Raw genomic sequence first — 57,671 nt, 5'->3', positions numbered from 1 at the left:
GCCGCCGCCTCCGCACCACCAGGGCCACCACACCCCCGGCCACCACCAGCGCACCCGCCCCAACTGCCACCCCGACGCCCACCCACGACGTCCCCGCCTCCCGCTGCCCCGCTTGCTGCTGCCCGGCCGGCGCAGCAGAGGCGGAAGCCGGCGGTGCAACGGAGGAGGAAGCGGGCGGCGCCGCGGGAGTCCCGGACGCGGACGGTGACACCGGACTGGGCGACTCGGCAGACGCCGACGGCGTCACGCTGCCCGCCGCGTCCGCCAGAGGACTGACATCGGCCGGTCCCGGATCACCCGGCGTGGTCAGCGCGACGCGCGGCCGGACGATTCCGTACCCGATGAAGTCGGTCCGGCTCGAACCGTCCTTGGGCTTCCCGGCCGTGTTGATCAGCACCCGGGCGATCTGGTTCGGAGCCCAATCGGGATGAACCGACCAGAGAAGCGCCGCCGAGGCGGAGACCAGGGCGGTTGCGTCGGAAGTGCCGTGCTTCTTGCAGTAGCCGGATTCCGCGACACACGACGTGTAGATGTCCACCCCCGGAGCCGCGATGTCGATCTGCGGACCGTGCTCGGACTCCCCGGTGGCCGTTCCGGCCTGATCGGCCGCCGCCACCGCCATGATGCTCGGCAGAGCCGCGGGATACAGAACGGGATTCCCCTCCTGCCCACTGTTTCCGGCACCTGCGACGACGAGCGCGCCCTTCCCGTTGGCGTACTCGACGGCCTTCTCGAGCTCGGCGATGTCCCCCGTGGAGACCCCGGAGGAACCCGCGACCGACGAGACATTGATGACCCTCGCCCCTTGGTCCGCCGCGTAGGTGATGCCCTGACTCACCTGCTTCAGGTAACCGGAGGCATCGATCGGCTGGGCCGGGTCGTCGTTGATGTTTATCTTGATCGGGAGGATTCTGGCCTCGGGTGCCAGACCGTACGCGCCTTTCCCTCCCAGGCCCTTCCCGGACCCCGCGATGAGACCGGCGATTCCCGTGCCGTGACCGCTCTTGTCGACGCCGAGCCCACCGGACAGTCCGCTCATGTCCTTGCCCGACAACAGTTGCCCGGCCAGATCCGGATGATCGAGCCGGAAGCCGCCGTCGATCACCGCCACGGTGACTCCCCGGCCCTTGCTCGTCTGCCAGATCTCGGGCGCCTTCATGGTGTCAAGGTGCCACTGCTGGTCGCGGATCGAATCCACCGCGACTGCCGGCCCAATCGTCAGCCCGACCACGATACCGGCCGACAGCAGCACCGCGGCGAACCTCCGCCCGCGCACACGTACGTCCGTCCGCCGCATCACTGCTCCCTCGTCACTTTCCCCGCCGGAAGCGGGTATTGCCCCACACGGAACTGCCCGGCCACCGGGTGGGCCCAGTGGCCGGGCAGTCGTTCCGCACTACTCAACCACGCCCGGGTTGCTCTTCGGAGTACCGCCGGTCCAGGTCTCCTCGTCCTCGTGCAGGTAGTCGGCCCGCCGGCGCCGTTCGCGCTCGCGCCGCTCCCCCGCGCCGCCCGTCATGCCCGGGCCCATCATGCCGTTCTGGCCCGGCCGCGCCGCGCCCTCGGCAGCCGCCGCCCCGGCCGCGGCCGCCCGGTTGCGCAGACCGCTGCCGCCCGGGGTGAACTCCCCGCCGGCCACCGGTCCCTTCGCGCCGCCGACCACACCGCCGACGGTCGAGCTGTACCCACGACCGCGCGAACCACCGACCGCGCCACCACCGTGGCCGCCACCCGGGTGCATCCCGCCGCCCGGACCGCCGAAGCCGCCACCGCCGGCGGACCCACCGGCCCGGCCCTGGGCCGCCTCACGCGCCCCGAAGACGGCCCCGCCGTTGGTCGGTACCGGAGCACCGCCCTTCGCCGACGGGTTCCCGCCCCCGAAGGTGCTGGTCCGGTTCGGGGGAACGGAGCCCCCGCCGCCACCCTTCAGCGGCACGGTTCCCCCGGTGAACGGTCCGGTGCCGCCCAACGGAATCGGCCCGCCACCCAGGAAGGGACCGGGCCCTCCGCCCGGGATGCCCGGCTGACCGGGACCGCCACCCTGTGGGTACGGCGTCACGGGGCCGCCACCCGCCGGCCCCACCGGACCGGTGTGCCCGGGCAGTGTCGGCACCGTCGGCAGGCTGTCCAGCCCGGTACCGGGACGGTCCCCGGGGAACGTGGTCGGCGGAGTCACCGTCCCGGGCGTGCTCGGGTCGCCCGGCAGCGGCACCGAACCACCGTGCGACGGCGGGATCGGAGTGCTGTGCCCCGGAGTCCTCGGCCCGTCCGGCACCGACGCGGGCGGACGCGGCGTCACGGAACCGCCACTGCTGACGTAACCACCGCCGGTCTGGCTGGAGCCTCCGCCGCTGTATCCGCTACGACCGACCGGCCGGTAGGCACCACCGGTGGAACCGCCACCGGACCCCACGACCACCTCTGATCCGCCGTCGACCGCCTTCGGGCCGTCACCGGGGGTGCCCGGCAGTTCGGGCAGCTTGAGCCCGTTCAACTGGGCGGTGGCCGCCTCGTACGCCTGCCCCAGCGTCTCCATCTGGTGGATGGCTTCCTGGTGCGCCGTGTCCACCCGCTTCTGTGCCGCCGCGGCCTCCGCGTAGGAGACCCAGGTCGGGTCCTCCTTCTTCATGATCGCGTCGGTCGTGGCGGTCGGGTTGCCGAATCCGGTGACGGCCAACGGCGAGGGCTTCAGGCACGGCTGCGCGGCGTGCCGCTTCACCAGGTCGATGTCCTTGGTCGGCACCTCCGGCACGCCGGTCTTGGCGCCGCCCAGGGCCTCGCCCGCCAGGACCATCGCGTCGCCGGCGCCCTTGGAGTACTCGCCGATCATGGCCGTCGACTTGTTGAGGTTGCCGGCCCACGTCTTGAAGTTCTCGGCGGCCGGACCCTCCCACTGGATCTGTCCGACGTGGGCGGCCAGTGACCTGCTGAGTTCGTCCAGCACTCGCGCGGCGTTCTTGAGCTGGTTGCCGCGGCTGACCACCTTCGCCGGGTCGCTGCCGGCGACCATGCCCTTGAGCTGGGGGTGGCCGATCCCCTCGAAATTCGTTCCGCCTGCCATCAGTTGCTCCCCGTTTCACCGAAGCGGACACGCACCACGATCATCAGTACGTGCCGGTCGCCGACGGCGACCCGCCAGGTCCGCCGTCCGCGTTCTTCGCGACCGCGTTGACCGCCGTCGTCTGGTGCTCCTCGTTGCTGCCGTAGCTGCCCGCCGTCTGGGCGACCGCCCGGCCCATCTTGTCGATCTGCTCCGCGAGCGACTTCGAGAGCTGCAGGATCGCGGCGTGCGTCCGGTCGTACGCGGCCATCAGGTCCGTGGACTCGTGGAAGCCGGTGCCGAGGTTGCCGGCGCTCAGCTTCTGTTCCTTGATGTTGTGCTGCGCCGCCTCCGAGCCCTCCAGTGAGGCCAGGAGCGCGTCGACCTTCTTCTTGAACGTGGTCAGCGTGTCGAGCTCGATCTTGACGTCCTTGGAGCCGAACGCCGCCACCAGTGCGGTGGCGCTCACGTCGACCTGGACCTGGCCGACCACACGACCGACCCAACTGTTGTCGAGCGTCCACGGCTTCACCTCGCCGTTGGGGCCCTCGGCCCAGCCCGCGCCGCCCGGTCCAGCCTCGCCTGGCACAGCAATCCACCTCTCCCCCGTGCGCGGCGCACCCCCGCAGGTCGCCGCGCCGCGACACACCGTCAACTACTCGGTCGTACTCGGTCGTAGCGGCCCCGCACCGTCCACGCCTCGGGACGAGCGGCGCCTCGGTCATCGTAGCCACCGCCTCCGTCGGACCGGCAGGGCCCATGGCCCGCTTGTACGCGATCGGTACGAACTTGACACGTGCGGCCCGGCGCGCGGTGCGCCGGGCCGTCGGGCCGTGCGGGTGGGAGCGGCTGCTCGCCGGTGGCTCCCGGGCGGGGCTCAGACCTGCTCGGCCAGCTCCAGCCAGCTCATCTCCAGCTCCTCCTTCTCGTCCCGGACCGCCCGCAGCCGGCTGTCCAGCTCGGCGACCTTGGAGAAGTCGGCGGCGTGCTCGGCGAGCTGGGCGTGCAGCTTGGACTCCTTCTCGTCCAGCTTGGCGATCTGCCGCTCCAGCTTCTGCATCTCCTTCTTGGCCGCCCGCAGGTCCCCGCCGGACAGCGCGGGCGCCCCGGCCTCCGTGCCGCCCGCCGCCGGCGCTGCCGCCGCCGCGCCGGTGGCGGCGGCCGAAGCCGCCGCGGCCACTGCGGCGGCCATCGCGGCCCGCCGCTCCAGGTACTCGTCGACGCCGTTCGGCAGCATCCGCATCCGCCGGTCGCCGAGCAGCGCGTACGTCACGTCGGTGGTCCGCTCGATGAAGAAGCGGTCGTGGCTGATGACGACCATCGAGCCGGGCCAGCCGTCGAGCAGGTCCTCCAGCTGATTGAGCGTCTCGATGTCGAGGTCGTTGGTGGGCTCGTCGAGGAACAGCACGTTGGGCTCGTCCATCAGCAGCCGGAGCAGCTGGAGCCGGCGCCGCTCGCCGCCGGAGAGGTCGCCGACCGGCGTCCACTGCTTGTCCTTGCCGAAGCCGAACTGCTCGCAGAGCTGGCCGGCGCTCATCTCCCGGCCCTTGCCGAGGTCGACTCGGGAGCGGACCTGCTCGACGGCCTGCAGCACTCGGGTGGCCGGGTCCAGCTCGGCGACCTCCTGGGAGAGGTACGCCAGGCGCACCGTCTTGCCGACCTTGATGACCCCGGACGTCGGCTGGACGTCGCCCTCCGAGGCGTAGGCGTCGCGCATCGCGCGCAGCAGCGAGGTCTTGCCGGCGCCGTTGACGCCGAGCAGGCCGATCCGGTCGCCGGGGCCGAGCTGCCAGGTGATGTTCTCCATCAGCAGCTTGGGGCCGGCCTTGACGGTCACGCCCTCCAGGTCGAAGACCGTCCGCCCGAGGCGCGCGTTGGCGAACTTCATCAGCTCGCTCTTGTCGCGCGGCTCGGGGACGTCGGCGATGAGCGCGTTGGCGGCCTCGATGCGGTAGCGGGGCTTGGAGGTACGGGCCGGGGCGCCGCGGCGCAGCCAGGCCAGCTCCTTGCGGGCGAGGTTCTGGCGCTTCTGCTCCTCGACGGCCTCGATCCGGGACCGCTCGGCGCGCGCGAAGACGTAGTCGGAGTAGCCGCCCTCGTACTCGTGGACGGCGCCGTGCTGGACGTCCCACATCCGGGTGCAGACCTGGTCGAGGAACCAGCGGTCGTGGGTGACGCAGACCAGCCCGGAGCGGCGGGACTGGAGGTGCCGGGCGAGCCAGGCGATGCCCTCGACGTCGAGGTGGTTGGTGGGCTCGTCGAGGACGATGAGGTCCGGCGAGCCGAGCAGCAGCTTGGCGAGGGCGATCCGGCGGCGCTCGCCACCGGAGAGCGGGCCGATGACGGTGTCCAGGCCGTCGGGGAACCCGGGCAGGTCGAGGCCGCCGAAGAGGCCCTCGATGATGTCGCGGATGCGGGCGTCGCCGAGCCACTCGTGGTCGGCGCGGTCGGCGATGACCTCGTGCCGGATGGTGGCGGTCGGGTCCAGCGAGTCGTGCTGGGTGAGGACGTCCAGCTGGAGGCCGCCGGACCAGGTGATCCGGCCGCCGTCGGGCTCCTCCAGCTTGGCGAGCATCCGGATCAGGGTGGTCTTGCCGTCGCCGTTGCGTCCGACGACACCGATCCGGTCGCCCTCGCTGACGCCGAGGCTGACCCCGTCCAGAAGGGCCCGGGTGCCGTAGACCTTCGTGACGGACTCGATGGTGGCGAGGTTGACGGCCACGTGTGCTGCGCTCCTGGGTTCGACGGTCCGGGCTCGGGCGGAGCCTCGGAGCCTCCCAGCCTAGTGGGCCCGTCCCGGGTCGCCGCGCGCTCGGCCGATCGCCCGACCGGCCCGGCGGCCCGACCGGTCGCTACGCGCCCGGCCCCGGCACCACGATGCCCGGCGAGCCCGCCGCCACGGCAGCACCCGGCACCGGCCCGTGGGTGGCGTGCGCGGTCCGGCAGCTGCCGGAGGCGCGCAGCGCGGCGGCGACCGCCTCGGCGCCCTCGGCGTCCTTGGCCAGGAAGGCGCAGGTCGGCCCGGAGCCGGAGACCAGCGCCCCGAGCGCCCCGGCCGCGGTGCCGGCCCGGAGGGTGTCGGCGAGGGCGGGGCGCAGCGACAGCGCGGCCGGCTGGAGGTCGTTGGCCAGGGCGGCGGCCAGCGCGACGGCGTCGCCGTCGGCGAGGGCGGCGAGCAGGGCGGGGTCGGCGTCGGGGGTGGCCACCTCGGCGTCGCCGGAGCCGGTGCCGGCCTCCTCGCGCAGGCGGTCGCACTCGCGGAAGACGGCGGGGGTGGACAGGCCGCCGTCGGCGACCGCGAAGACCCAGTGGTAGCTGCCGGTGACGGGCAGCGGCTCCAGGATCTCGCCCCGCCCGCGGCCCAGGGCGACGCCGCCGACCAGGGCGAACGGCACGTCCGAGCCAAGCTCGGCGGCCAGCTCCAGCAGTGTGTCGGCCGGCGTACCGAGCCCCCACAGGGCGTCGCAGGCGACCAGCGCCGCCGCGCCGTCGGCGCTGCCGCCGGCCATGCCGCCCGCGACCGGGATGGCCTTGGCGATGTGCAGGTGGACGTCGGGCTCGGCGAGGCCGTGGCGGGCGGCGAGCAGCCGGGCGGCGCGGGCGGCGAGGTTGCTCCCGTCCAGCGGGACGGCGTCGGCGTCCGGTCCGGTGCAGCTCAGGGTGACGCCCGCGCCGGGCTCGCCCGCCGTCGCCGTCACCTCGTCGCCGAGGGCGACCGCGAAGAAGACGTTGGCCAGGTCGTGGAAGCCGTCGGCGCGCAGGCCGCCGACCCCGAGCTGGACGTTGACCTTGGCGGGCACGCGTACCGTGACGCTCACGGGATCCATCCCCTACTCCGGCTTGTGCTCGGCGATGGCGGCGAACTGCTCGACGGTGAGCATCTCGCCGCGCAGCTTGTGGTCGATGCCGGCGGCGGCGAGCGCCTGCTCGGCCGCGGCGGCGGAGCCGGCCCAGCCGGCCAGCGCGGCCCGCAGGGTCTTGCGGCGCTGGGCGAACGCGGCGTCGACGACCGCGAACACCTCCTCGCGGCTCGCGGTGGTGCTCGGCGGGTCGCGGCGGACCAGCGAGACCAGCCCGGAGTCGACGTTGGGGGCGGGCCAGAAGACGTTGCGGCCGATGGCCCCGGCCCGCTTCACGTCGGCGTACCAGTTGGCCTTGACCGAGGGGACGCCGTACACCTTGTTGCCGGGCTCGGCCGCGAGCCGGTCGGCGACCTCGCTCTGCACCATGACCAGGGTGCGCTCGATGCTGGGGAAGGTGGCGAGCATGTGCAGCAGCACCGGCACGGCCACGTTGTACGGCAGGTTGGCGACCAGCGCGGTCGGCGCGGGGCCGGGCAGCTCGGTGACCAGCATGGCGTCGCTGAACACCAGGTCGAACGCCTCGGCCTTCCCGGGCATCCGGGCGGCGACGGTGTCGGGCAGGTGCCGCGCCAGCACCGGGTCGATCTCCACCGCGGTGACGTGCCGGGCGACCTCCAGCAGCGCGAGCGTCAGCGACCCGAGGCCGGGCCCGACCTCGACCACCGCGTCCTCGCCGGTCACCTCCGCGGCCCGGACGATCCGCCGCACGGTGTTGCCGTCGATGACGAAGTTCTGCCCGCGCTGCTTGGTCGGCTTCACGCCGAACGCGTCCGCCAGCGCCCGGATGTCCGCGCCGCCGAGCAAGGGGGTCCCCCCGGCCGAAGGCTGGGGGCGGCTGTCAGAAGTGGGGTCGGTGCTGCTCACCCGCCAAGGATACGGGCGCGCGGCACCCTCACAGCTCGACGACCGCCGCGAGGTCGATCTCCACGGGGTAGGGGACGGTGGTGCGCAGCACGCCCTCGTGCTGGGCGACGGGCAGGTAGACGCCCTTCTCCTCGTCCCGGTGGAACTCGTGGACGATCGGGAGGTCGTCGATGCCGCGCTCGACCCGCCAGTAGTACGGGATGCCCTTGTCGGCGTACTGCCCGGGCTTGCGGAAGCGGTCGTTGGCCCGGGTCCCGTGCGAGACGACCTCCACGGTGAGCACCACGGCCTCGGGCGGGAGGCACTCCAGCTCGAAGACATCGATGCCGGTCTTGTCGAACACCACGACATCCGGCTTGGTCGTGTTGTCCTCGTCCAGCAGCACGCAGCGCTCGACGTTCGCCGCGTAAGGCGTGACCCGCGCACTGCGCAGTGCCGAGTACAGCTCGTCCCGCACCTGGTCGTGCCACTGATTCGTCTGCCCCCGGACCACGATGACTCCGTCCACAAGATCCCAATCGAACGGCAGGTCGAGGTTCTTGACCTGCTCGTACGTCCGCAGTTGGGACAGCGGGTGCGACGAGTCGTGATGATCCTCGACGGGTCCGTCGATCGGCATGGCGGTCATGGCCACCTCCCTCACTGCACTCATGCTAACCAGCCTAGAAAGCCGTCACGAGTGCCGAATCGTTCCGCCGCAACCCGACATTCGTTCGATCGGATCAGTACCCGAACGCCCGCGCCGTGTTCTCCGCGATCGCCCCGGCGAGCTCCTCCTCCGACAGGCCCAGGGTGTCGGCCATCGAGCGGACCGTGACCGGGATGAGGTACGGGGCGTTGGGGCGGCCGCGGTAGGGGTGGGGGGTGAGGAAGGGGGCGTCGGTCTCGACCAGGATCCGGTCGAGCGGGGTGGCGGACAGGGCGTCGCGCAGCGGCTGGTTGGCCTTGAAGGTGACCGGGCCGGCGAAGGAGAGGTACCAGCCGTGCTCGGCGCAGACCTTGGCCATCTCGGCGTCGCCGGAGTAGCAGTGGAAGACGGTCCGCTCGGGGGCGCCCTCCTCCAGCAGGACGGCGACGACGTCCTCGTGGGCGTCCCGGTCGTGGATCACCAGGGCCTTGCCGTGCCGCTTGGCCATCGCGATGTGGCGGCGGAACGACTCCTTCTGGATCTCGACGCCCTCCGGCCCGGTGCGGAAGTAGTCGAGGCCGGTCTCGCCGACCGCGCGGACCTGCGGCAGCGCCGCGAGCGCGTCGATCTCGGCCAGCGCCGCGTCGAGCGCGGCCTGCCCTCCGGGCTCCCGCCGCTGCCCGGACCAGCCGTCGGGGTCGCCGAGGAAGATCCGCGGCGCCTCGTTGGGGTGCAGGGCGACGGCGGCGTGCACCTGCTCGAACCGGGCCGCCAGTTCGGCGGCCCAGCGCGAGCCCGGCACGTCGCAGCCGACCTGGACGACGGTGGTCACCCCGACCGAGGCGGCCTTGGCCAGGCCCTCCTCGGGGGTGCCGGACTGCATGTCCAGATGGGTGTGCGAGTCGGCGACCGCCACCGCCAGCGGGGCGGGCAGCGGCGGCGGGGTGGACCGGTCGTCGTCCTTCTTCGGCATCAGTCGTCCTTCACCGGCCTCAGGAGGCCGGCTTCTCCTCGAGACGGGGGAACAGGATCTCGCCCTTGGTGACGGTGGCACCGGCGGGCAGCCGGCCCCACTGCGCGGCCTCGGCGACGGTCTGCCCGGCGAGCGCCCCCAGCCCCTCGGCAGCGCCGAGCGAGGCCCAGAGCTTCTCGGCGGTGGTCGGCATCACCGGGTTGAGCAGCACCGCGGTGGCCCGCAGCGCCTCGGCGGCGGTGTAGAGGATGGTGGCCAGCCGGTCCCGGCCCTCGGCCGAGTCGTCCTTGGCGACCTTCCACGGCTCCTGCTCGGTGAGGTAGCCGTTGACCTGCTTGACGAAGTCGAAGACGGCCGCGAGCCCGCCCGCGAAGTCCAGCTCCTCGCCGATCTTCCGGTCGGCGGTCGCGACGGCCGCCGCGAGGCCCTCGGCGACGGCCCGCTCGGCCTCGCCCGGCGCCGCCGCGGCCGGCAGCACGCCGTCGAAGTACTTGCCGACCATGGCCGCCAGCCGGGAGGCGAGGTTGCCGAAGTCGTTGGCCAGCTCGGAGGTGTACCGGGCGGTGAAGTCCTCCCAGGAGAACGAGCCGTCGGTGCCGAACGGGATCGCCCGCAGGAAGTAGTAGCGGTAGGCGTCCACGCCGAAGTGCGAGGTCAGGTCGGTGGGCGCGATGCCGGTCAGGTTGGACTTGGACATCTTCTCGCCGCCGACCATCAGCCAGCCGTTGGCGACGACCCGCTTCGGCAGCGGCAGGCCGGCGGCCATCAGCATCGCGGGCCAGATCACCGCGTGGAAGCGCAGGATGTCCTTGCCGACGAGGTGCACCGAGGCCGGCCACAGCTCGGCGAAGCGCTCCGGGTCGGCGCCGTAGCCGGCCGCGGTGATGTAGTTCTGCAGTGCGTCCACCCACACGTAGAGCACGTGCTTCTCGTCCCAGGGCAGCGGGACGCCCCAGTTGAAGGTGGAGCGGGAGATGGAGAGGTCCTGCAGTCCCTGCTCGACGAAGCGCAGCACCTCGTTGCGGGCCGACTCGGGGGCGATGAAGCCGGGGTTCTGGGCGTAGAACTCCAGCAGCTTCGGGCCGTACGCGGAGAGGCGGAAGAAGTAGTTCTCCTCCTCCAGCCACTCGACCGGCTTCTTGTGGATGGGGCAGAGCTTCTCGCCCTCGGTGGCGCCGTCGAGCAGTTCGGCGGGGAGCTTGTACTCCTCGCAGCCGACGCAGTACGGGCCGGAGTAGCCGCCCTTGTAGATCTCGCCCTTGTCGTACAGGTCCTGGACGAACTCCTGCACCCGGGCGGTGTGCCGCTCCTGGGTGGTGCGGATGAAGTCGTCGTTGGCGATCTCCAGGTGCTGCCAGAGCGGCTTCCAGGCCTCCTCGACCAGCCTGTCGCACCACTCCTGCGGGGTGACGCCGTTGGCCTCGGCGGTGCGCAGGATCTTCTGACCGTGCTCGTCGGTGCCGGTCAGGTACCACACCTTCTCGCCGCGCTGGCGGTGCCAGCGGGTCAGCACGTCGCCCGCCACGGTGGTGTACGCGTGGCCGAGGTGGGGGCGGTCGTTGACGTAGTAGATCGGGGTGGTGACGTAGTACGCGGGGGTGGTGCCCCCGCTGGTGCTGTGGTGCTCTGCAGTGGCGGCCATGGTCCGCAAGCTTAGTCGGGCCCGCGCGGGCCCCCGCACGGCGAGGGCCGGTGGCCCCGCGGCCACCGGCCCTGCGCCTCCTCGTCGGCGGGCCTCCGCCTCCCAGCCGGGGCCCGCCTCCTCCTCGTCAGCCGCGCAGCCGCGCCCAGAACCGCGCCCAGCGCCCGCCCGTCGGGGCGGGCCGCACCGGCCGGCCCGTCCCGGGCGCCCCGGCCGGCTCGGCGTGGGCCGCGAACCCGGGGGCGTGCTGCAACGACCGGTCCGCGACGCTGACCCGGCCCTCGCGCATGATCCGCACGGTGTGGCCGCCGCAGCCCGGGCAGGTCGGCTTGAGCAGCGGCGACGGCACCCGGACTCCGTTGGCGTGGTACTCGAAGACGACGTGCCCGTCCCGGGCCACGTGGTGCTCGATGTCGTACGCCTGCTCCCAGCCGTACCCGCAGCTCAGGCACGCGAAGGAGTAGGCCTCCCGGACGGTCTCGACGGGAGTCTGCGTCCGGCCGTTCGGGCCGGTGCCGCTCGGGCCGGGGTCGCTCAGGGCGTTGCCACCGCGGGGGCTACCGATCGTCTCGCTCATAGCCGTCTCCCAGCGCCCGCCGGGCGCTCGCCCGGCTGGGTCTTTCCATCCCAGGAAATGCCCGGATCGCTCCGGGCGATGCCCCTCTTGTGAAGACTTGGAGGCAGATTGGGAATCCCTATACGAAAGGGTGGGTCCTGTCCGGGAACCTCGACCGAAGCTTCGGCCCGACGGGCGTTCTCCCGGGGCCTTCTCCCCACGGTACGCGCCCGCACGCGCTGTGGCACATCGCCCGCGAACGGTACGTACCCGCAGCTCAGCGGCTTGTCGCGGTCAGTTCAGGACGGTTCACCGACCGTGCGCCCGGGGCCCGCCGCAGCCGCGTTCTTGGCCGCCACGACCGCGTCGAAGACCTCCCTCTTGGGCAACGACAGTTCGGACGCGACCGCCGCGATGGCCTCCTTGCGGCGCTCTCCGGCCTCCTCCCGGACGGCCACCAGCCGGGCCAGCTCGGCCGGCGTCAGCTCCTGCGGCGCGGCCGGCGGCGCGCCCGCCACGACCACGGTGATCTCGCCCTTGACGCCCTCGGCCGCCCAGGCCGCGAGTTCGCCGATCGGGCCGCGCCGGACCTCCTCGTAGGTCTTGGTCAGCTCGCGGCAGACGGCGGCGGGCCGCTCGGCGCCGAACGCCTCGGCCATCGCGGTGAGCGCCTCGGCGATCCGGTGCGGGGCCTCGAAGAAGACCATGGTGCGGGGCTCGGCGGCGACCGAGGCCAGCTGCCGGGCCCGGTCGCCGCTCTTGCGCGGCAGGAATCCCTCGAAGGTGAACCGGTCGACCGGCAGCCCGGACAGCGCCAGCGCGGTCAGCACCGCGGACGGCCCGGGCACCGCGGTCACCTTGACGTCGGCGGCCACCGCGGCCGCCACCAGCCGGTAGCCGGGGTCGGAGACGGACGGCATCCCGGCGTCGGTCACCAGCAGCACCCGGGCACCGCCGAGCAGCGCCTCGACGAGTTCGGGGGTGCGCCCGACCTCGTTGCCCTCGAAGTAGGAGACCACCCGCCCGGTCGGGGTCACCCCGAGCGCCTGGGTGAGCCGGCGCAGCCGCCGGGTGTCCTCGGCCGCGATGACGTCCGCGGTGGCCAGCTCCGTGAGCAGCCGGGGCGGGGCGTCCGAGACGTCGCCGATGGGGGTGCCTGCCAGTACCAGTACTCCTGTCACGGGCCCCATCCTTCCAGCAACCGGCGGCCGGGCGCTTTTGGTGACGATTCGGGCAGCTTCGGAGGGACCCTCCGCAGCCTCGTCCCGCGCCCCTACGATGTGGCGGATGAACGGCGACACGGCGGCGCAGACGCCCACTGGTACAGACCACACCGCGCGGGGTGACGTCGGCGTGCCGGTCCTGACGGACCAGCCGTCGCCCGCTCTGCCCGGCCCCCGGGACCCGGACGACGGCACCGGAGCCGTCGGCCCCGACGGCTCCATACCGGCGCCGCCCCGCCCCGCCTGGCTGCGCGGCCTGGGCCGCTTCGGCTACTCGCCACCGCCCGCCGCCACCCTGGCCGAACGCCTGGTCCCGCCGATGCCGGACGGCCGGGGCGTCACCCCCGAGCGGGTGCCGCCCTCCCCCCTGCTGCTCCGCCTGGGCCTGTCCCTGCCGGCGCCGCTCTGGTCCTGGCTGGTGCGCTGGTCCGGCTGGCTCGGCCCGCTCGTGGTGGCCCTGTTCGCCGGCGCACTGCGGTTCGACAACCTCGGCTCGCCGGACGCGATCATCTTCGACGAGACCTACTACGCCAAGGACGCCTACGCGCTCTGGCACGGCGGCTACGAGATCAGCTGGCCGGAGGGCGCCAACGACCACATCATGGCGGGCGACCCGGTCCCGTACCGGCCGAACCCCTCGTACGTGGTGCATCCGCCGGTCGGCAAGTGGATCATCGGCGCCGGCATCCAGATCTTCGGGATGAACCCCTTCGGCTGGCGGTTCGCGGTGGCCCTGCTCGGCACCCTCTCGGTGCTGATGGTGGCCCGGATCGCCCGCCGGCTGTTCCGCTCGACCCTGCTGGGCTGCGTGGCGGGCCTGCTGCTCGCGGTGGACGGCCTGCACTTCGTGATGAGCCGGTCCGCGCTGCTGGACCTGGTGGTGATGTTCTGGATCCTCGCCGCCTTCGGCTGCCTGCTGCTGGACCGCGACCGCACCCGGGCCCGGATCGCCGCCCGTCTCGCGGCGCACGGCGACGGCGGGCCGGACACCGCGCTCGCCCACCGGATGAACCTGGGCTGGCGCCCGTACCGGATCGCGGCCGGTGTCTGCGTCGGCCTGACCTGCGCGACCAAGTGGAGCGGCCTGTACGTGGCGGCCGCCTTCGGCCTGATGACCGTGCTGTGGGACGTGGGCTCGCGCCGACTGGCCGGCGCCGACCGCCCCTACCTGTGGACGCTGGTCCGGGACGCGGTGCCCGCCTTCGTCTCGATCGTGGTGTCCTCGGTGGTCGTCTACATCACCTCCTGGTGGGGCTGGTTCGCCAGCAGCAACGTGCCGAACCAGGGCGGCTACGGCCGCGACTGGGCGGTCGGCCGCTCCACCGACTACCCGTGGATCCCCGAGGGCCTGCGCTCGCTCTGGCACTACCACTCGACGGTCTACGACTTCCACACCCACCTGAGCGACCCGCACACCTACCAGTCGAACCCGTGGAGCTGGCTGGTGCTGGGCCGGCCGGTGTCCTTCTTCTACGAGTCCCCGAAGCAGGGGACGGCCGGCTGCACGGTGAACGAGTGCGCCCGCGAGGTGCTGGGCATCGGCACCCCGCTGCTCTGGTGGACCGGTGTGATCGCCCTGGTCTACTGCCTGTGGCGGTGGGCGGCTCGCCGCGACTGGCGGGCCGGCGCGGTGCTCTGCGGCCTGGCCGCCGGCTACCTGCCCTGGTTCGCCTACCAGCAGCGGACGATCTTCCTCTTCTACGCGGTCTGCTTCGTGCCGTTCCTGGTGCTCGCCGTGACGATGCTGGTGGGAGCGCTGATCGGACCCGCGGGGGCGTCCCGGGACCGCCGGATCATCGGCTCCGCGGCAGCCGGCCTGGTGGTCCTGCTGATCATGTGGAACTTCCTGTTCTTCCACCCCCTGTACACCGGCGAGACGATCCCGATGGAGGACTGGCGCCGCCGGATGTGGTTCAACACCTGGATCTGACGACGGCCGGGCGCCGCGCGGGGACGGCGGCCGGGCGGCGAAGGGTACCGAAGTGGTACGCGACACGTACCAGAACCGTCACAACACCCGGTCCCTTCGTCGGTGCGCGGAATCCGGCTGCCTAGGCTGGGCTCCGAACGCGCATCCGGCCACCTCCGGCTGCGGCCGATCGCCTGACCCTTGGGGGAACATCACCATGCGCAATGGCGCGAAGACCGGCATCATCACCGGCGTGGCCGTCGCCATGCTCGCCGCCGGCGGCTACGGGGCGTACAGCCTCGTCGGCGGCTCGGACGACAAGGGCGAGCCCACCGCCAAGAAGCAGCGCACGGTGGTCGCCGAACCCCCGAGCGCCGAGCAGGCCGCGGCCGGGGCCAAGGACTTCCTGGACGCCTGGGCGGCCGGCGACCTGGCCAAGGCGGCCGCGCTGACCGACGACCCGGCCGCCGCGACCACCGCGCTGAGCGCGTTCCGCGACCAGGTGAAGCCGAGCGGGCTCACCCTGGCATCCTCCGGCCCGGCCACCCCGGCGGCCTTCGCCTCGGCCACCGGCACCCCCTCCCCCGCCAGGACCACGGCCCCCGCCACCGCACCGGCCACCCCGGGCGACGCGACCGCCGGCGACTCCGCGTCCCCGACCGCCTCCGCCGCCCCGACCGGGGTGCTGATGGGCTTCAAGGCCCGCGCCGAGTTCGAGGGCACCAACCGGGTCTGGGACTACAACGGCTTCCTCGGCGTCGTGAAGATGAGCGACGACACCCCGGCCGTGCACTGGGCGCCGTCGGTGATCCACCCGCACCTGGGCGCGGGCGAGACGATCTCCGTCCAGCCGCTGCCCCCGCTGGCCGGCAACGTGGTGGACCGCAACAACAAGGCGCTGAACAGCCCCTCGATCACCCCGCTGGTCGCCACGGTGCAGGCCAAGGTCGCCAAGCTGCTCGCGGACCAGAACAAGGACCAGAGCGACAACGGCACCGGCGTGGTGATCACCAACGCGGCCGACCAGAACAGCACCCCCGACCGGCTGTTCACCATCGTCGACCCCAAGCCCCCGAAGCCCTTCAAGCTGACCATCGACGCCAACCTGCAGGCCGCCGCCGAGAAGGCGATGACCGACCTGGGCGGCAAGAAGGGCTCGATCGTCGCCATCGAGCCGAGCACCGGCCAGGTCCTGGCCTTCGCCAACGCGCCGGTCACCGGTCTGAACCGGGCCTTCCAGGGCCAGCTCGCCCCGGGCTCCACGCTGAAGATCCTCACCTCCACCGCCCTGCTGGAGGCCGGGGTCAACCCGGACACCCCGGTGCCCTGCCCGACCCTGAGCAGCAACCCGAAGAAGATCCCGAACTCGTTCCCCGACGCGTACCCGAACAACACGCTCCAGCAGGACTTCATGATCTCCTGCAACACGGCCTTCATCGACCAGGGCCTGACCAGCCTCAAGCCGGGCGCGCTGACCACCACCGCCAAGGACGTCTACGGCATCGGCCTGAACTGGCAGACCGGCCTGCCCAGCTTCGACGCCGTGGTGCCGGACGCCGGCACCAACAAGGACGAGCAGGCCATGCAGTCCATCGGCCAGGGCAAGGTCCAGATGAACCCGCTGGCCATCGCCTCGATCACGGCCACCGTGCAGAGCGGCAGTTTCAAGCAGCCGATCCTGGTCGCCGAGCTGCCGCAGCAGAAGGCCGCCCGGGACATGACCCCCGACGTCGCCGGCAAGCTGCGCCAGATGATGGCGGCCACCGCCACCGGCGGCACCGCCCAGGGCGTGATGGCCGGGATCTCCGACAACGCGGGCGCCAAGACCGGCTCCGCCGAGGCCACCGGCATCGCCACCACCAACAGCTGGTTCACCGCCTACCGGGGCAACCTCGCGGTCGCCGCCGAGGTCGAGGGCGGCGGCCACGGTGTGGACGCCGCCGGTCCCGCCGTCGCCTCGATCATCAAGGCCGCCGGCAACCGCTGACACCCCCGGGGGAACCGCGGATCCTCGGCAGCCGCCCGGGCCCGTCCTACCGCGTCGTCGGCAGGGCGGGCCCGGTCTGTGCCAGCAGGCAGGCCGACGGGACGGGCGGGCGGGCGCTCCACCGCCGGGCGGCCAGCCGGGGCCAGATCACCAGGACGGCCGGCAGCGCCAGGTAGCCGAACCGCCCGGCCGGCGCCAGCATGAAAGCGATCGCCAGCCCGGCGGCCAGCAGATCGGCACCGGCGATCGCGGAGACCGGCGGCCGGGCCAGCAGCCAGACCGTCACCCCCAGCCCGCCGACGGTCAGCAGCACCAGTGAGGCGATGTGCCCGCTGGGCCCGAACCCGGCCAGCACCTTGCCGGGCAGCGGACTGCCGGCCGGCGTCTGGATCGCGGTCAGCCCGAGCGGGAAGCGCACCACCTGCTCGCGCAGCTCCTCGGCCCGCGCCAGCACGTACGGCACCATGACGGCGGACGCCGCGCCGAGCGCGGTCAGCCCGGCCCGGGCGGCCGGCCGCCGCCCGTAGAGCCGCCAGAGCAGCAGGACGGCCACCGGCAGCGCCGGCCAGACCGTCCACTTCAGGGTCCCGGCCAGCGCCAGCACCAGCCCTGCCGCGATGGTCCGGTCCCGCTCGGCGAGCGCCATGGCCAGGCAGCAGAGCCCGATCAGCGGCAGGTCCACCCCGCCGCCGACCAGCGCCAGCGCGACCAGCGGCGAGGCGGTGAGCACGGTCAGCGGCAGCAGCGGCGCGCGGTCCCTGGTGGGCCGCAGCAGCCGCCAGCTCGCCAGCAGGCAGGCGACGAAGGCCAGCGCGAACCAGATCCGGGCGTCCCCGGCCAGCCGCGCGGCGGCACTGCCCTCGCCGAGCAGCGCGTGCGGCACCCCGAACAGCGACATCGCCGGCAGGTACGGGTTGTAGTCGGTGACCGTCACCGGATGCGGCAGGTACGGGCTGCCGGTGGTGAACAGCAGGTGCGCGGAGCGCTCGACCACCATCACCTCGGACTGGTGGCGGCCCTGCAGCACGAGCAGCACCAGCGGCACCAGCACGGCACCCAGCAGGGCGGCCGCCGCCCCGGCCCGGGCGGCGAAGCGGCGTGGCAGGACCAGGCAGAGCAGCCCGGCGAGCAGGTAGGCGGGGGCCGCGAGGGTGCCCCACAGGCGCTGGTTGGGCAGGTCGGAGACGAGCGGGAAGCCGGCCGCCCAGGCGGTGGCGGCCAGGCAGCCGAGCAGCTGGACGCCGCGGTGGGCGACGAGGCCGGGCGGGTTCAGCCGATCGGCCGGGGCGGGCGGGCCGCTCCCACCGCGCTGGTGGGGGAACGACCGGCGGGACGGGCCGCCGCGCAGACGGCCGCGCCGGGCGGAGGAGGTGGCCGGGGGAACGGTCGGCGGAACGGTCGGGGCGGGCGTCGTCGGGGTCGCGCCCCGGCCGGTGAAGCGGCCGCGCGGGCGGGAATGGCCGGGCGTGCGGGTGCTCACCATGGTGGAAGGTTAGGGCCGTGGGCGGTGCGCTGTCGCCATCTCGGGGACGGGTGTGTCCGCCGACCCGGACGGGGCGGACGGGGGGAGGAGTCCGCCCCCCGCCGGCCCCGTCGGCGGCGCACCGCCGGCTCAGCCGACCGTGCTCCCGGTCTCCGTCGGCTGCTCCGCCCGCTCCAGCTTGGAGTGCTTGATGCTGTAGCCGAAGTAGACCGCCACGGCGAGCGCCAGGGCGATCCCGCCCGCCTTGAAGGTGTCCGCGTGCAGGCCCTTGATCAGGTAGGCGCAGAAGGCGACGCTGATCAGCGGGACGACCGGGTAGCCCGGCACCTTGAAACCGCGCGGCAGGTCGGGCTGGGTGCGGCGCAGCACGATCACGCCGATCGCCACCACCGAGAAGGCGATCAGGGTGCCCAGGCTGGTGATGTCGGCCAGTACCCGCAGCGGCACGAAGGCGGCCAGGGCGCCGACGCCGAGGCCGACCACGATGGTGTTCCAGACCGGGGTGCCGGTGCGCGGCGAGAGTTCCGCGAAGCGCCTGGGCAGCATGCCGTCACGGCCCATCGAGTACAGGATGCGGGTCTGGCCGTAGATGACCACCAGGGTGATCGAGAAGATCGAGACGATCGCACCGATCGCGAAGAGCATGGCCGGCCAGCTCTGGCCGGTGATGTCCTGGAGGATCTGGGCGAGGCCGGCCTCCTGGCCCTCGAACTTCTGCCAGGGCTGGGCGCCGACGCCGGCCAGGGCCACCAGGATGTACAGCAGGGTGACCACCACCAGCGAGATCATGATCGCCAGCGGCAGGGTGCGGCGGGGGTTCTTGACCTCCTCACCGGCCGTGGAGACGGCGTCCAGCCCGATGAAGGAGAAGAAGATGGTGGAGGCCGCGACCTGCACGCCGCCGATGCCCAGCGGCATGAACGGGGTCAGGTTGCCGGAGTGGAAGCCGGTCAGGCCGACGCAGATGAAGAGCAGCAGGATCAGCAGCTTGATGGCCACCATGGCCGCGTTGACCTTCACCGACTCGCTGACGCCGCGGATCAGCAGGAAGCAGACCATGGCGACCAGCAGCAGCGCCGGCAGGTTGAACCAGTGGGTCTGGTCGGGCGCGCCGGAGATCACTTCCGGGAGCTTGAAGCCGAAGGCCAGGTCGAAGAACTTGTTGAGGTACTCGGCCCAGCTGACCGCGATCGCCGAGGCCGAGACGCCGTACTCCATCAGCAGGCAGATGCCGACCGCGAAGGCGACGCCCTCGCCGAGGGTGGCGTACGCGTAGGAGTAGGAGGAGCCGGAGACCGGGATGGCGGAGGCCATCTCGGCGTAGCAGAGCGCGGTGAGGCCGGCGGTGACCGCGGCGATCACGAAGGACAGGATGACGGCCGGCCCGGCCGACGGCACGGCGCTGTTCAGCACGAAGAAGATGCCGGTGCCGATGGTGGCGCCGATGCCGATCGCGGACAGCTGCCAGAGCCCGATCGAGCGGCGCAGGTGGATGCCGGAACGTCCGCCCTCCTCGGGCGCACCGGCGGGCAGGCCCTCGCGGCCCTCGCTCTCGGCGATCAGGGTGATGACGGGCTTGCGCCGCAGAAGGCGCGCGCCGAGCGTGTTGCTGGCCAAAACGGGGGTCTTTCTGGGCGGTGGAGGGTTCGAGCGGCCGGTCACTCGACGCGCCGAAAGGTGTCATCGGGTGTCATCGGGGACCAACCGAACAAAGATGGGCAGTGCCCCGCGAAAACACCAGTGTCGCAAACGAACAGTCCCATCGCGCGCATTGTACGAAGCGTCGCATCAGTGGGAACAAACCGGACACTTCGCAGACGGCGGATCTCCCGGCGACCGGCTAGAGCCGCAGGTCAGGGCGGCCGGTAAGGGGCTCACCCGGCCAGTACCGCCTGCATCACCGCACGGGCCACCGGGGCGGCCAGGGCGCCGCCCGTCACATCGGTCGCGTCGCTGTCCGCGATCACCACGGCGACCGCCACCGGCGGCACCGCGGTCGAACCGGCCGGGGCGGCCCAGGAGACGAACCAGGCGTACGGCGTTCCGGTGTTGTCCACCCCGTGCTGGGCGGTGCCGGTCTTCCCGCCGACCACCGCGCCGACGATCCGGGCGGCTCCCCCGGTGCCCTTCTCCACCACGTCGGTCATCAGCCGCCGGACCTGCCCGGCGGTGCCCGGGCTCATCGCCTGCCGGTACACCGCGGGCCGCATCAGCTGGACGGTGGTGCCGTCGCTCCGGGTCAGTCTGTCCACAAGCTGTGGACGCATCACGGTGCCGTTGTCGGCCACTCCGGCAGCGACCATCGCCATCACCAGCGGGGTGGCCGCGGTGTCGAACTGGCCGATCGAGGAGAGCGCCAGCTGCGACTCGTCCATCCGGGTGTCGAAGACGGAGCGGGCCGCCCGCACCGGGATGTCCAGCCGGGCGTCGCCGAAGCCGAAGGCCTCCGCCGTCGCGGCCATCCGCTCCAGGCCGACCCGCACCCCGAGGTACCCGAGCACGCTGTTGCAGCTGAGCGTCATCGCGGCGTCCAGCGACCGGCCCGGCACGTCGCAGGCCGGGGCGTCGTTGACCAGCGGCGTCGTGGTGCCCGGCAGGACGTACGGGTACGGCGCGTCGGTCGGCGCGTCCACGTCGGTGACCACCCCGCTCTCCAGCGCCGCCGCCGCGGTGACCACCTTGAAGGCCGAGCCGGGCGGGTAGGTCTGGCGCAGCGCCCGGTTGAGCATCGGCTGGTCGGCGTCGCTCTGCAGCCGGTTCCAGGCCTCCTGGTCCCCGGCGGAGGTGCCGGCGAAGCTGCCGGGGTCGTACGAGGGGGTGGAGGCCAGCGCCAGGATCCGCCCGGTGGCCGGCTCGATCGCGGCGACCGCGCCCTTCTGCCCGCCGAGGCCGCGCACCGCCGCCTCCTGGGCGGCCCGGTCGATGGTGGTGTGGACGTCCCCGCCGGGGTTCTGCCGCCGGGTCACCGCGTCCCACACCGCCCAGCCCGCCAGCCGACCGTCGGTGCCGGAGAGCAGCGCGTCCTCGGTGCCCTCCAGCTGGCTGTTGCCGTAGGTCTGCGAGGAGTAGCCGGTGACCGCCGCGAACAGCGGCCCGTCGGTGTAGGTGCGTTTGAAGTCGAACCGCCCGCCGGTGGCCGACGAACCGGTGACGGTGTCGGCGCCCACCAGGATGCCGCCGCGCGGCTGCGCGTACCGCTCGATGACCGGCCGCTGGTTGGCGGCGTTGCGGTTCAGCCCGTCGGCCCGGAACACCTGCACCCGGGTGGCCTGGGCGCAGAGCGCCACGATCAGCAGCAGGCAGAAGGTGCCGGCCCGGCGCCCGGTGACGGAGATCCCGGGCAGCCCGCGCGGCCCGGCGTCCGGCCACCCGCCCGCGCGCCGTCCGCCCCCGCCCCGCCGGCCCGCGCGCCGCCGGCTCACCGCGCCTCCCCCGGGGCGGGCCGCCGGGCGAGGTCGCTCATCCGCACCAGCAGCGCGACGATGATCCAGTTGGTCACCACCGAGGAACCCCCCTGCGCGACGAACGGCAGGGTCATCCCGGTCAGCGGGATGAGGTCCAGCACCCCGCCCGCCACCACGAACACCTGGAGGCCGACGAGCGCCGCCAGCCCGATCGCCAGCAGCCGGCCGAACGGGTCGGGCAGCGCGATCCCGGTCCGGAACCCGCGCGAGACCAGCAGCGCGTACAGCAGCAGGACCGCGACCAGCCCGGCCAGCCCGAGTTCCTCGCCGATCGTGGCGAGGATGAAGTCGGACTTGGCGGCGAAGCCGATCAGCGCCGAGTGCCCGTTGCCGAGCCCGGTGCCCAGCTCGCCGCCCCAGGCGAAGGCGAACAGCGACTGGGCGATCTGGTTGGCCCCGTGCCCGTCGGCGATCGAGCCGAGCGGATCCAGCCAGTCCGCGACCCGGCTGTGCACGTGCGGCGAGAGCAGGCCCACCCCGACCGCCGCCACCGCGGCCAGGAACAGCCCGACGGCGATCCAGCCGGTCCGCGCGGTGGCCACGTACAGCATCACCACGAAGAGGCCGAAGAACAGCAGCGAGGTGCCGAGGTCGGTCTCCAGCACCAGTACCCCGACGAAGGCCGCCCAGATCACCAGGACCGGCGCCAGCACCCGCCCGGGCGGCAGCCACCGCAGTCCGCCGCGGCCGGGGCGCACCCGCCGCCCGCCGAGCGCCAGCGTGTCCCGGTGCACGGCGAGGTAGGCGGCGAAGAACACCGCCAGCAGGACCTTGGCGAACTCCCCCGGCTGCAGCGAGAGCGGACCGACGGTGATCCAGATCCGCGAGCCGTACACCGGCGGGAAGAAGATCGGCAGCACCAGCAGGACGAGGGCCGCCAGCGCCCCGATGTGGGCGTAGCGCTGCAGCCGCTTGTGGTCCGGCAGCAGGAGCAGCACCAGGATGAACAGGCCCACCCCGAGGCCGGACCAGAGCAGCTGCGCGGGCGCCGCGTCCCCCGGGGTGGCCCGGTCCAGCCGGTAGACGACGACCAGTCCGACGCCGTTCAGCAGCAGCGCGATCGGCAGCGGCAGCGGGTCCGCGAAGGGCGCCTTCCAGCGGACCGTGCCGTGCGCCAGCAGCGCGAGCACGCCGAGCGCTGCCCCGTACGTGCCCGCGTCGGCGGGCACCGTGCCGTCGATGCGCAGGCCCACCGCGGCATAACCGAGCACCGCGGTCAGCACCGCGGCCAGGACGAGTGCGAGCTCGGTGTTGCGCCGGGTCTGCACGGTCCGGCGCGGGCGGCCGGTGGCGCTCGTCACGGCGGGGGGTGTCGCCACGGGCCGTCCAGGGAGTCGGGGCTGCCGGACATCGCCGGGGTGACGACCGGGGCGGACGGGCGGTGGGCCCGTCCGCCCCGGTGTGAGCGGCTGTTCCGGCGGGATCCGGGAGTCAGACGGAGGAGCGGATCAGACGGAGGAGCGGATGGAGCGGATGGAGCAGGTCGGACGGTCGGGCGGGCCGGTCCCGGGTCAGGCGGACGCCGGAGCGGCCTGCGCCCGGGAGGCCTCGACGGTCGCCTTCAGCTCGGCCTCGGCCTCGGCGGAGAGCGAGGTCTGGATGATCCGGCCGCCGTAACGGGCCAGCGCCGGGACGACCTTGTCCGCGGTGGCGGTGCGGACCAGCAGGAACACCGCGGCGGTGCCCGGCTGGAGGTGCTGCCCGACCTGGCGCATGAAGTCGTCGTCCACCCCGATGTCGGTGGTGGCGCCGACCGCGGCCCCGGCCGCGCCGCCGACCGCCGCGCCGATGATCGGCATGAAGAACAGCAGGCCGATCACCCCGCCCCAGACGGCACCCGAGGCGGCCCCGGCCCCGGTGGTGCTGACCTGCTGGTGCAGCTTGATCCTGCCGTCCTCGCGGCGTTCGACGACGACCGCGTCCTCCAGCTCGATCAGCCGCTGCTTCTGCAGACCCACCGCCTCGTTGCGCACCGCCTGGGCGGTGGCCAGATCCGGATAGGCGATCGCGAAGAGGTTGCTCACGTACGGGTCCTTCCCCTGAAGCTGACGTGCCGGCCGGGACGGGAGCGCCGGTGCGACGGCGCCCTCGCCCCCTCGTCACCCTAACGAGGAAATCCCTATCAATCGACTTTTCACCCGGTGTGTCCCGTATTGCCCGAGGCCCCGTCATCACCGCACCGCGCGACCGGCGCACCCCGGAGCACCTGCGCTCCGATCCCCCAACCGGCGCCCGCGAGTTCGCGCCGGATCCGGCCCTTTCGCGCACCATCGCGCGTTGGCCACGGCGAACTGATGGTCCCTAGGATCGGGCGGGTGATGAACGGACGACGACCGAAGGCCAGGCTCGGCAGCCTGCTGGCCGCCCTGACGATAGCGGGCGGGGCGCTGCTCAGCGGCCTGCCCGCCCATGCCGACGAACCATCAGCCGGCGCGGCCGGCAAGGAGGCCCCCCGGGTCGACCTCGTGCTGGATGTCAGCGGCTCCATGCGCGAGGCCGACATCCAGGGCAAGACCCGTATCTCGGTGGCCCAGCAGTCCCTGAACGACGTCATCGACGCCCTGCCGTCGGAGACCGAGTTCGGGATCCGCACACTGGGCGCCAACTACCCCGGCACCGACAAGACCCAGGGCTGCCTGGACACCAAGCAGCTCTTCCCGGTCGGCAAGACCAACAAGACCGAGGCGAAGACCGCCGTCGCCACCCTGCGGCCGACCGGCTACACCCCGATCGGTCTGGCCCTGCGCGGCGCCGCCGAGGACCTCGGCAAGGGCGAGACCACCCGCCGGGTGGTGCTGATCACCGACGGCGAGGACACCTGCACCCCGCCCGACCCGTGCGACGTCGCCCGCGAGCTCGCTTCCCAGGGCATCCACCTGGTGGTCGACACCCTGGGCCTGGCGCACGACGACAAGACCCGCCAGCAGCTGCTCTGCATCGCCAACGCCACCGGCGGCACCTACACCGACGTGCGCACCCAGGAGCAGCTCACCGAGAAGGTGAAGCAGCTGGTCGACCGCTCCAACGACACCTACGCGGTCGCCCCGGTCAAGACCGCCGGCACCGACAAGTGCGAGTCCGCGCCGGTCCTCACCCCGGGCGTCTACAGCGACCGCGAGAAGTTCTCCGAGCACCGCGTCTACCGGGTCCCGGTCAAGGCCGGCCAGGAGCTGCGCGCCTCGGTCAGCGTCTCGCTGGACCGCGCGGTGGCCCGCGACTACGGCGTCCTGCTGCAGGCCACCAGCACCGCCGGCCAGGAGCTGGTCCGCGGCACCGACGCCGGCAGCGGCCGCACCGACGTCGTCTCCACCGGCCTGCGCTGGTCCGCCGACGACTCCAAGGGCTACGCCACCGCCACCGCCTCCGCCTCGCCGAGCGGAAAGCCGGAGACCACCGTCTGCCTGGTGGTCTCCAACTCGCTGGCCCCGCAGGCCGGCGTCGCGGCCGACCCCGGCCTGCCGCTGGAGCTGACGGTCGACCTGACCGCCGCCTCCCCCGCCCCGGACGGCCCGGCGATGGGCCTGGGCCGCGGTTGGATCCTGCTGCTCGTGCTCACCCTGGCCGGCCTGGTGACCGGCCTGCTGTTCGGCTGGATCGCCCGCTGGCGCATCGCTGTCTGGCAGGAGAACTGACCATGCGTACGACCTTCCACCGCACCGCCGCGGCCGCCCTGGCCCTGCTCCCGGCGCTCGCCCTGACGGCCCCGGCCGCCTCGGCCGCCTCGCCCTCGCCGAGCGCGAGCGCGAGCGGCCGCCCGGCCCCGGCCAACAAGGCCGGCACCTCCTTCCTGACCGCCGTCAACCTGGCCCCCGGCCAGGACGCCGCGGTCCCGGTCTCCACCGGTGACTACCTGTACTGGGCCTTCGGCGCCGCCGAGGGCCAGACCGCGAAGGTGGACCTGACGGTCGCCCTCGCCCCGCCCGCCGACCGGCACGGCCCGCAGAGCTGGAGCGTCGAGGTGTTCGACGGCCTGCGCCGCCGGCAGGCCTGCACCGACGGCACCCAGAACGCGACCGCCGACCAGAGCACCACCTCGCTGGTGCTCAGCTGCACCCTGCGCGAGGTCCGCTCCTGGGCCGAGCCGTGGTCCGGCGACCCGCTGCCGGGCAGCTACTACGTCCGGCTCTCGGTCGCCGACGCCCCGCAGCCCGACCTCGGCCTGGCCGCCTCGGTGCAGCTGCACGTGGCCGCCAAGGGCGACGCCGACAACGCCCAGCCGGAGGGCGGCGAGCTCAAGGCCCCGCTGGTCCCGCCGGCCGGCGGCGGCGCTGCGACCGCCAAGGCGGCGGCCCCGGAGGAGCCCGAGGAGCACTGGTACACCGGCTGGTTCTCCGGCTGGAACAGCCGCTGGTTCTGGACCCTGGCCGGCGGCGCCCTGGCCGCCCTGGCCGGCGTCGCGGGCTACACCCTCACCCGGCACCCGCGCGGCCGCCGTCCGTCCGGCTACGGCGCGGTCCCGCCGCAGTCCGGGGCCCCGCAGCCCGGCCCGTACGCGGGCTCCGGCCGGCCCTGACCCCGTCCGACCCCGAGGGCCGGCCCGGAGCACCGCTCCGGCCGGCCCTCGGCCGTTCCCGCAGGTGATCCGCCTCACACCGCCCCCGGAGCGCCCCGACTGACCCCCCGTCGGCCGACGCGCCCCCACAACGCAGAAGTCCCGCCCGATCAACCGATCGGGCGGGACTTCCGTTGGGTGGAGCTGAGGGGATTCGAACCCCTGACCCCCTCGATGCGAACGAGGTGCGCTACCGGACTGCGCCACAGCCCCAACGAGAAGAAACTCTAGCACCTTTCGGAGGGGGTCCGTGACCACCCCCTGGTGGGAGCCCCCGGGGCGATCCCGGGGCGGCACCGGGGCGGTCCCGGAAAGCGAAGAGGCCCCCGGGGAGGGGGCCTCGACGCTATTCGTTGGCGGCGCGGGGCCGCGGTTCCGGAGCGGGGGGCTCGGCGTACTGGTCGAACAGCGGGGTTTTCCGGGACTCGGCCGGGCGGCCGGCGGTCCAGGTGCCCGGCGCCGACAGGTCGAGCCCGCGGTTGACCCGGGGGGCCACCGGGGCCGTCACATAGGTCGGCAGCGGAACGGGCACCGGCTCCCAGGAGTCCGGGCCGGCCGCGCCGCGCTCCCGCATGCCGTCGACCCACTCCTCGTGCTCGGTGGCCTCCGCCACGGCCGAGGCCGAGACGGCCGCCGCGCCCTCGGAGGCCGCCCGGGCCGCGTCGGCCTCGGTGGCGAGCCGCAGGTGCGGGCGTCCGCGCCCGGCGGGCGCCCCGGACGCCGGCTCGGCGGGTGCCGGGGCCGCGGCCGGGCCGGGCTCGGCGTCGGCCTTGGCGCGGAGGGCCTCGGCGCGCTGCTGCTCGCGCTTGCGCAGCCGCTCGGCGGCCTGCGCCGCGCGGACCCGGTCCAGCTTCACCGCGTACCGCTGGCGCTCCAGTCGGCGCAGGTGGCCGATGTAGAGGGTGAGCAGGACGGCCGGCACGGCGGGCACCCAGAGGAAGGCCAGTCCGGCCACCGCCGCGACCACCGCTCCCAGGGCGAAGGCGAGGAAGAGGACGGTGACCATCCGGCGCCGGCGGGCCAGCAGCCGGGCCCGGCGTTCGGAACCGCCGCCCTTGGGTGCCGGGCGCGCCTCGGCCCGCACCGCCGGGCGGGGGGCCGCCGGTTCCTCCACGGGCGCGGCCGCGGGGTCGTCGGAGACGGCCGCGTCCCGTTCGGGAGGGCCGTCCTTGGTCTGCTCGTCGTCACGCGGTTCGTCGCCCAGGGCCCGGGACGCCCGCCGCTCCAGCGCCGAACGCCCGGCCAGCAGGCGGATGGCGGTACTGAAGCGTTCCGTCGGGCGCGCCTCGTTGAGCTCGTCCTGCCTGCGGAGCCACATCGGCACCAGATAGGCGGCCCAGGCCCCTACGATGACGGCGTAGATAAGGCCGCTACTGCTCACGATTCACACCGTACGGGCGTGGAGGAAGGGCCGGTAGCAATTTGGCACGGCGTGTCGTGTGATCAAGCTGATTCTCCGACTATTTTGCCGGTATTTGTGCCCCTCCGTCGCCACGCCGATGCCATATCGATATTTCATTCGAACATGTATTCAATTTCGTGGACGCCGACCCGCGCTGAGGGAGCGCCAGCGCTCCAGCATCCCCTCGGGGACCTCCTCGGCGGTCAGGGCGAACACCAGGTGGTCCCGCCAGTCGCCGTCGATGTGCAGATAACGCGGGCGCATTCCCTCCGAACGGAAGCCGAGCTTTTCCACCACCCGCCGGCTGGGGCCGTTCTCCGGCCGGATGCACACCTCGATCCGGTGCAGGCCGAGGGTGCGGAAGCAGTGGTCCACCGAGAGCGCCACCGCGGTCGGCATGATGCCCCGGCCGGCCACCCCCTCGTCGATCCAGTAGCCGACGTTGGCCGAGCACATCGAGCCCCAGGTGATCCCGCCGACGGTCAACTGGCCGACCAGCCGGCCCCGGTAGAGCACCACGAAGGGCAGCATCCGGCCCGCCGAGGCCTCGCCGCGCAGGTAGCGCACCATCTGCCGGTAGGTCGGGCGCGGGCCCGCCGCGAGGCCCGCCGGGCCGGGCGGCACGGTGGCCTCCCAGCGCCGCAGCCAGTCCCGGTTGCGCCGGCTGACCTCCTGCCACTCGCGCTGGTCGCGGGCCCGGATCGGGCGCAGCACGACGTCCCCCTCGTGGAGTTCGACCGGCCAGCCGGCGTTCAGTGCGCGCTCCCGGAAGCTGCTGCGTCGGGCCGGGGGTGGTCCCCGCCGGCGAGCTGGTCGACGGCGTGGGCGAGCAGCGGGGCCAGCACGGCCAGGCCGTCCCGGACGCCGCCGGTCGAGCCCGGCAGGTTGACGACCAGGGTACGTCCGGCGACACCGGCCAGCCCGCGGGAGAGCGCGGCGGTCGGCACCTTCTCCCGCCCGTGCGCGCGGATCGCCTCGGGGATGCCGGGGATCTCGCGTTCGAGGACCCGGGCGGTCATCTCGGGGGTGAGGTCGCTCGGCGAGACGCCGGTCCCGCCGGTGGTCAGCACCACGTCGTAGCCGGCCGCCACGGCCTCGCGCAGCACCGCCTCGACCGGTTCGCCGTCCGGGACGACCCGGGGGCCGTCGACGGCGAAGCCCAGCGCGCGCAGGCCCTCGACCAGCAGCGGGCCGCCCCGGTCGGTGTAGACGCCGGCCGAGGCGCGGTTGGAGACGGTGACCGCCAGCGCCCTCATGCGGAGGCCTCCGCGGCGGGAGCCTCGGGGGCGGTCCAGTCACCGCTCCTGCCGCCGGTCTTGGCGAGCACCCGGACCGACTCGATGGCGGCGCCCTTGTCGACCGCCTTGACCATGTCGATCACGGTCAGCCCGGCCGTCGCGACGGCGGTCAGCGCCTCCATCTCGACGCCGGTCCGGTCCGTGGTCCGCACGGTGGCGGTGATCTCCACCGCGTCGTCGGCGACGGTCAGCTCGACCTTGACGCCGGAGAGCGCGATCGGATGGCAGAGCGGGATCAGCTCGGGGGTCTTCTTCGCGCCCATGATCCCCGCGATCCGGGCCACGGCCAGCGCGTCGCCCTTGGGCAGGCCCTCGCCGCGCAGCAGCTCGACCACGCGCGGGGAGACCCTGACCCGGCCGGCCGCGACGGCGGTCCGGGCGGTCACGGCCTTCTCGGAGACGTCGACCATCCGGGCCGCGCCCTGCTCGTCGACGTGGGTGAGGCGGTCGCCGGGGGGCGAGGTGGTCACGGGTGGCTCCAGGGGCGCGCAGGTCGAATACCGCGCTACCGTACCCCCCGGTCCGGCCCGGGCGTGGGACGGGCCGCTTCGCTGAGACGCCCCGCCGCGGACGGGAGTTCGCCCGCCGGCCCGGCGCTCAGCCGTCGAGCAGCACCACGTCGACCTCGCTGCCGGCGGGCAGCTCGGTGACCTCCTCGGGCACGGTGATCAGGCAGTCCGCCCGGGCCAGCGCGCCGACCAGGTGCGATCCCGCGCCGCCGACCGGCTCGACCAGGCCGTCCCGCGGCTCGTACCGGCCGCGCAGGAACTGCCGGCGCCCGGCGGGCGAGCGCAGCGCCACCGGGCAGCGCGCCCGGACCACCGGGCGGTGGACGTCCTCGGCGCCGAGCATCGCGCGGATCACCGGGCGGACGAACAGCTCGAAGGAGATGTACGCGCTGACCGGGTTGCCGGGCAGGGCCATCAACGGCACGCCCGCCCCGGGGCCGATCCGGCCGAAGCCCTGCGGCTTGCCGGGCTGCATCCGCAGCCGCCGGAAGTCGACCCCGCCGTACTCGGCGAAGACCTCCTTGACCACGTCGTACGCGCCGACGCTGACGCCGCCGCTGGTGACGATCAGGTCGGCCCGGCCGAGCTGGTCCTCCAGCACCGCGCGCAGCCTGGCCGCGTCGTCGGGCACGCCGCCGACCCGGTAGGCGATCGCGCCGGCGTCCCGCGCGGCGGCGGTGAGGGTGAAGCTGTTGGAGTCGGTGATCTGCCCGGGGCCGACCGGCTCACCGGGCTGGACCAGCTCGCTGCCGGTGGAGAGCACCACCACCCGCGGGCGCGGGCGGACGGTGGCGGTGGCCCGGCCGACCGCGGCGAGCAGGCCGAGCTGGGCGGGGCCGAGCCGGGTGCCGGCGGCCAGCACCCGGGTGCCGGCGGTGACGTCGCTGCCGCGGCGGCGGATGTGGGCGCCCTCGGCGACCGGGCGCAGCACCCGGACCTCCTCGCCCTCGACCGGGGCGCTCATCGCGTCGGCGGGGCGGCCGGTCCCGGTGCCGCCGTCGGTCCACTCGACCGGCGCGACGGCCTGGGCGCCGGGCGGGACGGGGGCGCCGGTCATGATCCGGGCGGCCTGGCCGGGGCCGACCTTGGGGAGGTCACCGGCGCCGGCGGCGATGTCGCCGACCACCGTGAGCACCGAGGGGTACGCGGAGCCGGCGCCGACGGTGTCGGCCGTGCGCAGCGCGTAGCCGTCCATCGCGCTGTTGTCGAAGGCCGGCAGGTCCCCCTCCGCGAGCACGTCCTCGGCCAGCCGGCAGCCCTGCGCGTCGAGCAGCTGGAGCTCGATCGCGGGCAGCGGGCCGACGGTGGCCAGGACGTCGGCGAGGTGCTCGTCCACGGTCCACAGACCGTCCGGACGGGCGGCGGAGCGGGTGGCCGGGGCCGGGCCCGCGGAGTCGTCGCAGCAGGCTGCGGGGGTGGTACCGCTCTCCGTGGACCCGGTCATCGGCGCGCTCGCTCTCTGTCGGTGTGTCAGTCCTGCAGCTCGGAGGCGACGAACTCGCGCAGCCAGGTGCGGAAGTCCGGGCCGAGGTCCTCGCGCTCGGAGGCCAGCCGGACGATGGCGCGCAGGTAGTCCGCGCGGTCGCCGGTGTCGTAGCGGCGGCCCTTGAACAGCACGCCGTGGACCTGGCCGCCGGTGTCGGCGGGACGGTTGGTCAGCTCGCGCAGGGCGTCGGTGAGCTGGATCTCGCCGCCGCGGCCCGGCTCGGTCTCGCGCAGCACGTCGAAGACCGACGGGTCGAGCACGTAGCGGCCGATGACGGCGTAGTTCGACGGGGCGTCGGCGGTCTCCGGCTTCTCCACCAGGTCGGTGACCTGGAAGACGTCGTCGCCGAAGCCGTTCGGCTTGACGGCGGCGCAGCCGTACAGGTGGATCTGGGAGGGGTCGACCTCCATCAGCGCGACGACCGAGCCGCCGAGCTCCTGCTGGACCTCGATCATGCGGGCCAGCAGCGGGTCGCGCGGGTCGATCAGGTCGTCGCCGAGGAGGACGGCGAAGGGCTGCCCGGCGACGTGCTGCTCGGCGACCGAGACGGCGTGGCCGAGGCCCTTCGGGTCGCCCTGGCGGACGTAGTGCATGTTGGCGAGCTCGACGGACTCGCGGACCCGGCGCAGACGGTCCTGGTCACCCTTGCGGGCGAGCAGCTCCTCCAGCTCGTAGGCGCGGTCGAAGTGGTCCTCCAGCGCGCGCTTGTTGCGGCCGGTGACCATCAGTATGTCGGACAGGCCGGCCGAGGCCGCCTCCTCGACGACGTACTGGATCGCCGGCTTGTCGACGACGGGCAGCATCTCCTTCGGAGTCGCCTTGGTGGCCGGCAGGAATCGGGTACCCAGACCGGCCGCGGGGACCACTGCCTTGGTTACCGGGGTACGGGAGTTCGTCGTCGTCATGCGTTTACCTTACTAAGGCACGTATTTCGCCTGACCGGGCGCAGTTGACCGATGCTTGGGCAGCACGTCGCCGGACCCGGCCGAAATGGCAGGCAAAGGGGACGTGGCGGGCGGGGTGAGGGGGTCCCCTCCGACACAGGGCGACAGACTACCCGCCTTTCCCGAACGGTCACGTTCGGCTGCGAAGACTCCTTCCGGCCGTACGGAAACGCCCGTCGGAACAGCCGCCGGCACACCCTCCGGAACACCCGTCGGAGCGTCCGCCGCGACGGTCCGGGGCGCGGCCCGGCGCCGGCAGTCGCCGCCGGCCGCGCGGGCCGCCGCGAGCGCCCGGTCGGCGGCCCGCAGCAGCACCGCGGCGTGCGCGCCGTCCTCGGGCAGCACGGCCAGGCCGACCGCGGCGGTGAGCCCGTTGCCGTACGGGCGGCGGCCCTCCCGGTCGCCGGAGGACCAGTCCAGCAGCAGGTGGCGGCGGACCGACCAGACCAGCCGGTCGGCGACCTGGGCCGCGCCCTCGGCGCCGGTGTCCGGCAGCACCACCAGGAACTCCTCGCCGCTGTACCGGCCGAGGGTGTCGGAGCGGCGGATCTCCATGCCGAGGCGCTGGGCGAGGTCGCGCAGCACCGTCCCGGCCCGGGCCCGGCCGTGCTCGGCGACCACCGCGTCGAAGCCGCTGATCTCCAGCAGCAGGACGGCCAGCGGGCGCGGCCCGTCCAGCGGGTCCGACCGCTCGGCCCGGCGGGCCCGGTCGATCTCCCGGTCCAGGGTGAGCTGGAGGTGCCGGTAGTTCCAGACGCCGGTGACCGGGTCGCAGGAGGCGGTGCGCTCCAGCTCGGCGTTGCGGGACTCCAGCGCGGCCAGGCGCTCGCGCAGGGCGGCCTCGCGCCGCGCCGCGCGGGCCGAGCCGCGCCGCAGCCGGCCGCCGAGCACGGCGGCGCCGGCCAGCGCGGGGGCGCTCAGCGCGGCCAGGGCCTGGACCAGCAGCGGGGTGGACATCGGGGGGCGCCTTCCGCGTGTCAGGCTCTGGGGCGTCCCGGTCGCACCGGGGTCGGGGTCCAGAGCGGTCGAGGTCGAGCGGTGGAGGAGCGGTGGAGCATCCCGTGCACAACGAGAAGAGCGAGCTGAGGACACGGCTGCTGTCCGAACGGCGGGCGCTGCCGCCCGAGGCCCGCGAGCGGACCGCCGAGGCGCTGGCCGGGCACGCCGGCGAGCTGGCGGCCGCGGCGGCCACCGTGGCGGCGTACGTCTCGGTGGGCGCCGAGCCGGGCACCCGTCCGCTGCTGGACGCGCTGCGGGCGCGCGGGGTGCGGGTGCTGCTGCCGGTGCTGATGGCCGACAACGACCTGGACTGGGCTCCGTACGCGGGCCCGGAGGCGCTGGCCCCGGCCGGGCGCGGGCTGCTGGAGCCGGTCGGCGAGCGGCTCGGTCCGCAGGCGGTGACCGAGGCCGGCCTGGTGCTGCTGCCGGGGCTGGCGGTGGACCGGCGGGGGCTGCGGCTGGGGCGCGGCGGCGGCTCCTACGACCGGGTGCTGGCCCGGCTGGAGCGGTCCGGGGCGCGGCCGGTGCTGGCGGTGCTGCTGTACGAGCACGAGCTGCTGGACCGGGTGCCGGCGGAGCCGCACGACCGGCCGGTGGACCTCGCGCTGACCCCCTCGGGCACGCACCGGCTGGGGTGAGCGGGCGAAGCGCCCGGCCGTACGGCGACGGCCCCGCGCCCCGGGTGTCCGGGGGCGGGGCCGTCGGTGGTCGGTGGTCGGTGCCGTCGGGCCGGCGCCGCGGGGCGGCGTCAGCCGTTGGTCAGCGTCAGCTTGTGCTTGGTCGCCTTCTCGACCGCGTCCGGCGAGTACGACCAGGTCAACAGCTTGCCCTTGAGCCAGAGGTCGGTCTGGTCGTTGTAGTTCTCGTGGAAGGCGTGGCCCGAGGCGCCGCCGACGTTGATCCAGCGCGAGGCGTCGAGGTCGTTCAGGTCGATCACCATGCGCATCGACGGGATCCAGTCGACCTGGTACCCGGCGGCCGCGTTCCAGCCCGCCGCGTCGACCGCCGCCGAGCCGCCGGAGAGGCGGTACGGGCCGCGGTTGAGCAGCTTGTGGACGGCGCCCGAGGCGATCGAGGAGTCGTCCGAGCCGAGGGTGCGCTCGCGCAGCTCCAGCTTGTGCAGCCGGCCCCAGCTCCAGGTGGTGATGTCCTTGGTGAGCAGCGAGGTGAGCTCCTGGCGGGCGTTGGTCATCGCCTCGCGCAGCAGGTTGTCCAGGCCCTTCTGCTCCTTGTGCTGGGAGTCGATGTACGTCCACCAGCCGCTGTCGGGCTTCTCCAGCTGCTGCCGGACCACCTCGTTCCAGCGGTCGCCGCCGTCCGGCTGCGCCCGGCCCGGGTCACGGGTGCCGCACTCGGTGACGATCTTCGACTTGCTGTCCGGCTTGGTCGGGTCGGCCTGCTCGCGGACCAGCAGGCAGTTGTCCTTCGCCCGCAGGTCGGCCGGGAACTTCTGGCCGAAGGCCAGGGTGAGCAGCTGGCGCCAGACGCCGTTGTAGTAGGCGGCGGCGGCCGAGTCGGCGTCCTGGTGGTAGTTCCAGTCCTTCAGCAGGTCCTGGGCCTCGCGCACGTAGGGGTCGTCGATCTCGACCTTGAGCAGCATCGGGACCAGCGTCTTGGCCAGGATGCTGGTGTTGTCCAGCTGCATGTCCTGCATGTCGTCCGGCGAGATCTTGCCGTTGTTCTTGAGCTTGGCCTCGATCTGGTCGGTGATCTCCTTGGCCCGGGTGCCGTACTCCCAGTCGCTGGTCAGCCCGTACTTGTACGAGGGCTCGACGACGGCCTGGTTGGCGGTGACGATGTAGCCGCTGGCGGGGTTGAGGCTCCACGGCAGGGCGCTGAACGGGACCGGGTCCTTCTTCCACTGGTAGGCGGAGTCCCAGCCCGGCGCCGGGTAGCGGCCGTCGCCCTTGCCGCGCACCGGGATGTACCCGGGGGCCTGGTAGCCGATGTTCTTGGCGTCGGCGTAGATGAGGTTCTGGGCCGGGACGGCGAAGTCCGCGGCGGCCTTCTGGAAGTCGTCCCAGCCCTTCGCGCGGTCGAGCGAGAAGATCGCGTCCATGGTCTTGCCCGGGATCAGCGCGGTCCACTGCAGGGCGACGCCGTAGCCGCCGGTGCCGCGGTCCGGGGCGGAGTCGCCGTTGGGGGCGTACTTGCCGACGTTCTGCTGCTCGGTGCTCGGGTCGGAGATCAGCGGGGCGCCGGTCTTCGTGGTGCGCACGGTGATGGTGCGGTCCTCACCCCCGGCGACCTTGATGGTCTCCTTGCGGAGCTCGAACTTCTCCTCCTTGCCGTCCACCAGGTAGGTGTCCGGGCCGGTGACCTTCTCCAGGAAGAGGTCGGTGACGTCGGCGCCGAGGTTGGTGAGACCCCAGGCGATGTCCTTGTTGTGGCCGATGATCACACCGGGCATCCCGGCGAAGGTGAAGCCGGAGACGTCGTACTGGCAGGCCGGCGAGGCGGTCCGGCAGTGCAGGCCCATCTGGTACCAGACCGAGGGCAGGCCGGGACCGAGGTGCGGGTCGTTGGCCAGCAGCGGCTTGCCGGTGGTGGTGTGGCTGCCGGCGACCACCCAGGAGTTGGAGCCGATGCCCTGGCCGTTGCGGCCGAGCAGCTCGGGCAGCGCGTCGATCCGGTCGGTGACGTCCTTGAGCAGCGCCTTCGTGGCGGCGGCGCCCTGGGCGGTGCCGGTACCGGTGCCGCCGGTCGTACCGGTGCCGGTGCCGTTGCCCGCCGGGGTGGAGCCGTCGGCCGGCTTGTAGGCGGTGCCGTTGACCGTGCCGGTCTTCACGATCGTGCCGTTGCGGGCGTACGGGTAGTCCGGGTACAGCTCGTCGATCTTCTCCCGGCTGAAGTCCTGGGCGAGCAGCGAGCGGTCGATCTCCTCCTGGAGGTTGCCCGAGAGGTCCCAGGCCATCGCCTTGAGCCAGGACACCGAGTCGACCGGGGACCACTGCTCGGGCTTGTAGCCGCCGTTGACGACGCCGAGCAGGCCGTACTCCAGCGAGGCGGAGGAACCGCCCGGGTGCTCGGCGAGCCAGGCGTTGACGCCGTCCGCGTAGGCCTGGAGGTTCTTCTTGGTGTCCGCGCTCAGGACGGTGTCGAACTCCTTCTGCGCGACCTGGCGCCAGCCCATGGTGCGGATCATGGAGTCGGTCTCGACCTGGCTGTCGCCGAACATCTCGGAGAGCCGGCCCGCGGTGATGTGCCGCCGGACGTCCATCTCCCAGAAGCGGTCCTGGGCCTGGACGTAGCCCTGGGCGCGGAAGAGGTCCTCGGAGGTGTCGGCGTAGAGCTGCGGGATGCCGTTGGCGTCGCGCTTGACGTCGACCGGCGCGCTCAGGCCCGCCAGCTTGACGCTGCCGTCGACCTCCGGGAAGGACGCACGGACCGCGGCCACCCCCCGGTATCCGCCGTAGCCGGCGCCGGCCACCAGCAGCACGACCAGCACGATCACGATCAGACGGGCGCGCCGGAACTTCTTGGAGCGGGGCATCTGGGTCCTTGCGGTCCTCACTGGGGGGCGGGCGGACATGTCAGGAGCACGGAGCCGTGACAGAGGACCACATTAGGCCGCCCCGGCTGGCGGCCGTGCACGGGGGACGCTCACGGTGGGATCGGGGGAGGTCGGAAGCGGAGCCGGAGGCGGGGGGTGACGGAACCGTCGACAAGTGAACTTAAAGATATGGCAAAATGTTAGACTGAGTAACGATCCGCAAGGGGAGTAAGTCGGTGCCTTCCGCCGCCACCCCTGTCGGTACCGCGTCCGCCGCCCGCTGCCACGCCCGAGGTGCCCCTGCGTGAATGTCGACCACCTGAACCAGCTGCTCCTCGAGTTCTCCGTGATCCTGCTGGTCGCGGTGGTCGCCGTGCGGGTGTCCACGAAATCGGGCCTGCCCAGCCTGCTGATCTACCTCGGCATCGGCGTGGCACTCGGCCAGAACGGCCTGGGCATCTCGTTCAACAACGCCGAGCTCACCCAGGTGCTCGGCTACGCGGCACTGGTGGTGATCCTGGCCGAGGGCGGCCTCAAGACCAACTGGCGCGAGGCCAGACCGGTGATGCCGGCGGCCACGGTGCTGGCCACCGTCGGCGTGGGGATCAGCGTCGCCGTCACCGCGGCCGGCGCGCACTACCTGGTCGACCTGGACTGGCGGACCTCGCTGCTGCTCGGCGCGATCGTCTCCTCCACCGACGCCGCGGCCGTCTTCTCGGTGCTGCGGACGGTGCCGCTGCCCCGCCGGCTGACCGGCCTGCTGGAGGCCGAGTCCGGCTTCAACGACGCACCCGTGGTCATCCTGGTCGTCTCCTTCGCCACGGTCGGCGCGCACGACTCCTGGTACGTGCTGCTGGGCACGATCGCCGCCGAGCTGGCGGTCGGCCTGGCCATCGGCCTCGCGGTCGGCAAGCTGGGCGCGTTCGGCGTCAAGCGCGTCGCGCTGCCCTCCTCCGGCCTCTACCCGATCGCCGTCATGGCGCTCACCGTGCTCGCCTACGCCGGCGGCGCGCTGCTGCACGGCTCCGGCTTCCTCGCCGTCTACGTCAGCGCGGTGATCCTCGGCAACGCCAAACTGCCGCACGGGCCCGCCGTGCGCGGCTTCGCCGACGGCCTGGCCTGGATCGGGCAGATCGGCATGTTCGTGCTGCTCGGCCTGCTCTGCGCCCCCGAGTCGATGGGCTCGGCCGTGGTGCCCGCGCTGGTGATCGGCGCGGTGCTGGTCTTCCTCGCCCGGCCGCTCTCGGTGGTGCTGACCCTGACGCCGTTCGGGCTGCCGGCCCGCGAGCAGGCCCTGCTCAGCTGGGCCGGGCTGCGCGGCGCGGTGCCCATCGTGCTGGCCACCATCCCGCTGGTCTCCGGCGCGCCGCTGGCGCAGGACGTCTTCAACATCGTCTTCATCCTGGTCGTGGTCTTCACCCTGCTCCAGGGCCCGACCCTGCCCTGGGTCGCCAAGGCCCTGCGGATCGGCGAGGGCTCGATGGGCCAGGACCTCGACATCGAGTCCGCGCCGCTGGAGAAGCTGCACGGGCACCTGCTGTCGGTCGCGCTGGCGCCGGACTCGAAGATGTCCGGCGTGGAGGTCAGTGAGCTGCGGCTGCCGGCCGGGGCGGCGGTGACCCTGGTGGTGCGCGAGGGGAACAGCTTCGTGCCGGACCGGACGACCGTGCTGCGCGGCGGGGACGAGCTGCTGGTGGTGACCACCGACGAGGTCGGCGAGGCGGCCGAGCGGCGGCTGCGGGCCGTGGACAAGGGCGGCAAGCTGGCCGACTGGCTGAACGGGCGGGGCGGCTGAGCGGGCGGGGCGACTGAAGCTTCGATCTGGTGTTCGAGTGTTCACCCCGATGTCACGGGACAAGTTCGGGTCCGTCCGGTAAGGTCGGGGTGAGCGCGCGTCTACGCGCGTAAATTTCTTTGGTTGATACACCGAATCCCCAACATCTGTCTGAAGCAGAGTTGGCGCGACCGCTCGGCGGCCGCGGCCCGGCCCCGGCCCACCGCCGGACCGGCCCGGTATCTACCCCGGTCGACGCGCGAGAGGACGACTCTCGGCGCCGTCGGGGCCACCCCATGCCCTGCCGCGCTACCAGGCAGCAGGAAGGACCGACCGTGACGGCGCGCCGAACGGTCGAGGACGTCGAGGACGCCCAGCCCGCCCTGGCCACCGCTCCCGCGGAGACCACCGCCGCCGAGGCCGCGACCGCGGTCGCCGCGCCCGCCGCCGCGCCCGCCCGCGTGGGCTACGGGGCGCTGCTGCGCACGCCCGGCGCCTGGACCTTCCTGGCCCCCGCGTTCGTCGCGCGGCTGCCCTACGCGATGCTCAGCATGGGCATCCTGCTGCTGGTCAAGGACACCCACGGCTCGTACGGCACCGCCAGCACCGTCGCGGCGGTGGCCGCCGTCGCCCAGGCGCTGATCGGCCCGCAGACCGGCCGGCTCGCCGACCGGTACGGCCAGGCCGCGGTGCTCGTCCCGGCCGTCCTGGTGCACGCGGTCTCGGTCGGCGCACTGATCGCGCTCGCGCTGGGGCACGCGCCGGCCTGGAGCCTCTTCCTGGCCGCCGCCCCCGCCGGGGCGAGCGTCCCGCAGATCGGCGCCATGGTCCGCGCCCGCTGGATCGCCACCTTCTCCGCCGAGGGCGCCCCGGCCACCTCCGCCGCCAAGGTGAGCACCGCCTTCGCCTTCGAGTCGGTGACCGACGAGTTCACCTTCGTGATCGGCCCGATCCTGGCCGCCGCCGTCGCCACCTCGGTCAACCCCGCGACCGGGCTGGTCGCCGAGGCCGCGCTGACCCTGGTCGGCGGCCTGGCCTTCGCCGCCCAGCGGCGCACCGCGCCCGCCCGGGTGGTGCGCGAGCCGGGCGTCCGGCAGGCCTCCGCGCTCGCCTCGCCCGGCGTCCGGCTGCTGGCCGGGGCCTTCCTCGGCGTGGGCACCGTCTTCGGCGGTCTGCAGGTCTCGGTGAACGCCTTCGCCGACTCGGTCGGGCAGCACGGCGCCGCCGGCACCGTGTACGGCATCTTCGCCGGCGGCTCGATGGTGGCCGGCGTGCTGTACGGCGTGATCGCCTGGCGGCGCCCCGTCCAGCAGCGGATGATCATCAGCTACGGCCTGCTGGTGCTGGGCTGCTCGACCCTGTGGGCGATGCCCGGCCTGGTCGCGCTCTCGATCGCCGGGCTGGTCTGCGGCCTGGCCATCGCGCCCACCCTGATCAGCGGCTACACCCTGGTCGAGACGCTGGTCGAGGACGGCGCAAAGACCGAGGCCTTCACCTGGCTGACCGGCGCCATCGGCCTGGGCCTGGCGACCGGCGCGACGGCGGCCGGGCAGCTGATCGACGCGCACGGGCCCTCGATCGGCTTCCTGGTGCCGGTGGCCGGCGCCGGGCTGGGCCTGATCGCGCTGGTGACCTTGCGGGGGCTGCTGGTTCCGCGGGCCGCGCGCGGCCCGGTGGTCGCGGGCTCCGGGGATCGGGGCGCCCGCGGCCGGCTGGTGGGCGCGGCCGAGGGCTGAGCGGAACGGCCGGATCGGACCGGTGGCCCGACTCATCTCACATTCGAGTCGCTGGACTGATCCACCGGAATGCCGCATCATTGACCATCGTTAGCACTCATCAGGCGAGAGTGCCAGGAGGAAGACAAGTGCCCACGTACCAGTACCAGTGCACCGAGTGCGGCAACGGCCTGGAGGCGGTGCAGAAGTTCACCGACGAGCCGCTGACCACGTGCCCCGACTGCCAGGGGCGGCTCCGCAAGGTCTTCTCCGCGGTGGGCGTGGTCTTCAAGGGCTCCGGCTTCTACCGGACCGACAGCCGCTCGTCCTCCAGCAGCTCGGTGGGCGGGGCCTCGTCCTCGTCCTCCTCGTCGACGTCGGCCGCCTCGTCCTCGTCGGGCTCTTCGGGCTCGTCCTCGTCGAAGCCGTCGGCCCCCGCCGCGAGCCCCGCTCCGGCGGCCGGCTGAGCTTCGGCCGGGCACCGGCACCAGCTTTCCGGACGGCCCGCCGTTCCCGCTTCCAGGCGGGCGCGGCGGGCCGTCCGTCGTTTCCGGGGGCGGTCGGTTCACTCGTCGGAGTGAAGGTTCTTGTCCACAGCCCCGGGTTTTCCACAGCCCGGGAAAAGCCGCTTCCGGCGGCGGCGCGGGCGGCCCACAGTGGCGGTCAACGGAACCCGAAGCCGACCCCGGAGGTGCCCGTGCGCACCGGTTCGCCCGTCCTGTCCCCCCGTTCGCTGCCGATCCCGCCGTTGCCCGCGCCGAGCGTGCCGCCCCGGCAGCCGGTGCCGTCGTTCCCGCCGATCGGGGGCCGTGCGGGCCCGCGCTGCCGACTGCGGCAGCTGCTGCGCTACCGCGCCCCCGTCCCGGCCGTGCTGCTGTTCGCGGCGGCGGCCGTGCTCACCCTCGGCCCGGTCCTGGCGGGGCCGCCCACACCGGGAGCACCGCCCCCGGTGGGCCGAACGGGTTGTCCGGCGGAGGGGGGAGAAAGTCATCCGTGACCGTCGAACGGCTCCGTCGTTCACGCGGCATGAAAGGCTTCAAGGAATTCCTGCTGCGCGGAAACGTCGTCGAACTGGCCGTCGCCGTGGTCATCGGCGCGGCGTTCACCAACATCGTCAACACCTTCGTCAAGGGCGTGATCAACCCGATCGTCGGCGCGTTCGGAGCCAAGGACCTCGCGTCCTACAGCTCCTGCCTCAAGGGACCCTGCGAGCTGTCCGACACCGGCGAGGTCACGTCCGGGATCCTCATCCTCTGGGGCAGCGTGCTGAGCGCGGCCCTCCAGTTCCTGATCACCGCGGCCGTCGTCTACTTCTTCCTGATCCTGCCGATGACCAGGTTCACCGCCAAGCGCAAGACCCTGGCCGAGGTCCAGACCGAGGCCGAGGTCAAGGAGGTGGCACTGCTCACCGAGATCCGCGACGCCCTGGTCACCCGGGCCGGCTGAGGCCCGGCGGGGGCAGGGCCGTCAGTCGCCGTGGTGCGGCGGGCGCTGGCTCAGGTACCAGTCCAGTCCCCGCCCACCGCTCTCCCCCGCTCCCGGGCGGTCGCCCCAGCCCGTGTCGGTGTCGTCCCGGGACTGCCGCTCCAGCGGATCGCCGAAGACCAGCCGGGCCTTCGCCGCCGCCCGCTCGGCCGGCTTCTTCTCGGCAGACTTCCTCTCGGCCGCCTGCCCGTCGACCGCCTGCTCTTCCGCCACCTTCGCCTCCACAGCTCCCGATCCTCCCCCGCCGACGTTCCCGCCCGCCCTCACCAGCCCCGCCGTCACCAGCCTAGAACGCCACCGGCACGACGGCGGGCCCGGTGCGGACCGCTTCCGCACCGGGCCCGCCGGCCGTCGTCACCCCCAGGACACGCCCGGGGCCCACGCCCCCGCGTCACGCCGCCTCGAAGCCCGCGTGGTCGGCGATCTTCTTCAGCTCGGCCAGTGCGTGCTTCTCGATCTGGCGGATCCGCTCACGGGTCAGCCCGTGCTGCTTGCCCACCTCGGTCAGGGTGCGCTCGCGGCCGTCCTCCATGCCGTACCGCGACCGGATGATCGAGGCCGTCCGGTCGTCCAGCCGTCCGATCAGGCCGTCCAGCTCCTCACGGCGGAGCATGACCATCACGGCGTCCTCCGGGGACGTCGCCCCGGTGTCCTCGACCAGGTCGCCGAACTGGGTCTCGCCCTCGTCGTCCACCGACATGTTCAGGCTGACCGGGTCCCTCGCCCAGTCCAGCACGTCCTTGATCCGGGCCTCGGTGGTGTCCAGCTCGGCCGCGATCTCGGCGGGCTCGGCCTCCCGGCCCAGCTCCTTCGACTTCTCCCGCTGCACCCGGCGGATCCGGCCGAGTTCCTCGACCAGGTGGACGGGCAGCCGGATGGTGCGCGACTGGTCCGCGATCGACCGGGTGATCGCCTGACGGATCCACCAGGTCGCGTAGGTGGAGAACTTGAAGCCCTTGGCGTAGTCGAACTTCTCCACCGCGCGGACCAGGCCCGCGTTGCCCTCCTGGATCAGGTCGAGCAGCGGCAGGCCGCTGCGCGGGTAGCGCCGCGCCACCGCGACCACGAGGCGGAGGTTGGACCGGATGAAGACGTCCTTGGCGCGCTCGGCGTCCTCGGCTATCGCCTCCAGCTCCTCGCGCCGCACACCCTCGGGAAGCCCGCCCTCGTCCAGCAGGTGCTGGGCGTACACGCCGGCCTCGATCCGCAGGGAGAGCTCGACCTCCTCGGCGGCATCGAGCAGGGGCGTCCTGGCGATCTCGTCGAGGTACATGCCGACCAGGTCACGGTCGGCCTCAAGGTTGGTCGGGCGGGCCGCGCGAGTCCGGTCGGCCCTGTCGCGAACGACGGCACGGGTGGCCATGCTTGCTCCCTTTGCTGGTGTTGCCGCGGTCTGGCTGCCTGCCCGGAGAGGGCAAGAAGTGCGGGCCCCGCGGGCCTCACACGTAACGATCCAACGAACAGAATCCGGACAACATTCCCAAGTCGCTCAGACTTCTTCCGGCGATGCAGTATCCTGCTCGATTTCACCCGCGATGCGGACCGAGGGTGACGGACCGGCAACCGGATGTGTTTCTCCGGCCCCTCGGCGCACCCCCGCGCAAACCCTCCCTCCCCACAACCCCGCGGGCCGCGAGCGCGTTCCCGCGCGGGACGCACCCACACCCCGGCGCACGCAGGCCCTCCGCACAAAAGATGCCAAATCGCTATCGCCGCGGCGCACGATCGGCGTGGGCGGCTGGGAAGGTGTCAGCCATGCACCTGACCAACAGCTCGCCCTCCATCACCCCGCGTGATCGCCACCTGCTCCGGCACGCGGCACTCGCGGTCTGCTGCGCCGCGCTGTTCGCCGTCCTGGCGGCCCTGGTGCAGACCGGCTGGAGCCCGCTCTCCCGGCTCGACCGCGAACCGGTCGACCGCCTGCACCGCTTCGCGGCCGATCACACCGCGTGGACCGCCTCGGTCCAGCTGTTCTCCGACATCGGCGGAACGGTCACCATGCGCTCGGTGCTCGGCGCGGCCGCCCTGTGGCTCTGGCTGATCGGCGCCCGGACGCTGGGCGGCTGGGTCGCGGCCCAGACCCTGGCCGGCTGGGGCGGCCAGTGGGTGCTGAAGCTCTCCCTCGGCCGCCACCGCCCCACCTTCTCCGACCCGGTCGCGCACGCCGGCGGCCCGGCCCTCCCCTCCGGTCACGCGATGGCCTCGGCGATCGCCTGCGCCGTCCTGGTCGGCCTGCTCTGGCCCCGGGCGGGCCGGGCCGCGCGGATCACCGCCTGCTCGATCGCCGCGCTGACCGTCCTGGGGATCGGCGCCTCCCGGGTCTTCCTGGGCGTCCACTGGCCCAGCGACGTCCTGGGCGGCTGGCTGGCCGCCGGCATCGTCCTCGGCAGCGTCACCGTCCTCGTCGAACTCGCCCGCCCCGGTGCGCTGGCCCGCGACTTCCGCCGGGTGAACCGGCGCACCCGCCCCCGCGTCCAACGCGTGCTCGTCTCCCCCACCCACCGGCCCCGGACCTCCGCCGGCCGCACCCCGGATCCTTCCCCGGATCCCACGCCGGAGCCCAGCCCGGAGGACACCGCCGACCACCCGGACGGCCTGCTGCGCTGACACCCCCTCACCCCGGAAAACGCCGCGGGCCCCCTCGATCGCAACCGAGGGGGCCCGCATTCACGTCATCCGCCGTGACCGGCGCTGTGCCCCAGGCAGGATTCGAACCTGCGACACCGGCTTTAGGAGAGCCGTGCTCTATCCCCTGAGCTACTGAGGCGGGGACGACCGCAGACAGCCTAGCGGATCGGGGGCGCGGGGGTGGGCGGCACGGAGCGGGCGGGCGGAGCGGCCGACGGTGGGTCAGGTGGGACGGGGGCCGTCCGCCCGGCCGATCGGGGCGCGGTTAGCCTGGGGGGAACGGACCCTCGGACCGACGGGGTCCGGGGCCCCTCCGGCGGGGGAAGAGGACGGGAGCGGCAGATGGCGTCGGGTGACCGGTGGGACCGGGGCCCCGTCCTCCGTCTCGCACGGAAGACGGCCGGACCGTTCGTGTGGCTGGCCCCCGCGCTGGTCATGCTGACGGTGGGCGCCTACCGGCTGGGGACGCCGGCACTGTGGCGGGACGAGGTGGCGAGCTGGGTCTCGGCCACCCGGACGCTGGGCGACCTGCTGCGGATGCTGCAGCACGTGGACGCCAGCAACGGCGCCTACTACGTCCTGCTGCACTGCTGGACGACACTGTTCGGCGACTCCGAGATCTCGCTGCGGCTGCCCTCCGTCCTGGCGATGGCGGGCGCGGCCGCGTTCACCGCGCTGACCGCCGAGCGGCTGTTCGGCGGCCGGGTCGCGGGCGTCTGCGCCGGGCTGCTCTTCGCGATGGTCCCGCTGATCTCCCGGTACGCCCAGGAGGCCCGCTCGTACGCGCTGGTGACCTGTGCCGTCGCGGCGGCGAGCTGGTTCCTGCTGCGCGCCCTGGAACGGCCGACACTGGGCCGGTGGGCGCCGTACGACCTGGCGATGGCGGTGGCCGGCGCGGCGCACCTGGTCTCGCTGAGTGCCCTGGCCGGTCAGGCCGCGCTGGTCGCTCCGTACCTGTGGCGGACCCGTGGACCGGCGCGGCGGCGGCTGCTCGCGGGGCTCGTGCTGGTGCTCGCCGCCCTGGTGGCGGCGGTGCTGCCGGTGGCACTGCTGGGCCGCCGGCAGTCCGAGCGCCAGCTGGGCTGGCTCGGCCGACCGACCCTGGACCAGCTGTGGCACTTCGGCGAGCCGCTGTTCGGCTCGGCCCGGGTCTTCCACGTCTTCCTGGTGCTGGCGCTGCTGGCCCTGGCGCTGCCCGGGCGGCGCGGTCCGGCGCTGCGGCTGCTGCTGCTCGCGGTGCTGCCGGTGCTGGCGGTCTGGGCCTTCTCGTTCGGCCCGACCTCGTACTTCCTCGACCGGTACCTGCTGTTCACGGTGCCCGCCTGGGCCGCGCTGGCCGGCTGCGGGATAGGCGCGGGCTACGCGGCGGTGACCGCGGCGGCCCGGCCCGGCCGGACCCCGCCGGAGGTGCGGGCGGCCGGCCTGCTGCTCGCGGTCGGCGTGGTGGCGGTGGCCGGGGTGACGGCCCTGCCGAAGCAGTCCCTGGTGCGCTACGCGGGCTCGCACGCGCAGTCGAAGGAGCCGTACCGGGAGGTGGCCCGGCTGATCGCGGCCGGCTACCGGCCGGGCGACGGGCTGGCCGTGCCGCTCGGCGACCAGGCCTGGTCGATGGTCGGCCCGGGTGTCTCCTACTACCTACCGGCCGATGTCCGCCCGTACCCCCTGTTCGAGGCGACCGGGGCGGTCCGGGCCGAGGACCTCTTCCCGGTGCCGTGCCCGCACCCCGCCGAGTGCACCGGCACGGGCAGCCGCACCTGGCTGGTCGTGCTGGGCAACACCGCGGACCCGCTGGCCGCGGTGCCCGCCGACCAGGCGGACGCGCTGCGCGCCCGGTTCGGGACGCCGCAGCAGGTGACGCCGCTGGGCGGGATGACGCTGGCGCTGCTGGACGGTACCCGCACCGGGAGCTGAAGCCCCGCGTGCTCCGGCGGTCCGGGTGCGCGGGGCCCGGGGCGGGGCGACCATGGAGCACGGCGACCATGGTCGGGAGGACGGCGGTGAGCGAGCAGCCGAACGGGCAACCGGCGGGCCCGGGCGGCGGCGACGACCGGGACGAGCGGGACGAGCACGCCGCGCACGACGAGCGGCGGACCGCCCGGTGGCGGCACCGGTCGGCGGCCCTGGCCGGATCCGCCCGCGGACTGCCCGACCAGGTCCCGATGGTCGGCCGGGCGCTGCACCAGTTGCTCCGGGTCAACCTGCTGGACTCCGCGACCCGGCTGGCCGCCCAGGCGTTCCTGAGCGCGCTGCCCGCCCTGTTCGTGGTCGCGGTCTTCGCCCCGACGGCGATCCGCAACGGCGTGGTGCACTCGCTTCGCAAGGAACTGGGCCTGCAGGGCCAGGCGGCGCACTCGGTGCAGCAGATGCTCGGGAGCGGGCACGAGCAGGAGACCGGCTTCGGGATGGTCGGCGCGCTGGTGACCCTGCTGTCGGCGACGGCACTGAGCCGGGCGATGCAGCGGGTCTGCGAACGCTGCTGGGAGCTGCCCAGGTCAGGGACCAGGGTGGCGGCCTGGCGTTGGCTGGCCTGGCTGCTGGTCTGGCTGGTCTGCCTGGCGTTCCAGACCCCGGTGAAGGACGGCTTCGGCCTGGGCGCCTGGCTGGGCGTACCGCTGACCTTCCTGCTCGCGACGGCGCTGTGGTGGTGGACCCAGCACCTGCTGCTGGGCGCCCGGGTGCGCTGGCTGCCCCTCCTGCCGGGCGCGTTGCTCTGCGGCGTGGGGGTGGTGGGGATCGGGGTGGCCTCGCGGGTCTACCTGCCGGCCGCGATGAACCGCAGCATCGGCAACTTCGGCCCGTTCGGCGTGGTGTTCACCGGCCTGTCCTGGCTGATCGTGGTGTTCACCGGACTGACCCTGGCCATCGCGCTGGGCCGGGTGGTGGCCGAGGAGGAGGCGGTCGCCCGGCTGCTGGGCTCGCGCACCGCACCGGGGCAGTGGGGCGGCCCGCGCTTCTGAGGCGCGGGCCGCCCGGAGCGGTTCAGCGGGCGCGCCTCACAGCGCTCGGGTCAGCCGGGAGACGATGGACGGCGGGGCGAGGTCGGAGCGGAGCACGACCGGCACCTCCACCCGGTTGTCGCCCTCGCCCGCGCGCAGCACACCGACCTTGGTGCCGGCCGCCGCCTGGTGGCCGACCTTCAGCGGGTCCAGCACCAGGGTCCCGGTGACGCCGGGGAAGCCGGCCACCGTGAGGTCCTGGGCGGCGACCACCGGGACGGAGCCGCCGAGGCCGTCCTCGATCCGGCCGACCACATCGCCCTGCTTGGCCAGGGTCTGCCCGGTGAGCCCGTCCTGCGCGGCCTGGATCTGCTTGGCGCTGACGGTCTGCACCACCTTGAGGATGCTCGGCTCGGCGGTGGTCGCCGGCTGGCCCAGGGTGACACCGAGGATCAGCCGCCGCACGCCGGCGATCTCCTTGTAGGCGGCCCACATCAGACAGCCGCCGGCCGGGGTGCTGGAGCCGGTCTTGACGCCGATGATGCCGTTCTTCGGGGAGATCAGGGTGTTGGTGTTGGAGATCTTCTGGTTGTTGAAGGTGGTGTCCGGGGTGGAGACGATCTGCCGGAAGATCTCGTCCTGCATCACCTGTCCGGCCAGCTTCAGCTGGTCCTTGGCGGTGCTCTTGGTCTCCGGGTTGAAGCCCGCCGGGTCGGTGTAGGTGGTGTTGGCCATGCCGAGCCTGGCGGCGGCGTCGTTCATCTTCTTGACGAACGCCTCCTCCGACCCGGCGTCCCAGCGGGCCAGCAGCCGGGCGACGTTGTTGGCGGAGGGCAGCATCAGCAGCTCCAGCGCCTGGTACTGGCTGATCTGCTGGCCCTCGGTCAGGGTGACCCGGGACTCGTCGACGTTGCCGGACTCCTGGGCGGCCTGCTTGTCGACGGTGATCTTCGGACCGGCCTCGCCCTTCTTCAGCGGGTGTGCCTGGAGGACGAGGTAGGCGTTCATGACCTTGGTGACGCTGGCGATCGAGGCCGGCGTCTCCGGGCCGGAACTGCCCAGGCTGCCGATGCCGACCACCTCGGCGGCCGACTGCCCCTTGGCGGGCCAGGCCAGGTCGAGCGGGGCGCCGGGGAAGCCGAAGCCGTCGGCGGCGGTCATCCGCACCTTGCCGGCCGGCAGCGGGCGCAGCAGCTGGCCGGTGACCACGGCGCCGAGGACGACGGCGAGGAAGAGCGTCCAGATGGTGATCCGCTTGAGCGCGCGGCGCAGCGGCGAGACCGGCCGGCCGTTGAGCGCGGCCAGCACCTCCATCGCCTCGGAGGTGGATTCCGGGAAGGGCTGCGGCTCCGGCGCGGGCGCCGGCAGCGGCTCGGGGGTCGGCAGCGGGTCGGGCACGGGCAGCGGCTGCGGGGCCGGGGCGGGCTCCGGCTTCGGCTTCGGCGCGGGGGCGGGCACCGGCTCCGGGCCGGGGACCGGCTCGGGTTCGGGCAGCGGCTTCGGCTCCGGCTGCGGCTCGGGAACCGGCTCCGGGACGGGGACCGGCTCGGGCAGCGGGCCCGGAGCGGGCGGTGCCGGGACGGTGTCCGCGTCGGCGACGGCCGCGGAAGCGGCCTCGACGGCGGGGAGGCGCAGGACGCGGGTCCGTTCGGCGTTCTCCCGCTTCTCGAACTTCTCGGCGCGCGCGGGCGGCTCGGTCTCCGTCCCGGAGGTCCCGGAGGTCTCGGAGGTCTCGGAGGTCTCGGTGTCGACGTCGGAGGCATCGGACGCGTCGTCGACGGCGGCTTCGGCCTCGGCGGCCGGACGGCCCTCCCGACCGCCCGCCGGACCGGTCCGCATGGCGAGACGGGGGTCGGTGCCGGCCGGGCGTTCCGGCGCATCGGCCCCGGCCGCACCGGCCGGCTCGGCAGTGCCGCTCGCCGCGGCACCGGCGGGCTCGCGCAGCTCATCGGGCAGGCGCAGTGCGGTGGTCCTGTCGTCGGCGGGCAGCCGCAGGGAGGTGGTGGCCTGGTCGGCGGGCAGCCGCAGGGAGGTCGTCCGGATGTCCGCATCCCGGACGCGCAGCTGCACCGTGGGGCCCGGCCGGACCGCCGGCGCCGCCTTGTCGGCCTCGGCCGGGTCGGCCTCCCGGTCACCGTCCGAGTCCGATTCCGCGTCGGCGTCGGCGTCGGCGTCAGGGTCGGCGTCGACGGAGGAGCCGGCGGCGGGGGTGGGGGCGTCGGCGGCCTCGGCGGACGCTTCCGGCTGCTCGGGCTCCCCCGCCGCCGGGCCCGCCGCCGTCGCGGCCGTCTCCTCGGCCACCGCGTCGGAACCGGCCCGTTCGCCGGCCCGTTCGCCCTCCCGCTCCCGCACCCGCTCGCCGTCCCGCAGCACCCTGTCGGGGGACTCGCCCACGTAACCCAGCCTCCTCAACGCCCGGCGGGGCACCGGCAAGCCCGTATTTCGGGAAGCCGGCACCCCGCCCCGTGTACCTGTACAGTCTCCGCCACCGGCGCCCGAATCCGGTCGCCCACACCCCGCCCGACCGGCGCTTATTGCCGCGGCACGGCCGCGCTCCGGCCTGTTCAACGGTCAGACGCCGGGCCCGCCACGGCCGGTTCCCCCGCTCGATCGCAAGGTCACGATTCGGAGGCGTACTCGACAAGCCCGTGTGAGAGGCGTCACGCTGTTTCCCATCCACGCGGGGAGGCTTGGATGGGCAAGAGCCGCAGAACTGTTCCCGAGGAACTCTTGCTGCTCGCTTTGGACCCGACCACGGGCACCACTGCGCAGCCGCAGACCCTCGACCTCGGACTCGCCGGGGCCCAGCTCGTCGAGCTGTCCCTGGCCGGACGGATCATTCCGGAGGGCGACCGGATCGCCGTGGTGCTGCCACGGCCGACCGGCGACCCGACACTCGACCACGCGCTGGAACTGCTGCGACGACGCGGCAGCCCGGTCCGCGCGGCGCACTGGATCGGCGGGCCCCGACTGGGGCTGCGGCAGACCTATCTGGCGCACCTGGAGCGGTGCGGCATGGTCACCGCCGTGCCCGGTCAGGTGTGCGGGGTGCTGCCGACGACGCGCTACCAGGCGTCGGACGACTGCACCAACGCCGCGATCAAGCAACGGCTGGACACCGCGATCCGCACCGGCGTGCCGCCGGACCCACGGACGGCGGCGCTCGCCGCGCTGGCGCACTCGGTCGGGCTGGGCAAGCACCTCTACCCGGGCAACGAGGGCCGTTCCTCGCGATCCCGGCTGCGCGATCTGATCCGCTACGACCCGCTGGGCGGGATGGTCGCGCACGCCGTGATGGACGTGCAGAACGGCCTGCCGGGCCAGCAGAACCGTTCCGCCCAGGCCGGACCGGCCGCGGCGGGCTCGGGCGGCCGGGCCGGCCAGCGCCCGGCGGCCGGACGCGGCAGCGGCGGCGGACGGGTCGCGGCGTCCCGCGTCGGGGTCCGCTGACGCCTCCGCGCGCCTCCGCGATGCCTCCGTGGCCGCGGAATCGACCGGATCGCACGGCCCCACGGGACCGCGCGGTGCGACGGTGCCCCGCGGCGCCGGGGCCGGCCGCCGGACCCCCGGGGCCGTACCCGGAGCCGGACGCACCCCCGCCGCACCACCTGGCGCGCCGGCCATCGACCGGCGCGCGGAGCAGCGCACACCGCACCGCTCACGCCCTACGGCGGCGATGAGCAACCAGCAGCACCCGCCCCTCCGGCGTCCCCCCGGCCGGTCCGGCCCCCATCCGGACCCCATCCGGACCCGCCCCGGACCCGACCTGGACCCCCGGCCGCATACCGCCCCCGCACGTGCCACCAGCACCTGCGCGCCCCAGGGGCCGCACCCGCACCACGCCCGTCACGCCGTCGCACCACCACCGGACCGGACCCCGGCGCCCCTATCACTCGGGGGTACCCCTTGTCTCGCCGAAGCGCTTTTCCGATGATCTGTTCTACTGCGCTCCGGTCATTTCCCGGCGCCGACCTGATCCGGGGTGACATGCTGCTCACCGTCAGGGGGTTGATCCAGATTTCCACCGTGTTCCGAGGACTTCCGTTCCAACGATCACCAGAGGTCCGACCGGAGGCCGACGTGTCCGCGAACATCAATCCCACGGTGCGCCGCCGGCGCCTCGGCGCGGAACTGCGCAAGCTCCGGGACCAGGCCGGGATGACCGCCGAGGAGGTGGCCGGCCGGCTGATGGTCTCCCAGTCGAAGATCAGCCGCCTGGAGAACGGCCGCCGCAGCATCAGCCAGCGGGACGTCCGTGACCTCTGCGACGTCTACGACGTCACCGACGACGCGATGCGGGCCAGCCTGATGGAGATGGCCCGGGAGTCCCGGCAGCGCGGCTGGTGGCACGACTTCAACGACATGCCCACGCCCTACAGCGTGTACATCGGCCTGGAGGCCGAGGCCTCCTCGATCCGCGCCTACGAGTCCTCCTTCGTGCCCGGCCTGCTGCAGACCGAGCAGTACGCGCAGGCCGTGGTCGAGGGCACCCAGCCGGACACCGACGCGCTCGCCGTCCAGCGCCGGGTCCAGGTCCGGATGAAGCGCCAGGACCGGGTCAACGGCGAGAACCAGCTGGGCAGCCTGTGGACCGTGATAGACGAGGCGGTGCTGCGCCGGGAGGTCGGCAGCAAGGAGGTGATGGCCCACCAGCTGAAGCACATGCTGGAGCTGAGTCAGCGCCCCAACATCACCATCCAGGTCATCCCGTTCTCGCACGGCGCCCACCCCGGTATGACCGGGACATTCTCCCTGCTGGAGTTCCCCGAGTCAGCCGATTCCACAGTTGTCTACTTCGAAGGGGTGACGAGCGATCTCTACCTGGAGAAGGAGGCCGACGTGCGCCGCTATACCAGTCTCTACGACCACCTGCGGGCGGCCGCACTCGGGGTGGCCGAGACCCGGACACTGATAGCCGACATTGAAGAGGGATACCACGGATGAGCACCACCTTCGAGAACGGGACGAGCTGGCGCAAGAGCAGTCACAGCGGCGGCAACGGCGCCTGTGTGGAGATCCGCGTACCGGCCACCGACCTGGTGGCGGTCCGTGACTCCAAGGACCCACAGGGTCCTCAACTGCGGTTCTCCGCCGAAGCCTGGAACGCGTTCGCCGTCGACGCGGGCGCCGGGGTGTTCGGCGGGTTCTGATCCGCTCCGTACCGCTTCTCGGCCAGGTGCCCGTAGCGGTGTCCACCGCCCTCCCCGGGCGGCGGACACCGCTACGGGCATCTTCGCGTCCGGCAGGCATGACCTCGTCAAAGAGTCCCCCGCCGAGAACGTCCCCTCCGCCGGCGGGAAGGACTCAGCCGAGCACCGGGTAACGGGCCGCCCAGGCCGCGCCCTCCGGGGTGTCCGCGCTGTGCAGCTCGGGCCCGTGCATCAGCTCCAGGACGAAGTCGTCCGCCAGCTCCAGCAGCGCCCCGCGCCCCTCCAGCCCCGCCACCAGGCCCGGCGGCAGCGCCGTGTCACCGTGCAGCACGCCGAGCAGGTTGCCGCAGATCGCCCCCGTGGAGTCGCTGTCCCCGGAGTGGTTCACCGCCAGCAGCAGCCCGGACCGGACGTCGTGCGCGACCAGCGCGCAGTACACCCCGATCGCCAGCGCCTCCTCGGCGACCCAGCCCTCCCCCAGCGCCTCGACCCGCTCGGCGGACGGCTCCCCCGCCCGCACCGCGTCCAGCGCCGCCCGCAGCGCCGCCGTGGTCTCCTCGTGCGCCGACCGCTCGGAGAGCAGCGCGAGCGCCAGGTGCACCCCTTCCTCCAGGGTGCCGCCGCGGGCCGCGGTCTGGACGATCACCGCCAGCGCGCCGGCCGAGAGGTAGCCGGTGGGGTGGCCGTGGGTCAGCACCGAGCACTCCACCGCCAGCTGGAACACCAGGCCCGGCTCCCAGGTGGTCAGCAGCCCGAACGGCGCCGCCCGCATCACCGTGCCACAGCCCTTGGAGTGCGGGTTCTTCGGCACCTCCAGGGTGCCCAGCCGCTCGGCCTCCGGACCGGAGAGGCCGGACAGGCAGGCCTGGCCCGGCGCCCGCTGCGCGTACAGCCACTCCTCGCGGCCCAGCCAGCCGAGGTCGGCGCGCCGCTCGTCCGGGCCCCAGTCCCGCTGGGTGGCGGCCCAGCGCAGGTAGGCGCGGTGGACGTCGGTGGGCGGGTGCCAGCTGCCGGTGTCCCGGCGGATGTGCGCGCGGATCAGCCCGTCCAGGGTGAACAGCACCATCTGGGTGTCGTCGGTGACCGCGCCGAGCCGCCCGTACGCCGGGATGTACCCCGTGACGCCGAGCGGCCCGTGCGCGGCCCGGATCTTCTCCAGCGACTCGAACTCGACGCCCGCGCCGAGGGCGTCCCCGACCGCCCCGCCCAGCAGGCACCCCCGCACCCGGCTGCGGAAGTCCTGCTGCTGGGCGCGGGACCACAGTGGCATCACGACGGGCGCCTTTCGTCCGGGTTCGGGCGGGGTCGCGCGACGCACGGCCGGTCGCGCGCCCTCGCACTGTATTCGAATGCCCGAACGGGACGGCAGGGTTCCCGCTCCACCGGATCGCCACCGGATGTTCGGCCGGCCGACGGGCTCCCCGGGTTGGAACGCGCCCTTCCGGGTGGTGACGGCTCAGTCCACCAGCGGCAGCAGCTCCGGCAGGTGCCCGTCCGAGGCCAGCGCGGCGGCCAGCCGCTCGGCCGGCACCTCGCCGTAGGTGGTGGTGCGCTGCCGGTGCGGACGCCCGGCCGCCTCGGCGATCGCCCGCAGCTCCCGGACCGACTTGTAGCTCCCGTACGCCGACCCGGCCATCCGCGAGATGGTCTCCTCCATCAGCGTGCCGCCCAGGTCGTTGGCGCCCGAGCGGAGCATCTCGGCGGCCCCCTCGGCACCCAGCTTCACCCAGCTGGTCTGGATGTTGCGGATGTGCGGGTGGAGCAGCAGCCGGGCCATCGCGACCACCGCCCGGTTGTCCCGCGCGGTCGGGCCCGGCCGGGCGATCCCGGCCAGGTAGACCGGGGCGTTGGTGTGGATGAACGGCAGCGTCACGAACTCGGTGAAGCCACCGGTGCGCTGCTGGATCTCCGCCAGCAGCCGCAGGTGGCCGACCCAGTGCTTCGGGGTGTCCACGTGGCCGTACATCATCGTGGACGAGGAGCGGATGCCCAGCTCGTGCGCGGTGGTGACGACCTCCACCCAGGTCGCGGCCGGCAGCTTGCCCTTGGTGAGCACCCAGCGGACCTCGTCGTCGAGGATCTCGGCGGCGGTGCCCGGGATGGTGTCCAGCCCGGCCTCCTGGGCCCGCTGCAGCCAGTCCCGGATCGACAGCCCGGTCCGGGTGGCGCCGTTGACCACCTCCATCGGCGAGAAGGCGTGCACATGGATGCCGGGCACCCGCTCCTTCACCGCGCGCGCGATGTCGAAGTAGGCGGTACCGGGCAGGTCGGGGTGGATGCCGCCCTGCATGCAGACCTCGGTGGCGCCGACCTCCCAGGCCTGCGCGGCCCGGTCGGCGACCTGCTCCAGCGAGAGGCTGTAGGCGTCCGCGTCGGTGCGGCGCTGGGCGAAGGCGCAGAACCGGCAGCCGGTGTAGCAGACGTTGGTGAAGTTGATGTTCCGGGTGACGCAGTAGGTGACCTCGTCGCCGACCGCGTCGCGGCGCACCGCGTCGGCGATCCGGCAGAGCGCGTCCAGTGCCGGGCCGTCCGCCTGGAACAGCGCCAGCGCCTGCTCGTCGGTCAGCCGGACCGGGTCGTCCGCGGCCACCGCGAGGGCGGCCCGGACCTCGGCGTCCAGCCGCTCCGGCGCCCCGGCCGAGCCGCCGGGACCGCCCGGTGCCGAGGCGGCCGAGGCGGCGGCCTGCTCGCGCAGCACCTCCCAGTCGCCGTAGACGTCCTCGAAGTCGGCCCGCCGGTCGCCGGTCCGGCCCTCGGTGTCGATGGCGCTGTGCAGGTCGGTGCGCCCGTACGAGTCCGGCAGGTCCTCGGGCTCCTGCCAGGGGTGCCCGGTGACCACCGCGTCGGGCCGGGCCAGCCCGGTCCGCGGGTCGGCCAGCGCCCGGACGTGCGGCAGCACCCGCGGGTCCAGCCAGGGCTCGCCGCGCAGGACGTACTCGGGGTAGACGGCGAGGCGCTCGCGCAGCTCGAAGCCGGCCGCGGCCGAGCGCTCCGCCAGCCTGTCGATCTGCGGCCAGGGGCGCTCGGGGTTGACGTGGTCGGGGGTCAGCGGGGAGACGCCGCCCCAGTCGTCGATGCCGGCCGCGATCAGCCGCTCGTACTCGCCGTCCACCAGGTTCGGCGGCGCCTGCAGGCAGGCCGACGGGCCCATGATGTGCCGGGCCACCGCGACGGTGGCGACCAGCTCGTCCAGCTCCGCGTCCGGCATGCCGCGCATCGCGGTGTCCGGCTTGGCGCGGAAGTTCTGCAGGATCAGCTCCTGCACGCCGTGGTAGGCCCGGGAGACCCGGCGCAGCGCGAACAGCGACTCGGCGCGCTCCTCGTAGGTCTCGCCGATACCGATCAGCAGGCCGCTGGTGAACGGCACCGAGCTGCGGCCGGCGTCCTCCAGCACCCGCAGCCGGACGGCCGGCTCCTTGTCGGGCGAGCCGAAGTGCGGGCCGCCGGGCTCGCTCCACAGCCGGGTGGCGGTGGTCTCCAGCATCATGCCCATCGAGGCGGAGACCGGCTTGAGCCGCTGGAAGTCGGTCCAGCTCAGCACCCCGGGGTTGAGGTGCGGGAGCAGCCCGGTCTCCTCCAGGATGCGGATCGACATGGCGCGCACGTACGCGATGGTGTCGTCGTAGCCGTGCGCGTCCAGCCACTCGCGGGCCTCCGGCCAGCGGTCCTCGGGCTTGTCCCCGAGCGTGATGAGCGCTTCCTTGCAGCCGAGTTCCGCGCCCCGGCGGGCGACCTCCAGCACCTCGTCCGGGGACATGAACATTCCGTGTCCCTCCCGGCGCAGTTTGCCGGGGACGGTGACGAAGGTGCAGTAGTGGCACTTGTCCCGGCAGAGCCGGGTGAGCGGGATGAACACGCTCTTGGAGTAGGTGATGACGCCGGGCCGGCCGGCCGCGTCGAGGCCGGCGTCGCGGACCCGGGCGGCGCTCGCACAGAGGTCGCGCAGGTCATCGCCTCTGGCCCGGAGCAGTACCGCCGCCTCGGTCGCGTCCAGCGCGACGCCGTCCCGGGCCCGGCGCAGGGCGCGCCGCATCGCATTCGCGGTCGGGCTGTTGGTTGCGTCCATGCCGCGACCCTACGCCAGTTCACGTACGTTCCTCGTGCGTTCGGAGGACTCGACCCTGAGTCCCCCTCAGGGTCGGGTGCGCCGCGAGGTCGACCCGGAACCAACCCTGCAGGGCGATGACGCGAGCGCCCCGGGACCGTCTAATGGGTACCCAGGGAAAGTCGTTGACCGACGGAGGGGTTGGACGGATGACGGACGACAGGGCGACCGCGGGCGGCGGCCCGGCGGACGAATGGCAGGGCACGGCTCCCTACCGGTCGCGCCGGCGCACCCTGGTGCGGGTGGCCGTGCCGCTGGCGATCACGGCCGCGATCGCCGCCGGGGTGGGACTGGTGCCGGCGCTGGCGGACTCCTCGCCGCCGGAGCTGCCCGCGCTGACGGCGGAGCAGGTGGTGGCGAAGGTGCTCGGCTCGGAGGCGCAGACGCTCTCCGGCACGGTGTCGGTCTCGACCGACCTCGGTGTGCCGAGCCAGCTGCTGGGCGCGGCGGGCGGCGGGCTCGCGGCGGCCGGTGGCGGGGAGCGCGGCGGGGACAAGCCGTCGGGCGCCGCGCCCACCGCGAAGCTCACCGGCCTGCTCGGTGGTGACCACACGCTGCGGGTCGCGGTGGACGGGCCGGACCGGCAGCGGATCGGCCTGCTGGAGCAGCTCTCCGGCTACGAGCTGATCCGCAACGGCGACCAGGCCTGGGCCTGGGACAGCAGCACCAACGAGGCCGTGCACCTGACCGGGACCGGGCGGGACGCGGCGGACGGCCACCGGGGCAAGGCGCCGCTGACCGGCGTGCCGACCACCCCGCAGGAGGCGGCCCGGCAGTTCCTGACCGCGAGCGCACAGACCACCGCCGTCACCGTGGACGGCACCGCGACCGTGGCCGGGCAGAAGGCCTACCGGCTGAGCGTGAAGCCCACCGGGTCCGGCTCGACGATCGGCGAGGTGCGGATCGCGGTGGCCGCCGACAACGGGGTGCCGCTGTCGGTCGTGGTCAAGGGCACGGACGGCGGCACGGTGCTGGACGTGCACTTCACCCAGGTCTCGTTCGCCCGGCCGGACGCGAAGACCTTCGAGTTCACCCTGCCCAAGGGCGCCAAGGTGACGGAGCAGAAGGCGTCCGACGCGCCGCGCGCCGAGGCGGCCCCGGAGGAGGCCAAGGCCGCCGCCGAGGGCCTGAACGTGATCGGCGAGGGCTGGACGGCCGTGCTGTCCGCGAAGCTGCCCAGCGGCGACGTGTTCGTCCCGGCCGAGGGCAAGGGCCCGCGCGGCAAGGGCGGGCACGGTCCGGGCGGACGCCCCGGTGCCGGCGCGGGCACCACCCAGAACCCGCTGGCGCTGGTCAAGGCGCTGGGCAAGCCGGTCGCCGGCGGCTCGCTGATCAGCACCAAGGTGCTCAACGTCCTGGTCACCGACGACGGACGGGTCTTCGCGGGCGCGGTCACCCCGTCGGTGCTGCAGAGTGCGGCCGGGGTGAAGTAGTGACCCAGGCTCCCGTAACGGGGGACGTTACGGAGCCGGCCGGGGGGGCGGGGGGGCGGGGGGCGCCCCGCCCCCCGGGCCCCGGGCCCCCCCCCCCCCCCCCCCCCCAAGAACAGCACCCGGGGGGTAG

General features: G+C 73.6%; 45 protein-coding genes and 2 tRNA genes (1 of these 47 only partly in view). 16 read left to right on the top strand and 31 right to left on the bottom strand.

Annotation, left to right across the window (positions count from 1 at the left end):
- The 11 genes from mycP to rsmI all read right to left on the bottom strand — a co-directional run.
- Positions 1-1,252: the 5' portion of a type VII secretion-associated serine protease mycosin gene (gene mycP, locus ACFVUH_RS28510; RefSeq protein ID WP_387916147.1), read on the bottom strand. 29 nt of this gene lie to the left of the window's left edge; 1,252 of the gene's 1,281 nt are visible here — the first part of the coding sequence; it begins with the start codon at positions 1,250-1,252; its stop codon lies off the left edge, out of view.
- 144 nt (positions 1,253-1,396) lie between these two features.
- Positions 1,397-3,061 carry a WXG100 family type VII secretion target gene (locus ACFVUH_RS28505; RefSeq protein WP_387916145.1) on the bottom strand — a complete coding sequence of 555 codons (1,665 nt, stop codon included), beginning with the start codon at positions 3,059-3,061 and terminating at the stop codon, positions 1,397-1,399.
- Positions 3,062-3,104: 43 nt separating this feature from the next.
- Positions 3,105-3,629 carry a hypothetical protein gene (locus ACFVUH_RS28500; RefSeq protein ID WP_387916143.1) on the bottom strand — a complete coding sequence of 175 codons (525 nt, stop codon included), beginning with the start codon at positions 3,627-3,629 and terminating at the stop codon, positions 3,105-3,107.
- A gap of 288 nt (positions 3,630-3,917) precedes the next feature.
- Positions 3,918-5,762, bottom strand: a complete 1,845-nt coding sequence (locus ACFVUH_RS28495; protein ID WP_387916142.1) for an ABC-F family ATP-binding cassette domain-containing protein — start codon at positions 5,760-5,762, stop codon at positions 3,918-3,920.
- A gap of 130 nt (positions 5,763-5,892) precedes the next feature.
- On the bottom strand, positions 5,893-6,867 hold the full coding sequence (locus ACFVUH_RS28490) for a 4-(cytidine 5'-diphospho)-2-C-methyl-D-erythritol kinase (RefSeq protein ID WP_387916141.1): 975 nt from the start codon (positions 6,865-6,867) through the stop codon (positions 5,893-5,895).
- 3 nt (positions 6,868-6,870) lie between these two features.
- Positions 6,871-7,767 carry a 16S rRNA (adenine(1518)-N(6)/adenine(1519)-N(6))-dimethyltransferase RsmA gene (gene rsmA / locus ACFVUH_RS28485; protein WP_355370259.1) on the bottom strand — a complete coding sequence of 299 codons (897 nt, stop codon included), beginning with the start codon at positions 7,765-7,767 and terminating at the stop codon, positions 6,871-6,873.
- Positions 7,768-7,795: 28 nt separating this feature from the next.
- Positions 7,796-8,419: a Uma2 family endonuclease gene (locus ACFVUH_RS28480; protein WP_355370261.1), complete on the bottom strand. Its 624-nt coding sequence runs from the start codon at positions 8,417-8,419 to the stop codon at positions 7,796-7,798.
- A gap of 70 nt (positions 8,420-8,489) precedes the next feature.
- Positions 8,490-9,368, bottom strand: a complete 879-nt coding sequence (locus tag ACFVUH_RS28475; RefSeq protein WP_387916139.1) for a TatD family hydrolase — start codon at positions 9,366-9,368, stop codon at positions 8,490-8,492.
- 19 nt (positions 9,369-9,387) lie between these two features.
- Entirely contained in the window at positions 9,388-11,010 is a 1,623-nt protein-coding gene (metG, locus tag ACFVUH_RS28470) for a methionine--tRNA ligase (RefSeq protein ID WP_387916137.1), read from the bottom strand.
- Positions 11,011-11,137: 127 nt separating this feature from the next.
- Complete coding sequence (locus ACFVUH_RS28465) at positions 11,138-11,587, bottom strand: hypothetical protein (protein WP_355370270.1); 450 nt, start codon at positions 11,585-11,587, stop codon at positions 11,138-11,140.
- 278 nt (positions 11,588-11,865) lie between these two features.
- Positions 11,866-12,747 (bottom strand): 16S rRNA (cytidine(1402)-2'-O)-methyltransferase, encoded by an 882-nt coding sequence (gene rsmI, locus ACFVUH_RS28460; protein ID WP_355370273.1) that lies wholly within the window; start codon positions 12,745-12,747, stop codon positions 11,866-11,868.
- Between the two features lie 106 nt (positions 12,748-12,853).
- On the opposite strand from rsmI, the gene ACFVUH_RS28455 reads away from it, so the two are divergent.
- Positions 12,854-14,719 carry a dolichyl-phosphate-mannose--protein mannosyltransferase gene (locus tag ACFVUH_RS28455; protein WP_387916136.1) on the top strand — a complete coding sequence of 622 codons (1,866 nt, stop codon included), beginning with the start codon at positions 12,854-12,856 and terminating at the stop codon, positions 14,717-14,719.
- A gap of 196 nt (positions 14,720-14,915) precedes the next feature.
- Entirely contained in the window at positions 14,916-16,685 is a 1,770-nt protein-coding gene (locus ACFVUH_RS28450) for a penicillin-binding transpeptidase domain-containing protein (protein WP_355370279.1), read from the top strand.
- A 46-nt stretch (positions 16,686-16,731) separates the two neighbouring features.
- Here the strand turns inward: ACFVUH_RS28450 and ACFVUH_RS28445 are convergent, their stop codons facing one another.
- The 5 genes from ACFVUH_RS28445 to ACFVUH_RS28425 all read right to left on the bottom strand — a co-directional run bounded on the left by ACFVUH_RS28445 (position 16,732) and on the right by ACFVUH_RS28425 (position 23,656).
- Positions 16,732-18,168 (bottom strand): glycosyltransferase 87 family protein, encoded by a 1,437-nt coding sequence (locus ACFVUH_RS28445; protein ID WP_387916134.1) that lies wholly within the window; start codon positions 18,166-18,168, stop codon positions 16,732-16,734.
- 129 nt (positions 18,169-18,297) lie between these two features.
- A complete protein-coding gene (locus ACFVUH_RS28440; protein WP_387916132.1) occupies positions 18,298-19,785 on the bottom strand; it encodes an amino acid permease in 1,488 nt (495 codons plus the stop codon).
- A 257-nt stretch (positions 19,786-20,042) separates the two neighbouring features.
- Positions 20,043-21,503, bottom strand: a complete 1,461-nt coding sequence (locus ACFVUH_RS28435) for a penicillin-binding transpeptidase domain-containing protein (RefSeq protein WP_387916167.1) — start codon at positions 21,501-21,503, stop codon at positions 20,043-20,045.
- 83 nt (positions 21,504-21,586) lie between these two features.
- On the bottom strand, positions 21,587-22,933 hold the full coding sequence (locus ACFVUH_RS28430) for an FtsW/RodA/SpoVE family cell cycle protein (protein ID WP_387916130.1): 1,347 nt from the start codon (positions 22,931-22,933) through the stop codon (positions 21,587-21,589).
- Positions 22,934-23,143: 210 nt separating this feature from the next.
- The gene (locus tag ACFVUH_RS28425) at positions 23,144-23,656 is read right to left on the bottom strand and encodes a DUF1269 domain-containing protein (protein WP_387916128.1); all 513 of its coding nucleotides are present in this window, start codon (positions 23,654-23,656) and stop codon (positions 23,144-23,146) included.
- A 294-nt stretch (positions 23,657-23,950) separates the two neighbouring features.
- Between ACFVUH_RS28425 and ACFVUH_RS28420 the strand changes: the two genes are divergently transcribed.
- Together ACFVUH_RS28420 and ACFVUH_RS28415 are read left to right on the top strand one after the other, a co-directional pair.
- Positions 23,951-25,264, top strand: coding sequence for a VWA domain-containing protein (locus ACFVUH_RS28420; protein ID WP_355370292.1), 1,314 nt, complete (start codon positions 23,951-23,953; stop codon positions 25,262-25,264).
- A gap of 2 nt (positions 25,265-25,266) precedes the next feature.
- Positions 25,267-26,145, top strand: a complete 879-nt coding sequence (locus ACFVUH_RS28415) for a peptidase (protein ID WP_387916126.1) — start codon at positions 25,267-25,269, stop codon at positions 26,143-26,145.
- Positions 26,146-26,323: 178 nt separating this feature from the next.
- On the opposite strand, the gene ACFVUH_RS28410 is transcribed toward ACFVUH_RS28415, so the two are convergent.
- The 8 genes from ACFVUH_RS28410 to ACFVUH_RS28375 all read right to left on the bottom strand — a co-directional run bounded on the left by ACFVUH_RS28410 (position 26,324) and on the right by ACFVUH_RS28375 (position 32,780).
- A tRNA-Ala gene (locus tag ACFVUH_RS28410) sits at positions 26,324-26,397 on the bottom strand.
- Positions 26,398-26,530: 133 nt separating this feature from the next.
- Positions 26,531-27,565: a hypothetical protein gene (locus tag ACFVUH_RS28405; protein WP_355370297.1), complete on the bottom strand. Its 1,035-nt coding sequence runs from the start codon at positions 27,563-27,565 to the stop codon at positions 26,531-26,533.
- Positions 27,566-27,715: 150 nt separating this feature from the next.
- The gene (locus ACFVUH_RS28400; RefSeq protein WP_350559165.1) at positions 27,716-28,342 is read right to left on the bottom strand and encodes a GNAT family protein; all 627 of its coding nucleotides are present in this window, start codon (positions 28,340-28,342) and stop codon (positions 27,716-27,718) included.
- Positions 28,339-28,842 (bottom strand): MogA/MoaB family molybdenum cofactor biosynthesis protein, encoded by a 504-nt coding sequence (locus ACFVUH_RS28395; protein ID WP_355370300.1) that lies wholly within the window; start codon positions 28,840-28,842, stop codon positions 28,339-28,341. The genes ACFVUH_RS28400 and ACFVUH_RS28395 overlap by 4 nt, the downstream gene beginning before the upstream one ends.
- Complete coding sequence (gene moaC / locus ACFVUH_RS28390) at positions 28,839-29,294, bottom strand: cyclic pyranopterin monophosphate synthase MoaC (protein WP_387916165.1); 456 nt, start codon at positions 29,292-29,294, stop codon at positions 28,839-28,841. Before moaC ends, ACFVUH_RS28395 begins: the two co-directional genes overlap by 4 nt.
- A 187-nt stretch (positions 29,295-29,481) precedes the next feature.
- Positions 29,482-30,837 (bottom strand): gephyrin-like molybdotransferase Glp, encoded by a 1,356-nt coding sequence (gene glp / locus ACFVUH_RS28385; RefSeq protein ID WP_387916125.1) that lies wholly within the window; start codon positions 30,835-30,837, stop codon positions 29,482-29,484.
- A 26-nt stretch (positions 30,838-30,863) separates the two neighbouring features.
- Positions 30,864-31,784 (bottom strand): UTP--glucose-1-phosphate uridylyltransferase GalU, encoded by a 921-nt coding sequence (gene galU / locus ACFVUH_RS28380; protein WP_355370309.1) that lies wholly within the window; start codon positions 31,782-31,784, stop codon positions 30,864-30,866.
- 12 nt (positions 31,785-31,796) lie between these two features.
- On the bottom strand, positions 31,797-32,780 hold the full coding sequence (locus ACFVUH_RS28375; protein ID WP_355370311.1) for a GGDEF domain-containing protein: 984 nt from the start codon (positions 32,778-32,780) through the stop codon (positions 31,797-31,799).
- A gap of 92 nt (positions 32,781-32,872) precedes the next feature.
- Here ACFVUH_RS28375 and ACFVUH_RS28370 point away from each other — a divergent pair, with 92 nt between their 5' ends.
- Entirely contained in the window at positions 32,873-33,460 is a 588-nt protein-coding gene (locus ACFVUH_RS28370; protein ID WP_387916123.1) for a 5-formyltetrahydrofolate cyclo-ligase, read from the top strand.
- Between the two features lie 110 nt (positions 33,461-33,570).
- Here the strand turns inward: ACFVUH_RS28370 and ACFVUH_RS28365 are convergent, their stop codons facing one another.
- Entirely contained in the window at positions 33,571-36,315 is a 2,745-nt protein-coding gene (locus tag ACFVUH_RS28365) for a penicillin acylase family protein (RefSeq protein ID WP_387916121.1), read from the bottom strand.
- Between the two features lie 304 nt (positions 36,316-36,619).
- On the opposite strand from ACFVUH_RS28365, the gene ACFVUH_RS28360 reads away from it, so the two are divergent.
- The 4 genes from ACFVUH_RS28360 (at position 36,620) to mscL (ending at position 41,250) form a co-directional block, all read left to right on the top strand.
- A complete protein-coding gene (locus ACFVUH_RS28360; RefSeq protein ID WP_355370318.1) occupies positions 36,620-38,110 on the top strand; it encodes a potassium/proton antiporter in 1,491 nt (496 codons plus the stop codon).
- Between the two features lie 440 nt (positions 38,111-38,550).
- Positions 38,551-39,825 carry an MFS transporter gene (locus tag ACFVUH_RS28355; RefSeq protein ID WP_387916164.1) on the top strand — a complete coding sequence of 425 codons (1,275 nt, stop codon included), beginning with the start codon at positions 38,551-38,553 and terminating at the stop codon, positions 39,823-39,825.
- Between the two features lie 128 nt (positions 39,826-39,953).
- Positions 39,954-40,271 (top strand): FmdB family zinc ribbon protein, encoded by a 318-nt coding sequence (locus ACFVUH_RS28350; RefSeq protein WP_387916118.1) that lies wholly within the window; start codon positions 39,954-39,956, stop codon positions 40,269-40,271.
- A 559-nt stretch (positions 40,272-40,830) separates the two neighbouring features.
- Entirely contained in the window at positions 40,831-41,250 is a 420-nt protein-coding gene (mscL, locus tag ACFVUH_RS28345) for a large conductance mechanosensitive channel protein MscL (protein WP_387916163.1), read from the top strand.
- A 21-nt stretch (positions 41,251-41,271) separates the two neighbouring features.
- Here mscL and ACFVUH_RS28340 read toward each other — a convergent pair whose 3' ends face one another.
- Both ACFVUH_RS28340 and ACFVUH_RS28335 read right to left on the bottom strand, forming a co-directional pair.
- Positions 41,272-41,502, bottom strand: a complete 231-nt coding sequence (locus tag ACFVUH_RS28340; protein WP_355370326.1) for a hypothetical protein — start codon at positions 41,500-41,502, stop codon at positions 41,272-41,274.
- Between the two features lie 178 nt (positions 41,503-41,680).
- Entirely contained in the window at positions 41,681-42,652 is a 972-nt protein-coding gene (locus ACFVUH_RS28335) for a sigma-70 family RNA polymerase sigma factor (protein WP_350553867.1), read from the bottom strand.
- 392 nt (positions 42,653-43,044) lie between these two features.
- Here ACFVUH_RS28335 and ACFVUH_RS28330 point away from each other — a divergent pair, with 392 nt between their 5' ends.
- Positions 43,045-43,896: a phosphatase PAP2 family protein gene (locus ACFVUH_RS28330; RefSeq protein ID WP_387916116.1), complete on the top strand. Its 852-nt coding sequence runs from the start codon at positions 43,045-43,047 to the stop codon at positions 43,894-43,896.
- 87 nt (positions 43,897-43,983) lie between these two features.
- Here ACFVUH_RS28330 and ACFVUH_RS28325 read toward each other — a convergent pair.
- Positions 43,984-44,056 (bottom strand) — tRNA-Arg (locus ACFVUH_RS28325).
- 272 nt (positions 44,057-44,328) lie between these two features.
- On the opposite strand from ACFVUH_RS28325, the gene ACFVUH_RS28320 reads away from it, so the two are divergent.
- Together ACFVUH_RS28320 and ACFVUH_RS28315 are read left to right on the top strand one after the other, a co-directional pair.
- Positions 44,329-45,828 (top strand): glycosyltransferase family 39 protein, encoded by a 1,500-nt coding sequence (locus ACFVUH_RS28320; protein ID WP_387916114.1) that lies wholly within the window; start codon positions 44,329-44,331, stop codon positions 45,826-45,828.
- 86 nt (positions 45,829-45,914) lie between these two features.
- Entirely contained in the window at positions 45,915-46,874 is a 960-nt protein-coding gene (locus ACFVUH_RS28315) for a YhjD/YihY/BrkB family envelope integrity protein (protein WP_387916112.1), read from the top strand.
- A 36-nt stretch (positions 46,875-46,910) separates the two neighbouring features.
- Here the strand turns inward: ACFVUH_RS28315 and ACFVUH_RS28310 are convergent, their stop codons facing one another.
- Complete coding sequence (locus ACFVUH_RS28310; RefSeq protein ID WP_387916110.1) at positions 46,911-49,247, bottom strand: hypothetical protein; 2,337 nt, start codon at positions 49,245-49,247, stop codon at positions 46,911-46,913.
- Between the two features lie 300 nt (positions 49,248-49,547).
- Between ACFVUH_RS28310 and ACFVUH_RS28305 the strand changes: the two genes are divergently transcribed.
- The 3 genes from ACFVUH_RS28305 (at position 49,548) to ACFVUH_RS28295 (ending at position 52,003) form a co-directional block, all read left to right on the top strand.
- Positions 49,548-50,303: a GPP34 family phosphoprotein gene (locus tag ACFVUH_RS28305; RefSeq protein WP_355370339.1), complete on the top strand. Its 756-nt coding sequence runs from the start codon at positions 49,548-49,550 to the stop codon at positions 50,301-50,303.
- Between the two features lie 630 nt (positions 50,304-50,933).
- Positions 50,934-51,797: a helix-turn-helix transcriptional regulator gene (locus ACFVUH_RS28300; RefSeq protein WP_355370342.1), complete on the top strand. Its 864-nt coding sequence runs from the start codon at positions 50,934-50,936 to the stop codon at positions 51,795-51,797.
- Positions 51,794-52,003: a DUF397 domain-containing protein gene (locus tag ACFVUH_RS28295; RefSeq protein ID WP_355370345.1), complete on the top strand. Its 210-nt coding sequence runs from the start codon at positions 51,794-51,796 to the stop codon at positions 52,001-52,003. The genes ACFVUH_RS28300 and ACFVUH_RS28295 overlap by 4 nt, the downstream gene beginning before the upstream one ends.
- A gap of 154 nt (positions 52,004-52,157) precedes the next feature.
- Here the strand turns inward: ACFVUH_RS28295 and ACFVUH_RS28290 are convergent, their stop codons facing one another.
- Complete coding sequence (locus tag ACFVUH_RS28290; protein ID WP_387916107.1) at positions 52,158-53,273, bottom strand: ADP-ribosylglycohydrolase family protein; 1,116 nt, start codon at positions 53,271-53,273, stop codon at positions 52,158-52,160.
- Between the two features lie 186 nt (positions 53,274-53,459).
- Positions 53,460-56,069, bottom strand: coding sequence for a bifunctional FO biosynthesis protein CofGH (locus ACFVUH_RS28285; RefSeq protein ID WP_355370350.1), 2,610 nt, complete (start codon positions 56,067-56,069; stop codon positions 53,460-53,462).
- A gap of 188 nt (positions 56,070-56,257) precedes the next feature.
- Here ACFVUH_RS28285 and ACFVUH_RS28280 point away from each other — a divergent pair, with 188 nt between their 5' ends.
- Positions 56,258-57,541 (top strand): outer membrane lipoprotein carrier protein LolA, encoded by a 1,284-nt coding sequence (locus ACFVUH_RS28280; RefSeq protein ID WP_387916106.1) that lies wholly within the window; start codon positions 56,258-56,260, stop codon positions 57,539-57,541.
- Positions 57,542-57,671 lie beyond the last annotated feature (130 nt).

This window comes from Kitasatospora sp. NPDC058032 (genome assembly GCF_042885845.1).
GTDB lineage: Bacteria > Actinomycetota > Actinomycetes > Streptomycetales > Streptomycetaceae > Kitasatospora.
Note: the sequence above shows the minus strand (reverse complement) of the source record. Positions and strands in the feature narration are given on the sequence as shown.

Bases quoted from the DNA above. Each gene is read 5' to 3' on its own strand.
- ACFVUH_RS28505 (WP_387916145.1), bottom strand. From the start codon at position 3,061: ATGGCAGGCGGAACGAATTTCGAGGGGATCGGCCACCCCCAGCTCAAG.
- ACFVUH_RS28490 (WP_387916141.1), bottom strand. From the start codon at position 6,867: ATGGATCCCGTGAGCGTCACGGTACGCGTGCCCGCCAAGGTCAACGTC.
- ACFVUH_RS28480 (WP_355370261.1), bottom strand. From the start codon at position 8,419: ATGAGTGCAGTGAGGGAGGTGGCCATGACCGCCATGCCGATCGACGGA.
- ACFVUH_RS28475 (WP_387916139.1), bottom strand. From the start codon at position 9,368: ATGCCGAAGAAGGACGACGACCGGTCCACCCCGCCGCCGCTGCCCGCC.
- metG (WP_387916137.1), bottom strand. From the start codon at position 11,010: ATGGCCGCCACTGCAGAGCACCACAGCACCAGCGGGGGCACCACCCCC.
- ACFVUH_RS28465 (WP_355370270.1), bottom strand. From the start codon at position 11,587: ATGAGCGAGACGATCGGTAGCCCCCGCGGTGGCAACGCCCTGAGCGAC.
- ACFVUH_RS28455 (WP_387916136.1), top strand. From the start codon at position 12,854: ATGAACGGCGACACGGCGGCGCAGACGCCCACTGGTACAGACCACACC.
- ACFVUH_RS28450 (WP_355370279.1), top strand. From the start codon at position 14,916: ATGCGCAATGGCGCGAAGACCGGCATCATCACCGGCGTGGCCGTCGCC.
- ACFVUH_RS28445 (WP_387916134.1), bottom strand. From the start codon at position 18,168: ATGGTGAGCACCCGCACGCCCGGCCATTCCCGCCCGCGCGGCCGCTTC.
- ACFVUH_RS28420 (WP_355370292.1), top strand. From the start codon at position 23,951: ATGAACGGACGACGACCGAAGGCCAGGCTCGGCAGCCTGCTGGCCGCC.
- ACFVUH_RS28415 (WP_387916126.1), top strand. From the start codon at position 25,267: ATGCGTACGACCTTCCACCGCACCGCCGCGGCCGCCCTGGCCCTGCTC.
- ACFVUH_RS28395 (WP_355370300.1), bottom strand. From the start codon at position 28,842: ATGAGGGCGCTGGCGGTCACCGTCTCCAACCGCGCCTCGGCCGGCGTC.
- moaC (WP_387916165.1), bottom strand. From the start codon at position 29,294: ATGGTCGACGTCTCCGAGAAGGCCGTGACCGCCCGGACCGCCGTCGCG.
- glp (WP_387916125.1), bottom strand. From the start codon at position 30,837: ATGACCGGGTCCACGGAGAGCGGTACCACCCCCGCAGCCTGCTGCGAC.
- galU (WP_355370309.1), bottom strand. From the start codon at position 31,784: ATGACGACGACGAACTCCCGTACCCCGGTAACCAAGGCAGTGGTCCCC.
- ACFVUH_RS28375 (WP_355370311.1), bottom strand. From the start codon at position 32,780: ATGTCCACCCCGCTGCTGGTCCAGGCCCTGGCCGCGCTGAGCGCCCCC.
- ACFVUH_RS28365 (WP_387916121.1), bottom strand. From the start codon at position 36,315: ATGCCCCGCTCCAAGAAGTTCCGGCGCGCCCGTCTGATCGTGATCGTG.
- mscL (WP_387916163.1), top strand. From the start codon at position 40,831: ATGAAAGGCTTCAAGGAATTCCTGCTGCGCGGAAACGTCGTCGAACTG.
- ACFVUH_RS28335 (WP_350553867.1), bottom strand. From the start codon at position 42,652: ATGGCCACCCGTGCCGTCGTTCGCGACAGGGCCGACCGGACTCGCGCG.
- ACFVUH_RS28330 (WP_387916116.1), top strand. From the start codon at position 43,045: ATGCACCTGACCAACAGCTCGCCCTCCATCACCCCGCGTGATCGCCAC.
- ACFVUH_RS28305 (WP_355370339.1), top strand. From the start codon at position 49,548: ATGGGCAAGAGCCGCAGAACTGTTCCCGAGGAACTCTTGCTGCTCGCT.
- ACFVUH_RS28295 (WP_355370345.1), top strand. From the start codon at position 51,794: ATGAGCACCACCTTCGAGAACGGGACGAGCTGGCGCAAGAGCAGTCAC.
- ACFVUH_RS28290 (WP_387916107.1), bottom strand. From the start codon at position 53,273: ATGCCACTGTGGTCCCGCGCCCAGCAGCAGGACTTCCGCAGCCGGGTG.
- ACFVUH_RS28285 (WP_355370350.1), bottom strand. From the start codon at position 56,069: ATGGACGCAACCAACAGCCCGACCGCGAATGCGATGCGGCGCGCCCTG.
- ACFVUH_RS28280 (WP_387916106.1), top strand. From the start codon at position 56,258: ATGACGGACGACAGGGCGACCGCGGGCGGCGGCCCGGCGGACGAATGG.